Genomic DNA, 53,437 nt, shown 5'->3' on the forward strand with positions numbered 1-53,437 from the left:
CTGGTGCTGGCGCTCATCCAGGCCGATGGCGGCACGGGCTCACCCCGGCACACCACCTGGCCTGTCAGCCGCACCACCAGCATGCTCGACACCATGGCCGGGAAATGCGACTGTGCCAGCGCCGCCGGGGCATCGACCACCACGGCGGCCATCAGCCAGGGCTGCAAATCGGGGGGGACGGGCACCAAACGCTGCATGCCTGGATTCTGCACACCTGCGTGCAAGGCGCGGTGGCCCATGCCCCGGCCATCGGCAGGTGCGCCAGCCACCCGCGTGACACGCGTCTGCCGCACGCCCCGACTATGCTTTGCGCTTCGCCCACCGGCCCACGCACACCCGCGCCCCGCACCATGCAGCCAACCCCCACCCGATCCCTGCCCATGGCAGGCGCCACCAACTTCCGCGACCTGGGCGGCTACACCGGCCACGGCGGGCGGCCCGTGAAGTGGCGGCGCATCTTCCGCTCTGACCACCTGGCAGGCCTGACCGCGCAGGACCAGGCCCTGCTGGCCGAGCTGGGCGTGGCCCGCGCGGTGGACTTTCGCGGCCAGGCCGAAAGCGCCGCCTACGCTTACGCATTGCCCGGCGTGGCCTACCACCCGCTGCATATCGAGCCCACCGTGGTGCAGCGCGCGCTGGAGCTGCAGCGCACCGGTCGCCAGCTCACCGCCCAAGACGCCGTGGACCTGATGCAGGACACCTACCGGGGTTTTGTGCACGACAACGCCCCGCGCTTTGCCGAGCTGTTCCGCCTGCTGCTGGCCAACGATACGCCCACCGTCTTCCACTGCACCGCAGGCAAGGACCGCACCGGTTTTGCCGCCGCCTTCATCCTGCTCACGCTGGGTGTGCCGCGCGACGTGGTCATGCACGACTACCTGCTCACCAACGCGCTCTACCAACGCCCGCCCGGCATGGGCAGCCACGCCCCCGAAGAAGTGCTGGCCGTGCTGTGGCGCGTGCAGGAGGAGTTTCTGGACGCCGCCCTGCACATGGTGGACAACGATTTTGGCGGCGTGCAGGCGTATCTGGTGGACGTGCTGGGCGTGGATGCTGCCGCACAGAAGGAATTGGCGGGGCGTTACCTGCAGGCGCCATGATGCCATTGGCGCGCCCTCCCGCTCGCGTTCCATTGCTTGCACTGCGCTGCAGGCTTCCTGCGCGTCCGTGGGCACTGCCGGGAATTTTTAATAGAGGCTGAACGGTAAGCGACGGCCTGCATTATTGAAAAGGCCGGTTACCCGTTTCGGGCTCTCTTGCACTACGGTGATACCGCCGCCAGAGATTGGTGAGAGGCATTCCAATATGGACGGGTAACTGTCGATCTTGCGTTTGGCCCCTTCCCGCAGAGTTTGCGCATTCTGGGCGTGACGTCGAAGCACTATCGCTGTTAGAGTGATTCGGAAGATTGGGCATCGGTGCGTGGGAGCATCAGCAATGTGTTGTTGCTCTCGTCCAGCTGTATCGAGGAGAACTCATGGACTTCTTCATTGTTGGGCTACAGGGGGCGATGGTGCTTGCGCTCATTGCACTTGGCGTGCATTTCAAGGGCATGGCCATCGGCCTCTTCGGGGCGGTTGGTGTCTTGGCTTTTGCCCTTGTTTTCAAGGTCGCTCCCGGGTCCGTGCCGGTCTCGGCCATGTTGATCATCATGACCGTGGTCACTGCAGCCGGAGCGATGCAGTTGGCAGGTGGCATCGACTATCTTGTGACCAAGGCACAGAAGGTCATCAAGCGTTTTCCCAACCAGATAACCTATGTGGCACCCTTGACCACCTTCGGTTTTTGCGCGGGTGCGGGCACAGGGAATATCTACTACTCACTCATGCCAGTGATTTATGAAGTCGCACATGCCAACGGAGTGCGGCCAGAACGTCCACTGGCCCTATCGGCAACAGCCGGGCAGCTGGCAATTACTTCGAGTCCGGTATCTGCAGCCATGGCGGCGATGGTGGGGCTGCTGAGTCCGCTCGGCTACAAGATTACCGACATACTCTTGATCACGGTGCCAGCATCCTTGCTGGCGATACTGGTCGGCGCATTTGTCATGAATCGACGTGGCAAAGATCTGAAAGAAGACCCTGAGTACCTGCGTCGCTTGGCATCGGGCGAGATCAAGGAAAGGTTTGCCGCCGGTGATCCCGCTCCGATACCGGCTTCGGGAAGGCGATCTGCCATGCTGTTCCTCGCGGGTGTCGTCTTCATCATCGCCTCGGGTATCTTCGAGGAACTGAGGCCGATGGTGCAGAGCAAGGACCAGATGCAGCATATCGATCTGTCGCTGCTGATCCAGATCACCATGTTTAGCGTGGCCGCAGCGATTGTTTTGACATGCGGAATCAAGGCTGGCGATATCGTCAAGAGTCCGTTGTTCGATTCAGGCATGGTAGCTGTTGTGGCCCTTTTTGGTGTTGCCTGGATGGCCAATACATTCATCGCTGCCAATGAGGCACTGGTCGTAGGTGGTCTCGGCGATCTGGCCAGGCAAGCCCCTTTGATGATTGCGCTCGCTCTGTTTGCCGTTGCGGCCATGACGACAAGTCAGTCCAGCGCGACGTTCTCCATCATCCCGATTGGTATCGCGCTGGGGTTGGAGCCTGGCACCCTAGCGGCCATGTGGCCTGCGGTGGTGGGCGTTTTTTTTCTCCCTACCAACGGCTCCCAGATAGCCACCGTTGAGATTGACCAGACGGGATCCACGTCCATCGGAGCGGCCATCATTAACCACTCCTTCATGATTCCGGTACTGGTGTACGCAGCAGTGGCCGTGGGCGCTGGCTTGGTCATCTCGCGCTTTTTTTGAAGGGCAGCAATGGATCTGATGTGGACGCATGCTGGTCGCAGATTCGGTGCGGAGGACCTGGTTCATTGGCGCCGCAGGGAAGATCGATCGCTGGAGGCCGCTATCGATGACGCCAGCATCGTGGTTCTGGGCCCGCATGCGTCGGCGGCTTTTCCGCAAGAGCTCAAACCGTTCATCAACCCGGACCTCACTCTCAGGCGCCAGTTGGATTATTCCGACTGGCTTACAGGGTATTTGGGGAGGTGCTGGGCAGAGGCTTCGGACCAAGTCATCTTCATTGAGAACCCGCACTCAAGGGTCGTTCTGGACCCCAACCGTGCGCCCAGCGATTGCCCTATGGAAACACTCAAGTTGTGTTTTCAACGGCTTCGGGAAGTTGGACCGAACGCGCCGCTGGGTGGTATGGACTTCATTCGGCCGGTGACTTTCGGAGGCTGGCCTGTGCTGCTCGAGCCCAAATCGGCTCAGGGTTGGGAGGCGCTGGAGAAGGCGTGGTCGAGTGCTGCTGCCCTGGGGGCGATGGAGTACCTGAGGTTGTCAGCACAGATTGTGGAGGCCTGCGCGCGACGTTGCGCCTCAGTTCAGCGGCGACTGGTCGTGTTCAGCCTGCACGACACCATGAACCACAAAATGGGGCCGGATGGTGCGATCAACATCGAGCGGCCGGTCGCTGATCGACTTCCCTTTTGGGTCAACCTGGGCAACCTCGGGGATCCGGATGGCGGGGCGTTGCCAGATTCAGCGTTGTCCATGGATGCCGGCGCAGCCCGCCAGATGGCATCGACTTTCTTGAAGGCGCTGACAGCCATAGAGCCTGGTGCGGCGCCTGAAGTGACATTGAACCAACCCTACAAAGGCGCCCGCGAGACACAGGTTTTTGGTGCCAGCCTTGCCCAAGCCGGCCTTCCCTCCGGCAGCGGTGCGATACAGATTGAGTTTCGCAGAGAGAGTCTCCTTGGCTCCGACGCCACAGCACTACTCATGTCGGCTGGGGGTGATTGGCCGCCCATTGATGTTGTGCGTCTGCAGTCGATAGCTAAATCACTGGCCAGGCACTTGACCGTCTCTTGAGTCTGGATAGCCGTTTGTGCCGATGTCCAAAGCATCGGAGTCCGTTCCTCATTCACTGGTTTTCCATGGACGCTACAACCTCACTGCTGCAAAACCTAGTGCTCGTTCCGCTGACATTGCTCCCCATCATCAACCCCCTGAGCGGTGCACCGGTTTTCATGTCTACCACTGGGAATGACCCCGTACTGGTTCGCAGGCTTGCCAGGCAAATCGCCGTCAACTCTTGGGTCGTTCTTGTGGTGTCCATGTTGATGGGGACCTATGTTCTTGATTTCTTCGGTATCTCTTTGCCCATCGTCCGCATCAGTGGGGGATTGCTGGTCGCTGCAACAGGCTGGAAGATGCTCCATAGCGACGGTGAAGATGATGTAAAGAGGGCGGTTGCGAACAGCCAAGCTCAAAGGCTGTCAGAGAAAGACGTCATAAGTCAAAGCTTTTTCCCCATTACCTTTCCGCTGACCACCGGCCCGGGAACGATAGCCGCGTCGATTGCCCTGGGGGCCAAGTTGCCCAGCCAGCCCGCTGTGTATGTAATAGGCTTTCTGACTGCGGCCTTCGGAGCCGCCATTACGTCTTATGTCATCTACCTTGTCTATCGCCATTCGGTGCAATTGCTTGACCGGCTTGGAACGATAGGTGCCATGGTGATGGCGAGGCTAATGGCTTTCATTCTCTTGTGCATAGGCATTGAGATCATCTGGGCAGGATGGCTTGAGCTCAACGCACAAACTAAATGAAGGCACCCTTGATTTCAGCGTCCCCATAGGGACGCCCTGATTAACTCTGGGCAGCGAGTACTGCAGGGGCCCTGTTTATCAGTTGGTCTGTTTACGCAGAAAACTGCACGCCCTCGCTTCAGGTTAGGGTAACGCTGAGCGCGATCACATTGACAGCACGCAGGCACGGTGCTAGCGCGTCGAACGCACACCAGACTTCAGCGTGCTGTCCGTCTCCCGTTTCCATTGGGACTCTGGAATGACCACCGGCTCCTGAGGCTGAAAAGCGAAATGCGGCGACATGATCTGCAGTCCTGCCCTGTTGAATGCATCTTGGATGTGCCTGTGAAGATCGGATAGTGCATCGATCCGATTCATGGGGTCATCGATAGCTAGCACCAACTCGTACTCAACATAGAAGTCAGACAGGGATCGCTGAAAAACCTTGGGCGCAGGGTCTGATCTGAATCGCCCTGAGGCGATAGCCGCCGACGTCAATAGTTCATGCACTACCCGCCAGGGTGCGTCATACCCAATAGTAACCTTGGAGCTAATTAACGTCCCCTGGGTTGCCGCCATGCGGGTGTAGTTGTGAATCGGGCTGCTCAACAGAACCGCATTCGGTACAGTGATTTCTTCGTTGCGATAGTTCAGTATCTTCACTGCGAGTGTTCCCACTTCTATGACAACACCCTCTGTGCCGCCTGCGGTCACGAAGTCACCCTGACGTAATGCACGGGAATAAATAAGAACGAGCCCGCTGATGCCCTGGTTGACGATGCCTGAAGCTCCTACGGTCAGCATGAGCCCAGCGAGAACAGACAATCCGCGAAACGCCTCTGTGTCAGAGCCAGGGAGGTAGGGGTAACAAATGGCGACGGTTACCAGCCAGAGCATCACGAGCACAATTCTTCGAGTTGCTGTGATTGTTTCCGGGTGGAGAAAAGGAATGTAGAAACGTCCGGATCTGACGGCGTCAAAGAAGTAGCCCAACAAGTCGGACAGTGCTCTGGAAACAACAATGATGATCGCGGCCGTGACCAGATCGGGCAGACCCTTGAGGATTCCGTTACCTACCCATAACAGTTGTTCTTGAAGCCATTGGCGAGACTTCTGTGCAATGGGTACCGTCAAAGGAAATGAGGAGAAAACAAGCTCATAGACCCCATAAGCGATCAACAGAGAAAAGCCCCACTGGACGATTATCAGCAGTCGGCTGGCCAGTCGATCCAGCAGTTCAATCCAGTCCATCTTTGACGATTGCTGCACCCTCATGCTGCGGCGACGCTCCAGCAAGCCAGAAAAGTACCGCCTTGCCCGACCGATCGCGCTGATCAACAGGACGCCAACCGTAAGGCTGACCAGCGTTTTCGCAGCCCCAGTCATGAGTACGTTTGCGCTGCGGCTTTCTTGCCATGCCGAGCGTGCCAATTCCAGCCGCGAAACGACGTCGTTCGCCATCGCATCCAGTCCCTTGAATCGCTGGTCGACATTCATGTCAGCTTCCACGATGGGAAACAGAGGCCGATCGCCAATTAAGAACTGGATACCGGCCTGTCCCTGGTAGGTGAAGCGCTCGAAGTGGATATTGCCATCCATTTCCAACTCGGGGACTGTCAGCAGATGCTGTCGTGCTCGCTCAGCTCTTGCCCGAGGTGCTGCGTCAGCCACCGTCGCCCTGAAGGTCACGATCTCCCTGTTCCACCACTCAAGGCGTTCGGCGTTCGTTGAGGCTTGCACCTGCGCTTGAACTGGGGGAGTCTGGCCTAGAAGCCAAACGGCCAGAAGCATGAGCAGGGTTCTTGTGACAAGCGTTGAGCGCAACACAAGCCAGGATCGTGACAAGTCTCTGCATGGGTATTGGAGTTGGGGGCGCATTCTGGTCCAAAGCCTTCTACGGACAGGTGCCTTCACCTGCCCTTCGTTCGGAAGGGGCTGAGGCGAAGCCGCAGCATATGTTTCTCTTAAACATCGAATTAGGCAAGGCCTGCACGCATCCAGAGAAGTGATTGGGTGCAAGGGGTGAATAGCAGGTGGGTTCGGATCGCCATTTTCGTCCTGCACTTGTTCGGCTACGCGCGTGCTGAGGTGGCGGAGTGCCAGCACCCACACTGGGTCAGGCAAGGCGGCACAACATGTCCAAATCGTTGTGCGCCATCGGCAGCAGGCCAAAGACACTGTGGTGTCGTTGTTCCGAAGTGCAACACATGAGCCTCAGGTAGGTCGTCAAAGACGATTCAATCTTTGGAATAGAAGCCGTCTTTCTCAGTCCCGCAAACGATGAAGGATGCGAAGGTTGCCACGTGCTGACTTGCGTGATACCGTCGTTTTTACCGAGTTGTAGGACATGGCATGCGTTCTGTTGCCGCTGGGCCCGAGGCTGTAGTTCAACAAGAGTGCGCCGGTCATCATATGCGGGCGGCACTAGATGGGTGATGTGGGAGCAGTCCGATCACATACCAGCGCTGAGTTGTGCGCTGTCGCCGATTTCGCCTCCATGTAACTCTTACCTAACAGACAACGAAGCGCGCGAGTTCACATGCTAAACATCAATCCACAACCCTTGACAATTCTTGAACGCACAGACTTGCATCGGCGTCGGTCGCTGCAAGCTGCATTTGCCGCTTTTTTGGGCGTGATCGGCGGAACAACTGCATCACCTGTTCTTGCCGACCCTGACGAAGAGGGTTTTCGGATCGGTGGTCGGCCAAGCCGCAGATGGAGCATGGTTGGCGAGGCGCAGGCGCGGCGCTCGGTGGACCGCGATGTCGTGCGCGTTAACGCGGATCGCGCCTACAGCGCGATCCGGCTCCGGGTGCTCCACGCCCCGGTCGAATTTTTGGACGTGCAAATCCATTTTCGCAACGGCGGATCACGCAATATTGAGGTCCGCCAGCTTATCGAGCGCGGTGGCGCAACGCGCATCATCGACCTGCCGGGCGAGCGGCGCTTCATCGACCGAGTCGTCTTTTGGTACAAGACCCCCGCGCTTGCACGCGAGCGCGCCACTGTGCAGGTGTGGGCCCGTGCCTGAGAACCGCGTTGTCTAGCGGGTGGCAAACGGGCCGTGTCTCAATAGGCGGTCCATCCCCCATCGGTGGCGTAGATGCCTCCAGTGAAGTTAGATGCTTCATCGGACAATAAAAAGGCCATCATCGCCACCTGCTCCCAGACCGTTGCGGGACGATGGTTCTTGTCGGTGTACGCAAGGATGCTGTCGATCTTGATTCTTCCCATGGTCGGGCCCTTGGCCTGCGCCGAGGCGGCAGCGACCAGCTGTCCCGCCCGAGCGACCATCGGCGTGTCCGTGGCAGCCATGTTGACCGAATTGACTCTGATGCCGTAGGGCGCGTAGTCGATCGCGGCGTTTTTTGTCATGCCGTTGACGGCGTGTTTGCTCGCAACATAGGCGGGGTTGCCAGACAGGCCGGTCATACCGGCGATGGATCCGACATTGACGATCGATCCGCCGCGGCCTTGTGCCATCATCTGCCGCAGTTCTGCGCGCATGCACACAAACATCCCGTAGGCATTGGTTCGGAAAACGTTGTTCCAATACTCATCGCTCGCTTCATGGATGCTGGCGAAGACCAGCGAGCGCTGCTTCTCGAAATCAATCGGTGCGCCAGAATAGACGCCATCCATCACGCCAGCATTGTTCAGAGCCGCATCGAGTCCGCCAAAACTGCGCACAGCCCTGTCCACGGCTTCTTTCATGACGGCTGAGTCCGCGATGTCGCCATGAATGAAAACGGACTTTCCACCTGCTGCAGTGATCTCTGCATTGGTTGCTTCGCCCTGGTCTTTGATCCAGTCCACACAAACGAGATTCGCCCCTTCGCGCGACAGCCGTTTCGCTGCTGCGGCTCCCATGCCTCTTGCGGAACCGGTCACCAGCACCGTCTTGCCAGCGAATCGGTTGGGCGTAAACAGCTTTGGATCAACCGGCTTCACCTGCACCACGGCATTGCCATCAGGCCTTCCACCGCCCATTTGTGCATGGGCCTGGGATGCCGTCAGGCCATGCACTGCAGCAGCTGCAGTGACAGCACTGGCAGAGGCCGCCATGCTCTTCAGTATGTCGCGTCGTTCCATGATTTTTCCTTTCAGTGTTGCTCAATCAGAAAGCTACTCGAACGAACACCATGGCGCTCAGCCATGGATGCAGATTACCGCTGACTCCAGGTGCGTTGCGCACACCTGAACCAGGAAAAGTTGCGGCCAGATGGCCTTGAACAAAGACGCTCTTGGAGATGAACCACTTCCCGGTGATGTTTGCCTCGTGGCCCAGGCGTTTCCCACCCAGGAAAGACAGTGCGGGATTGCCCCCCAGGTTGGTCGTGCTGTCAGCCTGGAACACCCAGATCTGGGGAACCAGCTCAAAGCGGGGGCTTGGTCGCAGGCGGAACTGCAGGCGGTGTGCAACCAGATTGCTGTTCTGGAATATCTTGAAGTGGTTGATGCCTTGTACCCACTGCTCTCCGTTGCCACCAGACAGGAGAGGGTCCCAACGCTCGAAACGCTCAGTGGAACCATCGTCGCCTGAAAACTTGGCAATGCGGTAGCTGACTTCAGGCCGCCACGTCGCCTCGGAAAACTTGTAACCCAACTCAGCGGACACGCCCGTTGCCCGCATGGCAAAGCGATCATTGCGCTGAAGGGCTGCTTCAGCCGCTACGTGTACTCCGGAGTGGCCTGGCTGCCACCGCGCGCGCGCATCAAAAACCGAAAGCCCGTCGCGACCCATGGAAGTACCTGGCGGCGGCTTCGTGGCGAAGTAGCCAAAAGACGAGTCGAGAACTTTCAGGTAAGTTGCACCAACGTCCAGCCCTGGCACCGGGCTGGTTTCGACGTTGAGCCCAGCGATCTTGGTCTTCGAGTCCACGACGGGAAGCTCGTCAGGGTCAATATAGAACGCTTCGACCAACGATTTGTTGTAGCGCACCTGTCCAAGCACAAGCATGTCGGCCGCCCATCGGGGATTGGATTGCAGCGCACCACGCGTGCTGCCGTTCGAGGCCGTATTCGCGATCAGAAAACCGTCGCCTATGGCAAAGCGCTTGCGTCCCATCGAAACGTTCCATACAAGTCGCTGGCCTTGTTCCGAGGTTTGCCCGCCGACGAGCCCGACGTATGCATCTTCTGCCCCGAAGTGCTTTCTTGTCTCATCGGTGAAGAGCTCCCTGCCTGAGGATGCCGACAAGATGCCGCTCAGGCCCCCATAGGCGAAGGTCGCGTCCGAGAGGGGGGTCATGCCGTAGACCCCGGCATGCAAGAACCCTTCAGCCCAGCCAGTGGTATGGCGACCTGCGGGCTTGCCCGCAACCAGCGGGTTCCCGGCAAGGAATTCCTGCGGCCGCCCGTACCAAGCATTCGCATTCGAATAGATCATGGGCAGCGCTTCTAGCTTGGTGGTGAGCAGTGTGCCCCCCCGGTCGAACAGCACTGGAAGGTCGGTGGCGTTGCCGGTGATGAGGGCGCCGCGCTCTGATGCATTGGTACTCGCCGCCCGGAGTTTGACCTCTACCGTCAGCACCAACGCTCCGCCGCTACCGGGAGCCACCGATAGCGTGGTTTCGTCGATTGGCCCGGCGCGCCGGGCCTGGGCAAGGCCGATCTCGGCGGTGTTGCGCGAAAAACGGTCCGATGGAAAAAGTCGGAGGTTGCGCCTCACCACATCGGTGACCCGTGCATTCACAGCCGGGTCTGGAGAGGGATTCGTCAGCACAACGTCAATGCGCTCGATTTGTGCACCGACCTCATCCAAGAGGGAGATTTGTCCCAGAACGCTGGACGGAGAGGCCAAAAAAAACAACACCCCTGCGACCAACCCGAACACCCTGGAAATGACCATCGGCAACTCCTTCTTGCATGTTGTTATTCGCTCACCTGAGCGAGCAACTCCATCCAATCTCTCCGGAGATAGGAGGGTACTAGGTTTGGGCCGAAGATACCAACAAAGAATATGCGTTTTGGAGACCGTTTTTTGACAGGCAAGACCAAGGCCAAGGTCGCGACAAACCACAAGACCCATTCTTGGAACCCGCTCGCCGTCCAGACCTCAGACTCGGCCTGCAATGGAACAGAATTCGGCTAGCATCTGGACCACTAAAAACTTAGGAGAGCGCATGAGATTTCATTCGATTCTGCTTGTTGTTCCTCTGCTGGCGTTGCCTGCGTGCAGTTCCACGGAGGTTGTTCGGGCGCCTGTGGAAGCAACGATAGGCCAGCAACTGATCGACCTGAAGACGGCCTTTGACAATGGCGCATTGAACCGCCGCGAGTACGACGAACAACGTCGCAAACTCATCAACAGCGTGAAGTGAGAGGTGACCATGAAAGATCATCAAAGACTGTTCGGATTGGCGCTCGCTTGCGCAGGCCTGTTGGCTCTCTCCGGTTGCGTCAGCAGCAGTACCTCTCGGGTGACTGTCCAGGAGGGTGTCAAGTTTTCCAAAGGCAGGGAATTGGATGATTTGGTGAAGGCTTACGAGGCCCAGGCACTGACGCGCAGCGAGTATGAGGAGTTGCGCCAGGTGGTCATGAAGCGCCCCAACTGAGCCTTGAATCGCCGTGGGTTTGAGTTGCTCCCAGAAGCTCGACTCAAAGGCACTCGCCTTCTTTGGGCATGCTTGATTTCGGCGGCCCGACAGGAATTGTCGTCAGACGCCAAATTGGAGTTGGCCCCTCGGCGCGGGGAACAACGCAGCATCAGTTGATGGATGTGCGCATATTGCGCAAATCCGGCTCACACCTGTACCGATTTCCCCGTCGCATAAAACTGCCCACCCGCCACGTAGTGCAGCGTGCGCAGGGCATCCGGCGCGGTGTCGAACTCCCAGTGCCCCTCGCGAAACACGCGCTCGTCCGCCCAGGCGGCCACGACTTCGCCGATGAACAGGTCGTAGGCCTGTTGGTTGTGGGGCTCGGGCAGCACGCGGCACAGCAGCCAGGCCGCGCAGCCTTGCACCAGTGGGGGCGTGGTGCGTGCGGGGTGGCCGGGCGCGTCGAACAGTGCTGTGCCATGGCGCGTCAGCTTGTCGGGTTGGGTTTTGGCGCTCTCAGTGCCCAGGGCCACGGTGAGGGCGGCCATGGGCACGGTGGGTAGCTGCAGGGCGAACTGGCCGCTGGCCTCCACCAGCTCGCGGGTGCGCGTGGTCTTGTCGAGCACCACCGTGACCTTGGGCGGCGCAAAGTCCAGCGCGCAGGCCCACGATGCCGCCATCACGTTGTGCTGGCCCGCGTGTGCGGCCGACACCAGCACGGTGGGGCCGTGGTTGAGCAGGCGGTAGGCCTTGTCGAGGGGGACGGGGCGGNNGTTTGCTATTTATTTGATAGCTTTTGGCGCTTGATGATCGCGCGCAGAGGGCCATTCTGGCTTGAAAAAGCGTGGTAGATGGCCGCAGGGCTTTGGTGGCCTTCACGCACCCGGGCCGGATAGGCAAGAGGGGCTACCAACAAGTAACATGCTCGGGCTTTTCGGTGCTTATCAACCGCCCCCTGGGGCTTTATGGAGACAACACGATGTTCAGTCATGTGATGGTCGGCGTGAACGACCTGGAGGTGTCGAAGGCGTTTTACGACGCGCTGCTCGGCACGCTGGATGTGCCACCCGGCATTGCCAACAAGAACCGCTATTTCTACCGCGGCCCGCACGGCACCTTTGGCATCACCACGCCCATCAACGGCGAGCCCGCCACGTTTGCCAATGGCGGCACCATCGGGTTTGCGATGCAGTCGCCCGAGCAGGCCGACGCCTTCCACGCGGCTGGGGTGGCGAATGGCGGCACCACCTGCGAAGACCCGCCGGGCTGGCGCGAAGGCACGGGCGGCAGGCTGTACCTGGCCTACGTGCGCGACCCGGACGGCAACAAGCTCTGCGCGCTGCACCGCCCGCCCAAGTGATGCGGGTTCAGGCGCTCTGGGCGCCGGGTCGCCGCACGGCGCGCACCTTGCCGCTGCCCCCGCCACCGCAGTAGAAGAGGCCTGCCCCGTCGGATTCGAGCCCGCTCACGCCCACGCCTGCGGGCATGTCCAGCTGCTGCAGCACGGCGCCGCTGGTGGGGTCGATGTGGCGCAGGCTGCTTTCTTCGCCCTCCCAGGTGCCGTGCCACAGCTCGCCGTCCACCCAGGTCACGCCGGTGACGAAGCGGTTGGATTCGATGGTGCGGCGGACCGCGCCCGTGGCGGGGTCGATCTGGTGGATCTTGCGGTCGCGGTATTGGCCCACCCACAGGCTGCCTTCGGCCCAGGTCAGGCCCGAGTCGTTACCGCCGCCCGGCGCGGGGATGGTGGCCAGCACCTGGCCCGTGGCAGGGTCGATCTTGTCGATGCGCGCCTCGGCGATCTGGTAGAGGTGCGTGCCGTCAAACGCCGTGCCCGCGTCGCACACCACGTCCAGCGTGCGGGTGGTGGCGCCGCTGGCCGGGTCAAAACCCACCAGGTGCTCGCCCGTGGCGGCCCACACGCGCTGGCCGTCGTGCGTCACGCCGTGGATGGCGCTGGCTCCGTTGAAGGGGCCGTACTCGCGCACGACCTCGGCAGGGCGGCGCGAGGCAATGGGCAGCTGCAGGTGCGATGGGGGCGTGTCGCCGGGCTGGCTGCTGCAGGCGGTGTCGCGGGTCGTTTCAAGGGGGGTGTCGGTCATGTCGATGGCTCCTTGCGGGGGGGGCCCGGTGCACGCGGACGGGGTGGTGCGGTGGGTGGTGTGGCCACTTTAGGGATTTGGCTGCGTGGTGGGGAGTAACAAGATCGTCGTGAATCCCAGCAGCGGCGCGGCCACCCAGCGGCGGGCACGGGCCTGGCCGATGGCGCGCACCTGGCCGTTGCTTTCCAGCGCGGCCAGCGCGCGCTGCACGGTGCGCTGGCTGTCGCCCAGGGCCAGTGCCAGGGCCGATGTGGACCAGGCCGCGCCGTCGGCGAGCAGCGCCAGCAGTGCGCCCTGTGCGCCATCCACCGGCGGCGCGAGCACAGCCACGGCGCGGCCATCCAAAGGCCGCAGCACAAAGCCGCGCGCTGTGGCCTCCACGCCCGCCAGCGGCGCGATGAGTTTGCGCAGGCGGCCCATCTCCACGCGCAGGCGAGCGCGGTGGGTGTCGTCGGGGTGGCGGGTGCGGAACACGCTGGCAATCAGCGCCTCGCGGTCCACATCGCCGGGCCAGGCCTGGGCCAGCGCGCGCACCAGCGCAAACAGCACGGGGCGGCGCGCCAGGGGCAGCGCTGCGCCACCCGCATGCACCGCGTGGCGGCAGGCATCGACCACCAGCATGTGGCCGGATGCGCGCAGTGCGGCCACGTCCTGCAGCCGCAGCGCTTGTTCGCCGCCCGGCCCCAGCAGGCGGGCGGCGGGCTGGGCCAGCAGCGCACGCGCATGGGCCACCTCGGCCTGCAGGGCGGGCACGCCAGCGTGTTGCGCGGCCCGTTCGGCGTGTTGCAGGGCGGCGTGGGCGGTGTCGATGTGCAGGGCTCGCAGCGCCAGTTCCGCGCGGGTGAGTGCGGCCACGGTGGCCAGCGGGGCGGGCAGGTGTGTGGGCGTGGGCGCACCGTCGGCCGGGCGGGCTGCCAGCACGGCAGAAGCCTCTGCCAGCCGCCCCAGCAGCACCAGCCTGCGCGCCGCCACCAGCCGGGCCTGCAGCGCGTTGGTGGTGTCGCCGTGGGCCTGCAGCGTATGGGCCGCTGCCAGCAGGGCTGCGGGGCCCTTGCTGCCATCGCCGCCCAGGTCGCGCTGCGCCAGGGCCACCTCGGCCTCGGCCACCACACAGCGGGCGCGGGCCACGCTCTCGTGGGCCCCAAACGCACGGGCGGCGCGGCGCAGCAGTTCGCGGGCGCGCGGGTGTTCGCCCAGCTGGGCCATGGCAATGCCGCGCAGGGCCAGCGCCGGCGGGTCGTCGCGCAAGGCCACGCGCTGCAGCGCGGTGAGGGCGTCGCCCGCCGCCAGCGCACGGGCGGCGGCAGAGATCATCGAATCCATGCCCACAGACTACACGCCCCCAAAAGATGAGGTGCGGGATACTCTCGCCCTCCCTGTCTTCCCTGCCCACAAGGACCGCCCATTGAAATCCGCCAGCGCCACCACCTTCGACGAGGCCTACTACCAACGCTTTTACTTCGACAAGAAAACCAGCGTGGTGGACCCGCAGCACATGGAGCGCCTGGGCACCTTTGTGTGCAGCTACCTCAAGTACCTGCGCGTGCCGGTCCATCGCGTGCTCGACGTGGGCTGCGGCATCGGTTTGTGGAAGGACATCGTGGCGCAGCACTTTCCCGCAGCGAGCTACCAGGGTGTGGAGTTCAGCCCCTACCTGTGCGAGCGCTTTGGCTGGCAGCAGGGGTCGGTGGTGGACTATGTGGCCGATGAGCCCTTTGACTTCGTGATCTGCCAGGGCGTGCTGCCCTACCTGAGCCCGCCCGATCTGAAGACCGCGCTGCACAACCTGGGGCGCCTGTGCAAAGGCGCGCTGTATGTCGAGGCCGTCTCGCGCGAGGACTACGAACGCGACATCATCGACGAGGACCTGACCGACAACCGCGTGTTCCGCCACCGGGCGGAGCTGTACCGGCGCGGCCTGCAGCAGGGCGCCATCGAGCTGGGCGGCGGCGTGTGGCTGAGCCGAAAGGCCGAGCTGCCGCTGTTTGCGCTGGAACAAGCGGCCGGGCTGTGAGCTGGGCCCCCACCCCGCCCCCCACGCCGCATGCGGTGTCGCGCCTGCGCGCCGAGCGCCTGGCCCGCAGCGCCAAGCCCTTCCTGGCCCGCGGCGGCCCCAAGGGCGAGCGCTGCGCGGGCTGCCGCCTGGTGCCCAGCCACTGCATTTGCGCACTGCGCCCGGCGGTGCCCACGCGCGCGGGCATGTGCCTGCTGATGGCCGACATCGAGCCCCTCAAACCCAGCAACACCGGCTGGCTGATCGCCGACGTGGTGGCCGACACCTATGCGTTTGGCTGGGCGCGCACCGAGGTGCAGCCGGGCCTGCTCGCGCTGCTGGCCGACCCTGCGTGGCAGCCGGTTGTGGTGTTCCCCGGCGAGTTCGTGACGCCCGAGCGGGTGGTCCACGACCTGGCGGTGCCCCGAGCCGGGGCCGAACCGGCATCGGCCAAGCGCCCGCTGTTCATCCTGCTCGACGCCACCTGGCCCGAGGCGCGCAAGATGTTCCGCAAAAGCCCCTACCTCGACCGCTTTCCGGTGCTGAGCCTGGCGCCCGAACAGATCTCGCGCTACCAGCTGCGCCGCTCGCGCCGCGACGACCACTTCTGCACCAGCGAGGTGGCCAGCCTGTGCCTGGAGCTGGCGGGCGAGGCGCAGGCCGCGCAGGTGCTGGACGCCTACCTCGACGTCTTCACCCGCCACTACCTGCAGTCCAAGCACCAGCTGCCGGTGGCGGCCGATGACCCGACGCACCTGCGCTTGCAGGCGGTGGCCCAGAGGTCGGGATAACAAATACTCCTGATTTAATAGCTTATTGCGCTTATCCATCAAGCCATAGCGGCCTGTTTGGCTTGCAGGCCAGCCCTTGCGCCCTGTGGGGCGGCTTCGGTGCTATACAGTAGCCGCCCCATCGCACTCCTCACCAACCCCCCCTACACCGGCCTGCCCAGGCCCTCCCCCACCATGACCAAAGACCCGGCCCGCCAACGAGAACTGCAACCCATGGCCCTGTGCGAGCCCTGCCAGGGCATCCAGCGCAACTGGCGCAAGGCCCCCGGCCACGCCGAGCTGGTGCAGCGCGGCAACCGCAAGGAAGACCGCGACCACGGCCCCGTGACCTTTACCCGCTATGTGTGCGACCGCTGCGGCACGGCGTGGGAGTACGAGAACGACAAGACCAACCAGCAGGCAGGCTGGTCGGTGGTGGGGCGGTGAAAAATTGCTACTAAAGTGGTAGCTGTTTGCGCTTGATGGATAAGCGCTAGCGGTTGATATGGTCACCATTCTCGGCCGCAATGGCCCGGAAATCTGCTGACACCCGCTCGTCCGCCGCAGCCGCCTGCCAGAACACCCGCGCCAGCCGCTGCGCCTCGTCCCACTCCCCCAGCGTGGCGGCCGTGGGCTGCTGCGGGCGGCTGGCAAAGTCGCGCGGCACCAGCTCGCCGCTCACCGGGGCGTACAGCATGGGCAGCATGTCGTAGGTGGGGGACAGCGCCCAGTCGTCGTCCTTCAGCACCAGCGAGATGTTGCCGTAGTGCCGGTCGGTGTTGGCGATGAGCTGGCCGTAGGCCTCCAGCAGGCGCAGCGTGCGGGCATCGGCTTGTGTGAGCAGGTGGCGCGCCGCCATGCGGTCGGCGGTGGCGGCCCAGTTGTCCATCTCGCCCACGTACTCGGCGTTGTAGACCTGCAGCGACACCATGCCGATGCGCCCGGCCAGGTCCCGCCCCTGCGCGTCGTCCGCCAGGGGCGTGCGGTCAAACCGTTCCGACTCCAGAAACACCCGCCCCGCACCCATGAACAGCTGCGTGGGTGCAGCGGGCAGCCCCGCCTGGGCCAGCGTGCACAGCGCCAGGTGCTCGCACACCAGCAGGTCGCGCATGCGCTGGTCGGCGGGGGCGTCGCCGGCGGGCGAGAACTTCACGATCACATGCCGCCCCGCAGCGATGGTGCAGAACTTGGGCTGCTCGCCCCCGGCCGACGAGCCCGGATGGGTGCCCAGCATGGCCTGTTCGGCCAGCAGCGGGTAGTCGGCGCTGGACGCCACCCGCGATGCGCGCGCGGGCAGCGTGTGAAAACGCTGGAACGCGGCCTCGCCCATGATGAGGTTGCCCGGCAGGTCGTCGCCATACAGCGTCATTGCGCGCAGCACGTCGTCGTCGCTCCAGTGGCGTGGGTCGTGGCCCAGCTGCAGCGCGGGGTGGGCATGCGCAAAGGTGCGGCCCATGAAGCCCTGGGGCCGCATGTCGTCCAGAAACCAGGGCAGGCCATCGTGCCGCGCGCTCACGCCGTCGGCCTCGTCCACCCAGAACGCGCCGCCCGCAAGCGGCACCATGCGCGCAAACGGGGACGGGCGGCCCTGCGCGTCGATGCGCATCACCCGCACCTCGCTGCCCACGCCGGGCACGTTGCGCGGCAGCACATAGCGCTGCGAGCGCGCTGCGCCCACCTTTTGCACCTGGCCTGCATGGATCAGCGGCGCCAGCGCCCGCGACACCGTGGGCTGGCTCACGCCCAGCAGCGCCTGCAGCTCGGCGCTGGTCAGCACGCCGCCCTGGCGGCGCAAGGCCAGCAGGGCTTTGGAGGAGAGTTCGTGGGGGGTGGACATGAATGATTATATGAATAGATAAATTAGTATCAATTCATATTGAAATCAATGATTTGCTTGATGTTGTGAATAGAAAATTAGGATAAAAAAGTTCGCTGCATGAGGGTTGCAGACTGCCACAGGGGCACCTTTTGCATCGTCCCGTGTCCCACCGCCTTCCGAGGAGACTCCACCCATGCCCCACCGCCGCCGCTTTCTTGCCACCACCACCCGCAGCCTGGCCCTGGGCAGCGTGGCCCTGTTCATCGGCTGCGGCGCGCTGGCCCAGCCCAGCTACACCGTGCCGCTGGCGCAACTGCAGGAGATGGTGGCCACCAAGTTCCCGCGCAGCGTGCCGGTGCAGGGCCTGTTCGATTTGAACCTGCAGGCGCCCCAGTTGCGCCTGCTGCCCGCCGTGAACCGCCTGGGCGCCATCCTGGCCGTGGACGCTGCGGGCCCCGCGCTGCGGCGCAGCCACGCAGGCACCTTCGATGTGTCGTTTGCGCTGCGCTACGAGGCCAGCGACCGCACGCTGCGCGCGCACCAGATCCGGCTGGGGCGGCTGGACTTCCCCACCCTCAAGCCCGCCGTCACCGACCTGCTCAACGCCTACGGCCCGGTGCTGGCCGAGCAGTCGCTGCGCGAAGTCACGCTGCACCAGCTGCGCCCGCAGGACACGGCGGTGTTTGACGGCCTGGGCCTGCAGCCGGGGCCCATCACCGTGACGGCCAAGGGGCTGGAGGTGGCGTTTGTGCGCAAGCCGCCCGGATGACGCGCCCCAGGGTGGCACGCCCTAGTCCGCCCGCACCCGCTGCGCAAAGCCGCGCTGGCTGAACTGCTCCACCACAAAGTCCACAAACACCCGCGTGCGCGCGGGCAGCAGCTTTTTGCTGGGGTAGTACAGCATGGTCGGCCCGGCATCGGCCCACCAGCTGGGCAGCAGGCGCACCAGGTCACCACGCGCCAGCCAGGGCTGTGCAAACGGCATGGGCAGCACGGTCACACCCAGGCCCATCAGCGCGGCCTGGCACATGGCCTCGGGGTCGTCAAACACCATGCGGGGGCGAAACTCCACCGGCGCGGCCTCGCCCGCCTTGTTGCGCAGGGTGACCACCGGCACGCGCCCGGTGCGGATGGCGCGGCGCGCAATGCCGTCCCAGGCCGCCAGGTCGGCGGGGTGGCGCGGCCCCTTGCGGCCCTGCAGCAGCGTGGGGGCTGCCACCACCACCAGGTGGATGGGCCCGAGCGTGCGCGCAACCATGTCGGGGTTCAGGTTCAGGCCGCCGCCAATGCCCGCGTCAAAGCCCTCGCCGATCAGGTCCACCTGCCGGTTCTCAAAACGCCAGTCGGGCTGGATGGCGGGGTAGCACTGCAAAAACTCGCCGAGCAGCGGCACCAGGTAGGCGCGGCCAAAGGCCTGGCCCATGCTCACCTTGAGCGTGCCCGCGGGCTGCTGCTCGGCCTCGGCCGCATGGTCCACCGCGTCGGCCAGCGCGGTCAGCGGCGGCCCGATCTGCGCCAGCAGGCGCTGCCCGCCGTCGGTCAGCGCCAGGCGCCGCGTGCTGCGCTGGAACAGCCGCACCCCCAGGTTGGCCTCCAGCCGCGCCACGTTCTTGCTCACCGCCGCAGGCGTGAGGCCCATCAACCGCGCGGCGGCCGAGAAGCTGCCGGACTCGGCGGACTGCACAAAGGATTCGAGGTGGCTGAGCGGTTGCATGGCCGGTATTTTCAACCCAGGGTTGAAATTCATCCAGCCCATTGGGGGCTACCGCGCGGGCAATGGTTTTCTGACACTGCAAGGGTTCCCGGTTCGTTTTCGGGCTTTTTTCATCCCCTTTTTTTTTGGAGAAACACCATGTCTTCTGCATTGGCAACATCCCCTGCGCTGCATCAGCCCCTGGCGGGCAAGGCCGCATTCGTCACCGGCGGCGCGCGTGGCATTGGCGCGGCCATCGTGCGGCGCCTGGCGCGCGACGGCGCGGCCGTCGCCTTCACCTACAGCAGCTCGGCCGCACCGGCCCAGGCGCTGGTGGCGGCCATCGAAGCCGCCGGTGGCCGGGCCCTGGCCCTGCAGGCCGACAGCGCCGATGCCGTCGCCCTCACGCAGGCGGTGGACCGCGCCGCCCGCGAGCTGGGCCGCCTGGACATCCTCGTCAACAACGCGGGCGTGGCCGTGGCGGGCGTGCTGGACAGCTTTGCGCTGGCCGACTTCGACCACACGCTCAACGTGAACGTGCGCGCCGTGTTTGTGGCCACGCAGGCCGCCGTGCGCCACATGGGCCAGGGCGGCGCCTATGGCCGCGTGATCACCATCGGCAGCACCAACTCCGACCGCGTGCCATGGCCCGGCTTCAGCGTCTACGGCATGAGCAAGGCCGCCATCGTGGGCCTGACCAAGGGCCTGGCGCGCGACCTGGGCCCGCGTGGCATCACCGTGAACAACGTGCAGCCCGGCCCCGTGAACACCGACATGAACCCGGCTGACGGCCCCATGGCCGGCGACATGCACGGCCTGATGGCGCTGGACCGCCATGCGCACCCGGACGAGATTGCGGGCATGGTCGCGTACCTGGCCGGGCCCGAAGCGAGCATGGTGACGGGGGCGAGCCTGCTGATTGATGGCGGGTTTGCGGCCTGAGGGCTGTGCGGAGTGGTGCGGCGGTGCCTTCACACCGGCCGCGCAAACTCCATCACCCAGTTCACCTCCCAGGTGGCGCCGCCGTTGTCCGAGAACGCCTGCTGCCAGCGTGGTGCGCCGGTGTGCATGCGCGACCACTCGAAGCGCACGCGCACCGGGCGGCCTTCAAACAGTTCCTCGCCTTCAAAGAGGCCCACGCCGTCCTGAAAGCCGCCCACCACGGGCGGCAGCAGCTGGCCGGTGGCTGGGTCCAGGCCGCCCGTGAGGTTGTCGAGCCAGTAGATGCTCCAGCGCTGCGTCACGGGGTTGAACACGCGCAGCGCCATGCCCACAAAGCCGGGCTTCCAGGCCAGGGGCGTGAAGTCGTCGCAGTTGCCGATGCCACCGGGCAGCGGGCGCGCGGTGCCCGTGGCGTCGAACACCTCCCAGTCATGGCAGCCCGCCAGGCGCCGCACCAGGCGCGTGTTGCGAATGCGCCAGGGGCCTATGAGGAAATCGAAGTCGCGCGCGGCGCTGGGGGCCACGGTGGGCGAGGGGATGGTGATGAGGTTCGGGGTGGTGGCCATGGCGGTTTCTCCGGGGGGCGATTCAGGCGTGCAGGGCGCTGCGCGCCGTGGGCTGCAGGCGCAAGGTGTGGGGCGGGCCCGCCAGCCAGGGCGCGAGGCCCGGGGCCACGCCGCGCTGCCAGGCGCCGCTGGTGGTCACGGCCTGGGCCGCCGCTGCACTGCCAAACAATGCCAGCGCCAGCAGCACGGGTTCGCCTTCGCGCACGGGCAGGCGGGGGAAGGTGTTGGCGCTGGCCTCGGTGCAGTACCACGCGACCTGGCGCGCGCCGCTGCGCTGCAGCAGCGGGGCCATGCGGTGGCGGCAAAAGTCCAGCAGCGCGGGCGTGGGGTTCTCGTGCAGAGGGAAGACGGTGGCCGTGAGCACACCGGGCGCTGCGCCTCTGCTGCCTGGCGCGGGGCGCGGGTGCTGGGGCAGGGCCATGGTGGAACCAGGCCATGCGGGGCGCAGCAGCAGCACGTTGTCCGAATCGACCATGGTGGCGTTGGCCGCGCTGCGGTGTGCCGCCCACACGGGGCCGCCGTAGAAGCCTTCGAGCGCGCGGCGGCGGGATTCCATGTGGGCAAAGCCGCGCAGCCACACGAACATGTCGGGCCGGCCCAGATCGCGGAACTGGCCCAGCACGCGCATGCCTTGGGCCTCCTGCGTTTCCACGAACGCGCGGTCGAACAGGTCGATGAGCTCTTCGCGCTGGTGTGGGTGCAGCGTGTACTGGCGCAGCTCGACGAGGGCGCATTCGTCAGCGGCGGGCGGGGCTGCGCCGGGCTGGGGCGGCGTGGCGATGAGGGTGTCTGGCATGCGGGGCTCCTGGTGTGCAAAGGGTGGGGTCAACAAGCAGGGGGCAGTCTGCGCCGCAATACCTGCCACCTCATGGCATGTATTTCGGCTATCTTTGCCGGACTTGTCTTTTGCCCGCTTCCGTCCCGCCCCCCCCCCATCGCCCCATGCGCGCCAGCCGCCTTCTCTCGCTGCAAATGCTGCTCGAAACCCGGGGGCGCATGAGCGCGCAGGCGCTGGCCGATGCGCTCGAAATTTCCGTGCGCACGCTGTACCGCGATGTGGACCAGCTCAGCGCAGCCGGTGTGCCCATCTATGCCGAGCGCGGGCGCCACGGGGGCTTTGCGCTGTTGCCGGGCTGGAAGACCACACTCACCGGCCTCACGCCGTCCGAGGCGCAGGCCGTGTTCTTGAGTGGCCTGCCCGGCCCCGCGCAGGACCTGGGCCTGGGCAGCGATGTGGAAGGTGCGCGGCTCAAGCTGCTGGCCGCGCTGCCCGCCGGGTGGCGCGACGATGCCCAGCGCGTGAGCGCCCGCCTGCACCTGGACCCGGTGGACTGGTACCGCGAGAGCCCGCCCACGCCCCACCTGGTGACCGTGGCCGCCGCCGTGTGGAACGGCCACCAGATCCGCATGCACTACGAGAGCTGGGCCGACACGGTGGAGCGCACGGTGAGCCCGCTGGGTCTGGTGCTCAAGGCCGGGGTCTGGTACCTGGTGGCGCAGCCTGCGGCGGCAGTGGATGGCTCTGAAAAAATCGGGCCGCGCACCTACCGCGTGTCGGGCATCCGCGCGGCCACGGTGCTGTCGTCCACGCCCGTGCGGCGCCCGGCGCGGTTCGATCTGCCCGCATATTGGGCGGCCTCGATCCGGCGCTTTGAGTCGGAGATCTACACCGGCGAGGCGCAGGTGCTGGCCACGCCCACGGGGCTAAAGGGCCTGCGCGCGCTCAGTAGCGCCGTGGCGCGCGCGGTGGCGGCTGCCCCTCCCTCGCGCCGCCAGGATGGGCGTGTAGCAGTGTCGATGCCCATCGAATCGGTGGAGCACGCCTGTGGGCAACTGATGCGCCTGTCGCCCGAGGTCGAGGTGCTGCGTCCCGCCGCGCTGCGCCGCGCGTTGGTGGCGCGGGTGCGGGCCACGGCGCAGTTGTATGGTGCGGTTGTATAGCGCTGATTTGCTATTACTTCAATAGCTCGATGGGCAGAATGGACGAGCCCTGCAGGTCTTTGACGTCTGGGTCCATCCTCCGGGGCTGCAATGGGTCACAGCCCCCGCTCCACCATGTCCAGCAGCCGCTGGCCCACCATGTCCAGCAACTGCTGCGGTGTGCCGCGCAGCGGCCCGTCGATGGCCAGCAGGGCCATGCCATGCACGGTGGACCAGGCCAGGTATTCGGCCCCGGGGCGCCGCGCCGGGGGCAGCGCACCCGCCGCCACCAGGTCGTCGAGCGCGGCCCCCAGGTGTTGAAACGGGTTGAGCCCGGTGGTGCCGCCCATGGCCGGGTCGGGGTCGTGCTGCACGGTGAAGCGGCCGCCGAACGCGGTGCGGAACAGGCCGGTCTCGGCGTGCGCAAAGCGCAGGTAGCCCGCGCCCACCGCACGCACCTTGGCGTGGGCCTGTGCGGTGGCGGTGCCCGTGGCGGGCACCCGGGCCAGCTCCATCTCCATGAAGCGCGCAGCGGCAGCCACGGCGGCGGCGCGCACAGCACCCAGCAGGTCGTCGCGGTTGGCAAAGTGGCGGTAGGCCGCGTTGGGCGCCACGCCGGCGCGGCGCGTGGCCTCGCGCAGCACCACGGCGTCGGGGCCGCCCTGGCGGGCCAGTTCGATGCCGGCGTCCAGCAGCGCGCGGCGCAGGTCGCCATGGCGGTAGGTGCTGCGCGCAGCCGGGGGGGGGTTGCGGGTGGTGACGTTCATTGGCGGGAGGATGTGGACACTGTCCATTGTCTTTGCTATTGTTTGTGGACGGTGTTCACAAATGCGCGCCGCCCAGCTTCTGCCCAAGCCAATCCCCCCAAGGAGACCCCATGAAAGTCGAGTCCTACCTGATGTTCGAAGGCCGCTGCGACGAGGCCCTGGATTTCTACCGCCGCGCCCTGGGCGCCCAGGTCACCATGCTGCTGCGCTACAAGGACAACCCCGAGCCGGCCGCTGGCCCGGGCTGCGCCGAAGGGGGCGGCCCCGGCCCCACGCCCGAGATGGTCATGCACGCCGCCTTCAACGTGGGCGAGACGCAGCTCATGGCCTCGGACGGCATGGGTTCGGGCCAACCCAGCTTCCAGGGCATGTCGCTCGCGCTGAGCCCTGCGAATGCCGCCGAGGCCCGGCGCTATTTCGATGCGTTGGCCGAGGGCGGCCAGGTGCAGATGCCTTTGGGCAAGACCTTCTTTTCGCCGGCTTTCGGCATGGTGGCGGACCGCTTTGGCGTGTCGTGGATGGTGGTGGCGCCGCAATGACCCTGCCCGTGCCAGCCCCCACCCAGGGCGCGGCCACGCTCGCCCTCTACGGCCATCCCTTCTCGTCCTACACCCAGAAGGTGCTCACGGCGCTGTATGAAAACGGCACGCCTTTCGAGCTGCGCAACCTCGACCCCGCAGCGCCCGGCGGCCATGCGGCCGAATGGCTGCGCCGCTGGCCATTTGCCAAGTTTCCGCTGCTGGTGGACGGCGGGCGCACGGTGGTGGAAAGCAGCATCGTGATCGAGCACCTGCAGCTGGCGCACCCCGGGCCCTTGCGGTTGATTCCGCCCGACCCGGTGGCGGCGCTGGAGGTGCGGTTCATGGACCGTTTCTTTGACCTGCATGTGATGGCGCCCGTCCAGCACGCAGTGGGGGCCGCGCTGACTGGCGACCCGGCCCGGCGCGCAGAGGGTGTGGCAGTGGCGGCTGACAAGCTGGGGAAGGCCTACGCTTGGCTGGAAGGCGAATGGGCCAGCGGCCGCACCTGGGCCGCGGGCGAGGGCTTCACGATGGCCGACTGCGCCGCCGCGCCCGCGTTGTTCTATGCCGACTGGACGCACCCCATCGCGGCCGCCTACCCCTTGCTGCGCGCTTACCGCGCGCGGCTGCTGGCGCGCCCCTCGTTTGCGCGTACGGTGGAGGGCGGGCGCCCGTACCGCCATTACTTTCCGCTCGGGGCGCCCGACCGCGATTGAGCGGCCAGCGCTCCATCAAGAACCCGTGGCCCGCGCGGAGGCGCCCGGGCGATTGTCCTGCGCGTGGCGGGCACTGTTCCACGCAGCGCACTTCTGCTGGCGCGCGGCAGGCCCCATATTCGGTGGGCGTACCGCCCGATGGAAGGCGGCGCAGAACCAGGAGCCTGTTGATGACTTCCACCCCCTCCGCCGCAAACTCCCACGGGGCGCTGCCCATCCTGCGCGCGCAGCTGCTGGGCCCGCAGTGGCCCACGATGGATCCGTTTCTCTTTTGCGCCCACCACGACGACGCCTACCCTGCAGGCAACGCCGCGTTCGGCCCTGCCGTGCCCATCGACGACCGCCAGATCGGCAGCGATTTCAGCGGCCAGGACGGCTGGAGCATGTACCACGGCGACACCGTGCCCGGCTTTCCGGGCCACCCGCACCGGGGCTTCGAGACCGTGACGCTGGTGCGCAAGGGCCTGATCGACCACTCTGACTCGCTGGGCGCGGCCGCGCGGTTTGGCGGCGGCGATGTGCAGTGGGTCACGGCCGGCAAGGGCATCGTGCATTCGGAGATGTTCCCGCTGCTCAAGGCCGACGAGCCCAACCCGCTGGAGCTGTTCCAGATCTGGCTGAACCTGCCTGCGCGCAACAAGATGGTGGAGCCCCACTTCACCATGCTGTGGAACGAGCATATCCCGCGCCTGGTGCACAGCGACGCTGCCGGCCGCAAGACCACGGTGACCGTGGTGGCGGGCGCGCTGCCCGGTGCGGCCCCCGCATTGGCGCCGCTGTCGCCGCCCCCCGAGTCCTGGGCCTCGCAGCCCGAGGGCGACGTGGCCATCTGGACGCTGCACCTGGAGCCGGGCGCAGAGTGGTCGCTGCCCGCCGCCCGGGGCGCGGGCACCCAGCGCATGCTGTACTTCTTTGTGGGCGACAGCCTGCGCGTGGGCCCGCAGGACGTGGACCGCCACGCCGCGCTGCAGGTGCGTGCGGAGCAGGACTGGCTGCTGGCCAACACCGGCACCACGGCCGTGGAATGCCTGGTGCTACAGGGCCGGCCGATCGGTGAGCCCGTGGCGCAGTACGGCCCCTTCGTGATGAACACGCAGGCCGAGATCATGCAGGCCATGAACGACTATCGCCGCACCCAGTTCGGCGGCTGGCCTTGGCGTGAGCAAGACCCGGTGCACGGCACCGAGGCGCGGCGGTTTGCGCGCTACCCCGGCCAGACCGAGGAGGAGCGCCCGGGCGAGGCGGCGGCCGCTGGCTAGCGGGTGAACCAGCGGGTCGTGGACAATCCGGGGTCCCGATCCGCGTCGTTTGAAAACCTATGAACATCACCAAAGACTCCGCCGTCACCATCAGCTACCAGGTGACTACGCCCCAGGGCAAGCCGCTCGATGCGGGCAACCTGGCCTACCTGCACGGCGGCTATGAAAACATCTTCCCCAAGGTCGAAGCCGCGCTCGAAGGCCAGGCCGTGGGTTTTTCCACCACGCTGCAGCTGGCCGTGGAAGACGCCTTTGGCGCGCGCGACGAAAGCCTGGTGCGCACCATCCCCAAGAGCGAGTTCCCGCCCGGCGTGAAGGTCGGCGGCCAGTTGCAGGGCGTGGGCAACGACGGCCAGCCCGCCGTGTTCAACGTGGTCAAGATCAAGGGCCCCGAAGTGCACCTGGACGGCAACCATCCGCTGGCCGGCCAGGCACTGACCTTCAGCTGCAAGGTCACGGCCGTGCGTGCCGCCAGCGCTGAGGAAATTGCGCACCGCCATGTGCATGGGGCGCACGGGCACCACCATTGAGGAGTGACAGGCCACCAAGCAAAAAGCCCGCAATGCGGGCTTTTTGTTGGGGCAGTGACCGAGGGCTTACTTGGCCATTTCGGTCTTGGGCGCGTCGGCCTTTTTCTCGGCAGCGGCCTTGGTCTTCTTGGCCTTGTGGGCCTTCTTCTCGGCCTTCTTTTCAGCCGATGCGGTAGCGGCGGGGGCTGCGGCGGTTGCCGGTGTGGCGGCTGCGGCCTTCACGGCAGGCTTGGCTTCCTCTTTGGCTGCGGTTGCGGCGGCTGGGGCCGCTTGGGCGGCTGGCGCAGCGGGGGCTGCAGCAGGAGTCTGGGCGAACGATGCCACAGCAAAGAAACCAGTGAAGAGGGCAGCGATGAGCTTGTTCATGAGACATCCTTTCAGATCGGATAAACCGCCCGACAACGCGTCGGACTTGTACATGCAACGGCGCTCGGCACTGCGGCGATGACAGCGTGAAAAAAGTGTTGGCAACAAGGTGTTACGGCGGTGTGGCGCGCCCTACCTGCTGCGGCCCGCGCGGGTGGCGCCCAGGCCGCGCCCGTTGAGCACCGGCTCCCTGGCCAGCGCCTCGCGCGCAAACTCCACGAAGGCGCGCACCTTGGCCGGTGCGCGTCGGCCTGCGGGGTACACGATGTGCACGGGCACGGGCGGCAGCTCGTGCTCGGCCAGCACGATGCGCAGCCGCCCCGCACGCAGGCCCGCAGCCGCCTGGTAGGCCAGGCACCGGGTCAGCCCCAGGCCGGCCTCGGCGGCCGCGATGTCCACTTCGTTGCTGTTGCTGATCCAGGCAAATTGCGGATGGCCCGTGGCGCCATCGCGGAACTTCCAGGGCGCGGGGGCCTGTGCATCAAATGCAAACCCGATGGCCCGGTGCTGGGCCAGGTCCGCCGGTTGGCGGGGCCGGCCGTGTTGTGCCAGGTAGGCGGGCGACGCCACCACCAGTCGGCGCAGGGCGCCCACCTGCACGGCCGTCAGGCCCGAATCGGGCAGGTGCGCGATGCGGATGGCCACGTCCATGCCCTCGTCCAGCAAATGCACCAGGCGGTTCACGAACAGCGTGCGCACCTGCACCTGTGGCTGGGCCTGTACATAGCCCTGCACGATGGGCGCCACATGCTGGATGCCGAACATCTGCGGCGCGGTGATGGACAGCAGGCCCCGCGCCTCGGCCTGTGCGCCGCTGGCAGCCTGCTCGGCGTCGTGCAGGTCGTTGAGGATGGAGCGGCAGTCGTTCAGAAAACGTTCACCCGCCTCGGTGAGCCGCACCAGGCGGGTGCTGCGCTGAAACAGCAGCACCCCGAGCCGCGCTTCCAGTGCGGCGATGGCGCGGGTGACGGCGGCGGCAGAGCAGCCCAGCCGCCGCGCGGCTGCGGCAAAGCCTCCGGCATCGGCCACCGCCACAAAACAGCGCAAGGTGTCGAGATGGTCCATGGGGAAGATTGTTTCGATTGGCGCAATTATGAAAGACGCACTATCGCTATTCACTGCGGAATGCGCAACAGATAAGGTGCGGGTCACTTTCATTCACCTCTGCGAAAAGGACATCCGCCATGGCGCCCCCCACTCCCACCACGCCCCTCCAGCTGTACCGCATGCCCATCTCGGGCCACTGCCACCGGGTCGAGTTGATGCTCTCGATGCTGGGCCTGCCCCATGAGTTGCTGGACGTGAACCTGCTGCAAGGCGAGCACCGGCGCGCCGAGCACCTGGCGCTCAACCCGCTGGGCCAGGTTCCGGTGCTGGTGGATGGCACCCTGGTGCTGAGCGACAGCAACGGCATCCTGGTGTACCTGGTGCAGCGCTATGCACCCGGCAGCGCCTGGATGCCGCAGGACCCCGTGGGGCTGGCGCAACTGCAGCGCTGGTTCAGCCTGGCGGCGGGGCTGCTGGCGCCCGGCATTGCCGCACCCCGGTTCGCTGCGCTGAATGGCCGGCCCGTGAGCGAGGCCGCGCAGGCCACCGGCAAGCGGTTGCTTGATTTCATGGAAGGGGAACTGGAGGGCCGCGCCTGGCTGCTGGGCGGTGCGGCGCCCAGCCTGGCCGACATCGCCATGGTCAGCTACACCTCGCAGGCGCACATTGCCGGGCTGCCGCTGGCGGCCTACCCCCGCATCGCAGCCTGGGTGGCCCGCATGCAGGCCTTGCCGGGCTATGTGCCCCTGGCCGACCAGCTGCCCGCCGTGGCCCCGGTGGCGCCATGACGACGGCCCCCGCACTGCGTGCAGAAGGCGCCGCCGAGGCCTTCCATCCGGGCGAACAGGCCTTGCAGGTGCGGGTGGGCGTGCGTGAGCGCATGGCGGCCGTGGGGCCCATGGTGCTGCGCGACCACATGCCCGACCAGCACCGCGAGCTGTTCGAGAAGCTGCCCACGCTGCTGCTGGGCACGCTGGACGCCCAGGGCCAGCCCTGGGCGACGATGCTCGCGGGCCCGCCGGGTTTCGTGCACACCCCGGATGCGCAGCACATGCACATTGCCACGGCGCCCAACACCGCCGACCCCGTGCTCGCGCAGCTTGCGCCCGGCGCCGCTGTGGGGGTGCTTGGGCTGGAGCCCCACACCCGGCGCCGCAACCGCATGAATGGGCGCGTGGTGGACTTCGGCACGCAAGGCCTCGGCGTGCAGGTGCTGCAGAGCTTTGGCAACTGCCCCAAGTACATCCAGGCGCGTGAGCCCGGCTTGCGCCCCGTGCTCACGGCGCCGGGTGCAGTGCAGTGGCTGGGCGCAGATCTCGATGCGGCCGCCATCGCGCGGGTGCGTGGGGCCGACACGCTGTTCATCGCCACGGCCTCGGCGCCGCAGCCCGGTGCGGCAAGCCATGAGGGCGTGGATGTGTCGCACCGTGGCGGGGAGCCTGGCTTTGTGCACATCGAGCAGACCGTGCGCGGCGTGGTGTTGAGCCTGCCCGACTATCCCGGCAACCAGTTCTTCAACACCCTGGGCAACCTCACCCTGCACCCACTGGCGGGCCTGCTGGTGGTGGACTATGACGGGGGCGGATTGCTCCACATCGCGGCGCAGGCCGAGGTGCTGTGGGATGACGCTGCGCGTGCGCCGTGGCCTGGTGCGCAGCGCGTGCTGCGGCTCACCGTGGCGCGCGCCGTGTGGCGGCCGCAGGTGCTGCCGTGGCGGTGGACACCACCGGTGGCGGCGCCCCAGTTTCGGGTGATGCGGGGCGGGACGGCAGTCTGACGATCTGGCAGACACCCGGGCGGTGTAAGGTGGCCCACCGGCGCCGCTGTGGCCCGGCAGGAGGAAACCCCATGCCATCGCTCACCGCCTCAAGCCGGGCCATACCGGGCCCTGGCTTGCCGGGGCAGCCCGCCACCGCCTGCGCGATGTGGGGCTTTGAAGAAGAACTGCCGTACACCGTGCGCCGCCTGGAGGTCGCGCACGCGGGCATCAAGCTGATCATCGGCTGGCGTGCGGCTTACGGAGTCAGGCTGCCGGCGGGCACCCTGCAGTCGTACCAATCCCTGGTGGTGGGGCTCGGTGGCGGGCCCGTGGTGACCGAGCACCTGGGGGCACAGTCCTGTGTGGAGGTGACCTTGGCCCCCTGGCTGGGGTTTCAGCTGTTCCACGGCAGCCCGGATGTGCTCTCGTGTTCGATGGTCGCGCTTGCCGATGTGTGGGGCAATGCGGCCACGCGGCTGTCCGAGCAGTTGCACCATGCGCCGGATTGGCCCACGCGCTTTGCGCTGGTACAGCAGTGCCTGCAAGGGATGCTGGCCCGGTCACGCCACACGGTGCAGACACCGGTGCGGCAGGCCTGGGAGATGCTGAGCGCGCAACGCGGCAACTTGCCCGTGTCGGCCCTGTGCCGCGCCGTGGGCTGGAGCGAGCGGCACCTGGCACTGCAGTCCTGCCACCAGCTGGGGGATACGCCCAAACGCCTGGCGCGGCGATTGCGGTTTGGGGCTGCCCACCAGGCCCTAGAGGGGGTCACTGGCCCCGCTGGGCAAACCGACCTGGCGGACCTGGCCGCCCGCTGCGGATTTGCCGACCAGAGCCACCTGAGCCGGGAGTTCCGGCACTTTGCGGGTTGCTCGCCAGCGGCCTACCAGCGGGCGGGTTTTGCCGATGTGCCGGGCAAGCCCGCCAGTTTGATGGAGTCTGTGGAGACGGCTGAGTCAAGGGGCTGACGATCTGCGAGCCACCCGGCACCAGGTCATTTTTCTTCAAGACAGGCGGGCACAAGGCGCCCAGACTGGCGCACTTGCCATGTTTTCCTCAAGGGAGCTTTCGATGCACGCCAACGTCTCATTCCTCGAAATCGGGGCCGACAACGCCCAGGTTTCGCAGCAGTTCTTCAGCCAGTTCTTTCAATGGACTTTTGAGCCCACGGAGAAGGAGGGCGAGGGCTGGTTTCTGAATGGGGGCATGAAAGTCGGCCTGCACGGCGCAGACCCTGTGCAGTCCATCACCCCGTTCTTTGAAGTGGCCGATGCGGTGGAGGCGGCCCAGCGTGTGCGGGCGCTGGGCGGGACCGTGCAGCCACCAGGCCCGGAGGAGCCCGGTTTTGGCGTGTTTCTGATGTGCACCGACCCCGGTGGAGTCCGCTTTGGGCTGCACCAGCCCGCAAGGCGCTGAAGGGCAGCGCCCGCCGTCTTACACCGCCTCCAGCGCCATCACCGCCGTGGCGGTGTTGGAGATGGGGATGTGGTAGTTGCTGTGCACCCGGCGCACTCCCGCACTCGCGGTGGCCAGGGCGCCCCGCATGGCCACCCACATCAGCAGCTCCACGCCCTGGGTGCCGGTCTTTTCCACCAGCTCGTGCACGCTGAACTGCGTGGCCCATTCGGGGTTGCTGGTCAGGCTTTCGATGAACTGCAGGTCAAACGCCTTGTTGATAAAGCCCGCGCGCTCGCCGTCGAGCTGGTGCGAGAGGCCGCCCGAGGCAATCACCGCCACCTTCTTGTCGCTGTCCCAGCTCTGGATCGCCTGGCCCACGGCCTTGCCCAGGGCGTAGCAGCGCTTGGCCGAGGGCAGCGGAAACTGCACGGTGTTGATGCACACCGGCACCACCGTCACCGGGCAATCGCCCTCGGGCCAGAAGAGCTTGAGCGGCAGCGTGCAGGCGTGGTCCACCAGCATCTCCTGGCAGGTGGTCACGTCAAACTCCTGGGCTATCAGCGTGTTGATGAGGTGCCACGACAGGTCCACCTCGCCTGGGAAGGGCGGCAGCGTGGGGATGCCCCAGCCCTCGTCGGCGTTGCGGTACTCGGCCGCCGCGCCCACGGCAAAGGTGGGCATCTTGTCGAGGAAGAAGTTCAGGCCGTGGTCGTTGTAGAACATCACCACCACGTCGGGCCGCTTCTCGCCCAGCCACTGGCGGATGGGGGGAAAGCCGTCGAAGAAGGGCTTCCAGTAGGGCTCGTTCTGCAGGCCCTTGTGGATGGCGTTGCCAATGGCCGGGATGTGCGAGGTGCCGAGGCCGCCGATGAGTTGTGCCATGGGTTTGTCTCCTTATTTGCCCGCTGCGATCAGCATGGCCTTGAATTCGTCTTTGGTCATGCCCGTCTGCTGCGCGCCGATGTCCTGCATGTCCAGCTTGAAGATGCCCGCGAACTTGGCCAGGTAGTAGGCGTTGCCGCCTGCGGCGATGAGCTGCAGCACGTTCTTGGCGCGGATGGCGGCAGCCTGCTGCTCGTTCAGGCTGTACTTGCGCATGTACGCCTCTTCATCGGCCACAAAGGCCTTGCGGTTGGCTTCGTCGTTGAACGAAAAGCACATCTTGTTTAGCGCATAGCCCTTGCGGGCCTGATCGCCATCGAACGGCGTGGTGCCGGGAATCGGGGGGTTGTGGGAAGGCATGGAAGTCTCCGGGTCTTGATCTGGGTCAGCCCGCAGTGTCGCGACGCCATTGCCAAAGATGAAGGGGCCCAAGATCATCGAACACATGAGCAAATTCGATGGATCACAGCTGGATGGGCACCTGCTGAAGCTGCTGCTAGCGGTGCTGGAGACGGGCAGCATCACCGCTGCCGCTGAGCGCCTGGGCGTCACCCAGTCGGCCGTGAGCCACCTGCTCGACAAGCTGCGCGCCATCACCGGCGACCCGCTGTTTGTGAAGCGCGGGCGCGGCATCGTGCCCACCGCGCGGGCCGAGGCGCTGGCCCAGCCCGCGCGCGACATGCTGCGCCAGATGCAGCGGTTTGCCCAAGGGGCCGACTTTGACCCGCAGGCCTGGCAGACCGAGCTGACCATTGCCGCCAACGATTTCCAGCGCGACCTGCTGCTGCCCGCCCTGGCCGCACGCCTGCGCACCGCCGCGCCGGGCGTCACGCTGCGCATCGTGCCCAGCGGCGCACCCGGCGCCGAGCTGCTGCGCTCCGACACCTGCCAGCTTGTCATCAGCCCCCGCCCGCCGGACGGCACCGACATCGTGCAAAAGCGCTTGTTTGAAGACCAGTACCGCGTGTTCTACGACGCTGCCGTGCGCAGCGCCCCCACCGCCGAGGTCGACTACCTGGCCGCCGACCACGCCACCGTGGCCTATGAAGCGCACCGGGGGCTCGACCTGGACCGCCAGCTGCTCGCGCGGGGCGTGCGCCGCCGCTTCGCCGTGCGCGTGCCGGGTTTTGCCGCGCTACCAGCGTTTGTGCGCGGCACGGAGCTGCTCACCACGGCCCCGTCGCTGCTGTCCCGCACGGCCCTGGCAGGTCTGGCCAGCGCGCCCGTGCCGGTGGTGTGTCCAGCGATGCCGATGTACTTGATCTGGCATGCGCGGTACCAGCAGGATGCGGCACACCGGTGGCTGCGGGGGGAGGTGGAGGCGGTGGTGGGGCCGGTGCTGGACAGGCGAGAGGGGCTCAGCGGATAAGTGCCGCGCACGGATGGTGTTGGCAAGCCGTGTGGGTCGTGAACGCAGGGGTTGCGATCATCCTGAGTACCATGGCTGCGGCCCGCCAGCAGCGGTCAAATGATCCACGAAGAAAGCACCGCATGAGTGACCCCAAGCCCGCCCAGAAGGAGGCAGTGGCCCCGAAAGAGCGAGAGAGCATCAACCGCCATTTCAAGCGGGAGGGGCGATGGATGGTCTGGCTGGGAGTCGGTCTGCCCCTGATCCTGCTGGTTGTTGCCTTTCTGCTGGGTCCTGCGCTTCTCAATGCCTTGAACAAGTAGCAAGCCCGGGGCATGCATGGAGAGCCTGGCCAGAGGCGCATACAGGCTGCCCAGCCGCATTCCCTTCACGCTTCTTGTGCCCTGTCCCTGCGCAGTGCGCCGCGCAGCAACCGCGTTGCCCGGTCCCTCAACCTCACCGGCTTGCCCGGCCGCACCGGGTGCTCCTTGGCCTGCACACAGGCCGCCAGAAAGTCCTGCAGGATGGCTGTGTCGTCCAGCGTGTCCGAGCCCTGCTTGTGGAACTCCGGGTGCCACTGTGTGGCCGCGATATAGCCGCGCCCGGGTGCAGGTTTCAGGCGGATGGCTTCGGGCACGCCGTCGGGTTCGCTCAGGGCTTCCACCTCGAACTCTGGCGCCAGGCGCTTGATGCCCTGGTGGTGGATGCTGTTCACGCGGGCTCGGGGTGCGTCGGGGTAGAGCTGGGCGAGGCGCGAGCCGGGCACGATCTGGATGCCGTGGAAATGCTGGTCGTAGGTGGTGGCGTTGCGGTGCTGCAAGGCCCCAGGGTGCTGGGTCTCGATGTCCTGGTAAAGCGCGCCGCCAAAGGCCACGTTGATGAGCTGCAGGCCCCGGCACACGCCAAAGATGGGCTTGCCCACTTCGGCAAAGGCCTTGACCAGGGCCAGGTCGTAGATGTCGCGCACGCGGTCGCCCATCCATTCCTCGCGCAGGGGCTCCTCGCCATAGTTGCCGGGCCACACATCGGCACCGCCATGCATCACCACGCCGTCCAGCCACTCGGCATAGTGCGCCAGCGTCACGTCGCCGCGCGCCGTCTCGCCCGTGGGGCAGGGCACCATCACCACGATGGCGCCGGAGGACATGATCCAGTGCGCAATGGATTGCTCCACGTACTGCAGCGTCTTGTTGGTGAACAGGGGGCGGCTGGGGTCGGCGTGCTGGAAGCAGGCGGACAGGCCGATCTTGAGGCGGGGGGCGGTGGACATGGTGGGCGGCTCCAGGCAGCACGCGCGGGGCGTGGGGTCGATGCAATCCGGGGATGGCCCATTTGTAGCACTGCGCCCGCGCGGCGTCTGTAGGAAGCGGCCGTGCAGGGCGCCGGGATCGCGGTGCACGGTGTGCTTGCTGTTGCACGGTGCTACGAAATGTGGCTTTCTTCATGAAATGCAGTGGCGTGGCCCCTGCATCGCGGTCACGGGGGCGGAGGGCTCGCGATAATTTCCTTGCACCTGGGTTCCAGGGAGGGGAGCCCGGCCGCCTGTTTTCCCGCCTTCCGCGAAAGCCGTTCTATGCCCCACCAGAGGAATTCCCGCCTGCCCGCGCTCACGGCGCTGGCGGTGTTGGCCGCCATGGCCTTCCCCCCGCTTGCTCAGGCTGCCGTGCCCGCCGGGGCTGCCGCCGAGATCGTGAGCCTGCAAGGCACGGGCGACCAGCGTGCGGCTGCTGCTGCGGACTGGAGCCCTGCGCGCCTGGCACAGCCGCTGGCCACGGGCGACTTTGTGCGCACCCGCCAGGCCGCGCGCATGGCGCTGCTGTTTGCCGACGATACGCAATTGCGCCTGCACCAGAACACGGTGCTGCAAGTCAAGGGTGTGGCCACCCCGGCCCAACCGGTGACCACCCTGCTGCTCAATGCGGGCCGCGCCTGGACCCAGACCAAACGCGCCGACGGCAGCCGCCTGAACCTGGAGACCCCCGCTGCCACCGCCGCGATCCGCGGCACCGACTGGGACATCAGCGTGGAGGACGATGGGCGCACGCTGATCACGGTTCTGTCGGGCCAGGTGGAGTTCTCCAACGCGCAGGGCGCGGTGTCCGTGGGTGCCAACGAAGCCGCCGTGGCCGAGGTGGGCAAGGCCCCGGTCAAGCTGGTGCTGAGCCAGCCGCGCGACCGCATCCAGTGGGTGAATGCGCTGCGCGCCGACCCGCTGCCCCCCCTGGCCGCCGAGCCCGTGCCCGAAGCGCTGGCCCCGGTGCGCGCCGCGCTCGCGGCCCGCGACCTGCCCGCTGCCCGTGCTGCCCTGGCCCAGGCCCGCAGCAGCGGCGCGCCCGCGCCCTGGGTGGCGGTGATGGACGCGGCCATCGCCCTGCAGGCGGGCGACCTGCTGGCCGCGCGTGAGCAACTGGCACGCCAGGTGGCGCAACCTGCGGCGCCGCTGCCTGCCTGGCTCATGCAGTCCGACGTGCAGCTGGTGGAGGGCGAAGGTGCCGCAGCCGCCAACACGCTGCGCGCGGCTTTGCAGCGCTGGCCTGCCCACCCGGCGCTGACGGCCCAACTGGCCCGTGTGCTGATGCTAAGCGACCGCGTGGACGAGGCCCGCGCCGCGCTGGACCCGCTGCAGGCCACGGCCCATGCCGAGGTCGCCCTGGTGCGTGCCGAGCTGGCCCGGCGCCGGGGCGATGCGCCCGCCACACTGGCCGCCTACACCGAGGCCACGCAACTGGCCGCTGGCGATGCGCGCACCTGGCAGGGCCTGGGCAGTGCGCATGTGGAGCGCGAAGACCCGCGCCCCGCCCGTGACAACCTTCAACGTGCGCTGCAGCTGTCGCCGCAAGCACCGGGCGCCTGGGGTGAGCTGGGCACGCTCGAAACCTTTGTGAACCAGTTCACCGAAGCCGGGGCGGCCTTTGCCACGGCCCTGGGCGACAACCCGGCGGACTATGTGGCGCTCACCGGCCAAGGCCTGCTGCACCTCAAGCAGGGCAACCCGCAGGCCGCGCTGGATGCGTTCTTGCGCGCGGGCGTGATGGAGCCGCGCTATGCCCGCGCCAAGACCTGGACGGCCGTGGCCTATTACCAGCTGGGCCGCCACCAGGATGCGCTGTCCACCCTGTACCAGGCCATCGTGCTGGACGACAAGGACCCCGTGCCCCACATGCTGCTGGCGCAGATCCACACCGACCTCTTCCAGCCCGGCGAGGCGGTGGAGGCCGCCCGCGCTGCGGTGGAGCGCATGCCTTACCTCCGGTCGCTCAACCAGGTCGCCAACGACCAGAAGGGCAGCGCCAACCTGGGCGCATCGCTGGCCTTCTTCGGCATGGAGGACTGGGCGCTGGAGTTGGCGCAGCAGAGCTTTTATCCGTACTGGGGCGGCAGCCATCTGTTCCTGGCGGACCGCTATGCGGGCGAGTTCAACAAGAACTCCGCGCTGTTCCAGGGCTTCCTCACCGACCCGATGGCGTTTGGCGCGAGCCAGCGGTATGCGTCGCTGCTGCAGCAGCCGGGGGCGCATGGGGCGGTGGGCGTGACGCTGGACCGCGACCTGTACCGCATGCGTGCACCCGCCGTCACGCTCAACGGCATGAACAACACCCATGTGCCCGTGTCGTGGTTCTTCAAGGCGCAGTCGGCCAACGCCAGCGAGTTTCCGTTTGATCTGCAGGTCAATAATGCGCCCGCCGTGCGCGGGGGCCATGGCGACGTGCATGCGCGCGCCGTGACGGTGGGGGCCGGCATGCAGCCCACCGAACGCATCAACCTGTTCGCCTATGTGAACCAGTTCGACATGCGCCTGGCCAGCCAGAACCTGTTCGAGACCGCCCTGGACAACAAGAGCACCCAGGGTGCGCTGGGCATGTCCTACCGCTGGGGCCCCACGGAGCAGACCTGGATCAAGCTCGGCCGCAGCGTGGAAAGCATCCTGCTGCAGCGCTACCCCACGTTGTACGTCGAGCCGCCTTTCATCAGCCTGATGGGCGTGAGCAGTCTGCCGAAGAAGCAGTTCAACGACCTGCAGCTGCGCCACACGGTGGACACCGCGCCCGGCAGCCGCTGGAGCGTGGCGCTGGAGCATGTGCGCGAGCGCCAACACAACCTGATCGCTGGCGAGGCCGCCGTGGCGGCCGACATTCCGGGCGTGGGCCCCTACCGCGACTCTCTTTTCGTGGGCGGCTACAACCATGTGGACCGGCGCTACACCGGCCTGACCCTGGCCACCGCCCAGCGCCTGGACCCGGCACTGAACCTGGACGCCGCGCTGGGCCTGCAGCAGATACGCCACCGCGTGGACGGGCTCACGCAAAGCTACCTGGTGAACCTGGATGCCCTGAGCGAAGAGCAGGCGCGCCGCGCCGAGATGGAGCGCGTGGTCACGCCGCGCGTGGGCCTGGTGTGGCAGCCTGTGGCGGGCACCACCGTGCGCATGGCCTACCAGGACTGGCTGCGGCCCCTGAGTGTGTCCACCCTCACCAGCGTGGAGACGGCAGGCATCCCGGTGGAAGACCGCCTGATCGAAGCCGGTGGCCGCCACAAGCGCGTGGTGGCGCAGTTGGGCATGGAGCTGGGTCGGAGCACCTTTGTGAGCCTGCGGGCCGACCACCTGCGCGTGCGCAACCCCGGCACCGTGGGGGTGGACCTGCGCACGCCCAGCCTGCCGTTCCTGGAGGAAATGCGCAACGCGCAGATGGTCAATCTCTCGACCACCGACCTGCTGGAGGACACGCCCAGCTTTGACACGGGCACGCTCAAGACCCTGGGCGCGGGCGTCAACCACATGTTCAACCGCCGCTGGTCGGGCTATGCCAAATACCTGTACCAGGGCAGCGAAAGCCGCAGTTACGGCGCGGACGGGGCCGTGGGCCGCATCCCCTACATCCCGCGCCATACGGCCGTGCTGGGCGCCACCTGGGCCAGCCCGCAGCGCCTGTACCTGAGCGGCCGCGCGGTGTACCGCTCCGAGCGGTTCGAGGACAAGGAGAACCTCACCCGTATGGCCCCGGGCTGGGGGGTGGACCTCATGGGGTTCTGGGAATCCGAGGACAAGCACTGGGTGCTGGGGGCCGCTGCATTGAACCTGTGGGCCCCGAAGTCCGACCGCCGCAAGACCCGCTATGTCCTGGACGCCCGCTACCGCTTCTGACCGCGCCGGGCCCGCAGCCTGGCGCAAGCCGCAGTGGGGCACGCTCGCGGCCTGCGCGCTGGCGCTGCTGCTGGTGGGGGCCGCCACATTCACCCGCACCTGGCATGCGCTGGAGTTCAAGACCTTTGACGTGCTCACGGCGCTGACGGCGCCGCAGCGCACGGCGCTGCCCGTGGTGATCCTGGCGATCGACGAGCCCACCTTCCAGGAGCTGCAGCAGGCCTGGCCCTTCCCGCGCGGCGTGCATGCGGCCCTGCTGCAGCGCCTGCATGCCGAAGGGGCGGCTGCCGTGGGCCTGGACATCGTGTTTGCCGACCCCTCCATGGAGGCCGAGGACGCGGCCCTGGACCGCGCCATTGCGGGCGCCGGCCCGGTGGTGCTGGCCGCCACGCGCGAGAAGATCGACAGCAGCAACGCGGCGCTGTGGCTGGACGTGCAGCCGTTGCAGCGCTTTTTGGATGCGGGTGCCGATGCGGGCGATGCGGGTGTGGAGCCCGATGACGACTTCGTGGTGCGCCGCGCCCCGGTGGCGCGCGACGGGTTTGCCCTGCGGCTGGCGCAGCGCGCGGCCGAAGCGCGGGGCCTGGCCCCGGTGCTGCACCCCTTCGACTGGATTGGCTACCGCGGGGCGCGTGGCACCTTCGACACGCGTTCGTACTACCAGGCGCTGGAGCCGGGCCTGCTGCCCGCAGGCTTTTTCAAGGGCAAGATCGTGCTGGTGGGGCGCTCTGCGCGCACGGCCACCGAGCTCACGCGGTCGCAGGCCGACCTGTTCAACTCGCCGTTTGGCACGGCGGGCGGCGAGCGCCTGTTCCCGGGCGTGGAGTTGCAGGCCACGCTGGTGGACAACTACCTCACGGGCGGAGGCCTGCGCAGCGTGCACGAGGGCTGGACGCTGGCGCTTACCGCGCTGTTGCTGCCGGTGCTGCTGTGGGGCGGCCGCCGCCTGCACCCGGCGGGTGCGGCCGCGCTCACGGCCGCGCTGGTGGTGGCGATGGGGCTGGTGTCGTGGGGGCTGTTTGCGCGGTTTCGGCTCTGGTGGCCGCCGCTGCTGCCGGCCGCCGCGGCTGTGGCCGTCTACGCCGCTGCGGCGCTGGTGGCCTATGCCCTGGTGCGCCAGCGGGCCCGCCAGACGCGCGCCATGCTCGCGCAGTACCTGCCGCCCGCCGTGGTCTCGCGCCTCATCGCACACCCCGAGCTGATGCGCCTGGGCGGCGAGGCGCGCGAGGTCACGCTCATGTTCACCGACCTGGCCCACTTCACCACGCTGTCCGAGCGGCTCAGCGCCGAGCAGACGGTGGAGGTGCTCACCGGCTACTTCAACGCCATGACACCCATCGTGCACGCTACGGGTGGCACGGTGGACAAATTCATCGGCGACGCGGTGATGGCCTTCTGGGGGGCTCCGCTTTCCGACCCCCAGCATGCGGAGAACGCCGTGCGAGCCGCCATCGCCATGCAGCAGGCCATGCAGGCGCTGGTGGCCGACCTGGCCGCGCGCGGGCTGCCGCCCATCCACATGCGCATCGGCCTGCACACGGGCCGCGTGGTGGTGGGCAACGTGGGCTCGGAGCAGCGCTTTTCGTACACCGCGATTGGCGACGCGGTGAATCTGGCCGCGCGGCTGGAAGGGGCGAACAAGGCGTTTGGCACCGGCATTCTGCTGTCGGCGGCCACGGCGGCGCAGCTGCCGCCCACAGTGGCCTTGCGCGCGCTGGACGACGTGATCGTCAAGGGCAAGACCGAGCCCGTGCGCGTGTTCACGCCCTGCGACGATGCCGCCCTGTGCCAGGCCAGCCAGGCCGCGCTCGACGCCTTCCATGCCCGGGACTGGGACGGTGCCGCGCATTCCCTGGCGCAGGTGCTGCAGCGGCTGCCTGGCGACCTGGCCGCGCTGCGCCTGCAGGAGCGCGTGGCCGACGCGCGGGCCCTGCCGGCGGGGGCCGACTGGGCACCTGCCGTGGCGCTCGACAAGCTCTGAAGCCTGCCTCCGTGGCCAACATGGCGGTTTGTGGCGCCTGTTTGCGGTCCCGCAAACGCCGCTAAACACGTTTTTGCGGCGGGGCCATCCAAAGGTGCGACGATGGAGGTTCGCGGGACGGCTGTGGCGCCTGGCTGGCGTGGCGGCCGTGTCTTTCCGGAATCCACTTCAAGGAGCATCACCATGCAAGTACAAGTCAACACCGATGACCACATCGAAGGCGGGGAGTCGCTGGCGCAATGGATCACGGCCGAAGCCAAGAGCCGCCTGTCGCGCTTTCAGGACCATGTCACGCGGCTGGAGGTGTTTTTGTCCGACCTGGATGCGGGCAAGTCGGGGGCGAACGACAAGCGCTGCCGCATCGAGGCCCGCGTGACCGGCCGACAGCCCGTCACCGTGACCGACGAGGCCGACAAGATGGCCAATGCCTTCATCGGCGCCGTGGACAAGCTGGCGCGCGCGCTCGACACCGACCTGGGCCGCGTGAAGGACCGCAACGGCCGCGACACCATCCGGGCCGCGTCCGAAGAGTGATGTTTTTATGAAATTGGCTGCCAGCGCTTGCTGGACAGGCGCTGGAAGCTATCAAATCAGGAGTTCTACAAATCCAGCACCAGCAGCTTGCTGCGCGCGCGCGAGCAGCAGGGCATGAACTGCTCGTTGGCGGCTTTTTCTTCCTCGGTGAGGTACATGTCGCGGTGGTCCACCTCGCCCTCCAGCACGCGCGTGAGGCAGGTGCCGCACACGCCCTGCTCGCACGAGGTGAGGATGTCGATGCCGTGGCCGCGCAGGGCCTCCACCACCGACACATCGGGCGCAATGGGGTAGACCTTGCCGGTGCTGGCAATGCGCACCTCAAAACCCTGGTCGCCCGAGGTGTCCTGCGCGGGGGCGCCAAAGTATTCGAGGTGGATATGGTCCTGCGCCCAGCCCAGGGCCCGGGCCGTGGTCACCACATGGTCGATGAAGCCCGCCGGGCCACACACATACAGGCGCGTGTCGGCGCCGGGTGCGGCCAGCACGGCAGGCAAGTCCAGCTTTTGTTCGGGCGCGCCCGCATCGAAATGGAAATGCGTGTGCGCGGCCAGGGGCGACGCCGCGATCTCGCGCGCAAAGGCCGTGCGTTCCACCGAACGTGTGCAGTAGTGCAGCGCAAAGTCGGCGCCCGTGCCGGCCAGCCGGTCGGCCATGCACAACAGCGGCGTTACACCAATGCCACCCGCCAGCAGCACGGTGCGCTGCGCGGGGTGCAGTGCAAAGTGGTTGCGGGGCGTGCTGATGGTGATCACGTCGCCCTCGTGCACGCTGTCGTGCATGGCCACCGAGCCGCCGCGCGAGGCCGCGTCGCGCAACACGGCGATGCGATACCGGTGCGGATCATCCTTCAAGGTGTGCGAGGCATTGCACAGCGAGTATTGCCGTGTCAGCCCCCCCACCGATTGCGGCAGGTGCACGTCGATGTGCGAGCCCGCGCTGAACGGCGGCAGCTCCGCGCCATCCACGCGTGCCAGCTCGAAGCTGGCGATGCCATCGGCCTCGGTCCGCTTCGCGACGACGCGGACCTGCAGGGTTTCCTGCGCGGTCATGCGGCCACCCCCTGCTGCGCTGCGGGCGCGCGTTCGGCGGCCAAAAAGCGGTCGAGGATCTTGCGCGACTGCACGCCACCCGCGTCGATGTTGAGCATGAGCAGCTTGCGCTCGGGGTAGCGGGTGAGGTTCTCTTGTTGCAGCTCCAGCATCTGCTGGTCTTCGGCAAAGATCTTGCCCTGGCCGTCGCGAATCTGGGTGGTGAGCGAGGGATCCTGCGGCTTGAAGTTGCGCGCCATGCCCCAGAAGTAGTGGATGGAGGTCTCGGTCTCGGGCGTGATGAAGTCCACCACGATGCTCGATGCCTTCTTGTCCGCCGGGGCGTCGTAGCCGCCGTGGCCGGCCAGCGCCACGCCCACTTCGATCAGCACATGGCTGGGCGGCGTGAAGTGGCAGATCTGCCAGCGGTCCACCAACTGGTCGTCGGGCAGGCCGTTCATGCGCAGCGCCATCTTCCAGAACGGGGGGGCTTCGATGCCTTCCATGAAGCGGCTGGTGATCACCTCATCACCCTCCACGCGGGTCTTGCAAGGCACCTCGTCGATTTCCTTTTGCCCGATGCTGGTGGAGTGCACGTAGGTCTCGTGCGTCAGGTCCATCAGGTTGTCGATCATCAGGCGGTAGTCGCAGGCAATGTGGTACAGCCCGCCGCCGTAGGCCCATTCGGGGTTGTTGGCCCAGGGCAGGTGGTGGATGGTGGCGGGGTCTGCCTTGTCTGCATCGCCAGGCCATACCCAGATGAAGCCATAGCGCTCCACCACCGGAAAGCTGCGCGCCTTGGGGAAACCCTGCACGCGCTGGCCGGGCATGGACACCGACTTGCCCGTGCACTCCACCCGCAGGCCGTGGTAGCCGCACTGCAGGTGGCCCTCGCACACGCTGCCCAGCGACAGCGGCGCGCCCCGGTGGGGGCAGAAGTCGTCCAGCGCAGCAACCTGGTCGGGCGCGGGGCGGTAGAAAACGATCTTCTCGCCGCAGATGGTGCGGCCCAGGGGCTTGTCCGCGATCTCGTCGGGGGTGCAGGCGACGTACCAGGCGTTTTTGGGGAACATGCTTGTCTCTCTCCGTGGGGTGGATGGGGCCGTCGCAGGCTTGGTATACAGCCAGCCGGCAGATCATGTGTTTCTGGGCCTGATTGTGCGAAAAAGCGGGTTTTATGTATACATAAGAAAGGCATAAAACAGCTATCGCACACTGGCATATCTTCTAAGTGATTGTTTTGTATTGGGGTGGTGAGTTTTGAGATGGCTGTGGTGCGAATATGTGTATACATTCTCGCCAGGTCCGCCGTATCCTGGACCTCCCCGCATTCCGGCCCTGTTCCCACCTGTTGACGCCCCGCACCATGAACCACCCCGAACCCCAGGCCATGGCCTCCCTTGGCGAGGCGGCCGACGCCGGTGCCTCGCAGGCGGTCAAGGCGCAGCTGCGGCTGCGCGAGATGATCCTGGCGGGTGACCTGCCCGGCGGCGCGCGCATTGCCGAGCTGACGCTGGTGGAGAAACTGGGCGTGTCGCGCACCCCCATTCGCGCGGCGCTGATGCGGCTGGAGCAGGAGGGGCTGTTGCACCGCCTGCCCGGCGGGGGCTATGCCGTGCGCACGTTCTCCGAGACCGACGTGGCCGACGCGATCGAGCTGCGCGGCACCATGGAAGGCCTGGCGGCGCGCCTGGCGGCCGAGCGCGGCGTGGCGCCCGCCGTGCTGGCCGAGGCCCATGCCTGCCTGGATGCCATCGACGCCACCCTGGCCCCGCCCACGCTGGATGACGAGGGGTTCTCGCGCTATGTAGAACTGAATGCACGCTTTCACCTGCTGCTCAGCCGCATGGTGGGCAGCGACGTGGTGGCGCGCGAGCTGGACCGGGTCAAAGGCCTGCCGTTTGCCTCGCCCTCGGCCTTCGTGGTGGTGCAGACGCATTCGGCCCAGGCGCGCGACATGCTGGTGGTGGCGCAAGACCAGCATCGCCAGGCGCTGGACGCCATCGAGCGGCGCGAGGGTGCACGGGCCGAGGCCATCATGCGGGAGCATTCGCGCATCACGCGGCGCAACCTGCTGGCGGCGGTGCAGGCTTCATCGGTGCAAGGGCTGCCCGGGGTGCGGCTGATCCGGGAGCGCGCCTGATGCCCTTTTCGGCTCGGTTGGGTTATTCCATTTGGTGATACCTGAATGCTTGAATTCCTGCTTGTGAAATAACGCAGCCCGGGCCACACTGCCGCCAGCATTTTTCTGTATACAACGACTTTTCACAGGAGACAACGATGCAAAAACGCCAGCTTCTTCGTGCTTCGGCTGCCGCCGCCGTGGCGTTGTCCACCGGCCTGGCCGCCCTGCCAGCCGCCGCGCAGGACAACGTGTTCAAGATCGGCCTGATCCTGCCCATGACGGGCCAGCAAGCCACCACCGGCCGCCAGATCGAAGCCGCCGCCAAGCTCTACATGGCACAGAACGGCGACACCGTGGCCGGCAAGAAGGTGCAGCTCATCATCAAGGACGACACCAGCCTGCCCGATGTGACGCGCCGCCTGGCCCAGGAGCTGGTGGTGAACGAAAAGGTGAATGTGCTCGCCGGCATGGGCATCACGCCCTCGGCCATGGCCACCGCGCCCCTGGCCACGCAGTCCAAGACCCCGCTGGTGGTGATGGCCGCCGCCACCTCCAGCATCACCGAGGCCTCGCCCTATGTGGTGCGCAGCAGCTTCACGCTGCCGCAGGTTTCCGTCGCGCTGGCCGACTGGGCGCCCAAGAACGGCATCAAGAAGGTGGTGACCCTGGTGAGCGACTACGGTCCGGGTATCGATGCGGAGAAGTATTTCAACCAGCGCCTGACCTTCAACGGCGGCCAGGTGACGGAAGCCTTGCGCGTGCCGCTGCGCAACCCCGACTTCGCCCCTTTCCTGCAAAAAGTGCGCGACGCCAAGCCCGACGCACTGTTCGTCTTCGTGCCCTCGGGCGCGGGCGCTGCGGTGATGAAGCAGTTCCTGGAGCGCGGCATGGACAAGGCCGGCATCAAGCTCATCGCCACCGGCGACGTGACCGATGACGACCAGCTCAACGACATGGGCGATGGCGCCCTGGGCGTGGTCACGTCGCACCACTACTCGGCCGCACACCCCTCGCCGCTGAACAAGAAGTTTGTCGAGGCCTTCGAGAAGGCCAACAAGGGCCTGCGCCCCAACTTCATGGCCGTGGGCGGCTACGACGGCATGCGCGTCATCTATGAAGCGCTCAAGGCCACCAAGGGTGCGGGCGGCGGTGATGCGCTGCTGACCGCCATGAAGGGCCAGATCTTCGAGAGCCCGCGCGGCCCCGTGTTCATCGATGCACAGACCCGTGACATCGTGCAGAACGTGTACCTGCGCAAGGTGGAGCGTGTGAACGGCCAGCTGTTCAATGTGGAGTTCGACGTCATCAAGGACGTGAAGGACCCCGGAAAAACTAAGTAACCCCCTGAGGCGCTGCGCGCCTTCCCCCTACAGGGGGACGCCGCCAGTGCGGCGGGGCGGCCCTTGCACGGCGGCCGCTGGCGCAGGGCGCGCCGGTTGCGAGGGGCGGTGGCCTTCCTCCACCCGTTCGGGCCGGGCTTGTCGAAGCCGGGGCGCACGGATCGAGTGCTCGGCTTTGGTGATTCGTCGCACTTCCACTGCCCTGAGCAGGGTGGTGCACTTTTGTCTTCAATGAAGTGATTTCATGCTGACCATTCTTTTCGACGGCGTTGCCTACGGCATGCTGCTGTTCATCCTGGCGGTGGGGCTGGCCGTGACCATGGGGCTGATGAATTTCATCAACCTCGCGCACGGGGCCTTTGCCATGGCGGGGGGCTACATCACCGTGCTGCTCATGCAGCGGCTGGATGTGCCCTTCCTCGTCTGCCTGCCGCTCGCGTTTGTGGGCACGGCCCTGCTGGGGGGCGTGCTGGAGCGCACGCTGTACCGGCCGCTGTACCACAAGGCCCACCTGGACCAGGTGCTGTTTTCCATCGGCCTGGTGTTCATGGCGGTGGCCAGCGTGGACTACTTTGTGGGCTCCACGCAGCAGATCATGCAGCTGCCTGAATGGCTCAAGGGCCGCACCGAGATTGGCAGCGGCGCCCTCATGCTGGGCATGGGGCACTACCGTCTGTTCATCATTGCCGTGTGCGCGGCGCTCACCGTGGGTCTGCAGTATGTGCTCACCAAAACCCGCTTCGGCAGCCGCCTGCGCGCCAGTGTGGACGACCAGCGCGTGGCGGCGGGCATGGGCATCAACGTGAACATCGTGTTCCTGTCCACCTTCGCGTTTGGCTCCGGCCTTGCGGGTTTGGGCGGTGCGTTGGGGGCGGAGGTGCTGGGGCTCGACCCGAGCTTTCCGCTCAAGTTCATGATCTACTTTTTGATCGTGGTGGCTGTGGGGGGCACCTCGTCCATCACCGGCCCGCTGCTGGCCGCGCTGCTGCTCGGCATTGCCGACGTGGCAGGCAAGTACTACATCCCCAAGCTGGGCGCCTTCATTGTGTACAGCCTCATGATCCTGATCCTCATCTGGCGCCCCCAGGGCCTCTTTGTGCGCAAGGGGGGTAAATGATGGCCAACCCGCACAACCCCTTGCTGCAGGCCCGGCGCTTTCGCTGGTGGGAGCCCGTGCTGTGGCTGCTGGCCTTTGTGGCGCCGCTGGCGTTGCCCAGCCACGCGCTCATCATCAACGAGATCGCCATCGTGGCGCTGTTTGCCCTGTCGCTGGACCTGATCCTGGGCTACACCGGCATCGTCTCGCTGGGCCACGCAGCCTTCTTTGGTTTGGGTGGCTACGCGGCGGCGCTGTTTGCCAAGCATGTGATGCCCGACCCGCTGGTGGGCCTGGCCGTGGGCATCGCTGCGGCCACGGTGCTGGGCGCGGTGGCATCGCTCACCGTCATGCGCGGCACCGACCTCACCCGCCTCATGGTCACGCTGGGCGTGGGCCTGGTGATGCTGGAGCTGGCCAACAAGCTCGACTGGCTGACCGGTGGTGCCGACGGCCTGCAGGGTGTGGTGCTGGGCCCGGTGCTCGGCCAGTTTGAATTTGACCTGTATGGCCGCACGGCCGCCTGGTACTCGCTCACGGTGCTGCTGGTGTTCTTCCTCATCGCGCGGCGCATCGTGCAGTCGCCGTTCGGGGCCACGCTCAAGGCCATCCGCGACAACCGGCTGCGCGCCATGGCCATCGGCATCCCGGTGACGGCCAAGCTCGCGCAGGTGTACACGCTGGCCGCCGCGCTGGCCGGGGCTGCGGGCGCGCTGCTTACGCAGACCACGGGCTTTGCCTCGCTCGACCTGTTCGAGTTCCACCGCTCGGCCGACGTGATGCTGATCCTCGTGATCGGCGGCGTGGGCTGGCTGTACGGCGGCATCCTGGGGGCCATCGGCTTCAAGCTGCTGCAGGACGTGATCTCGTCCATCACGCCGCAGTACTGGACCTTCTGGATCGGCCTGTTCCTGGTGGTGCTGGTGCTGGTGGGGCGCGACCGCCTGTTCCGCCCCTGGACCTGGTTTGGCGCCGGCCACAAGGCCGGGGCTGCCTCCAACACGGGAGGCCACTGACATGAACACCACCACCTCCAACACCGTGCTCTCGGCCCAGGGCCTGGTCAAGCGTTTTGGCGGCATCACCGCCACCAACAACGTCACGCTGAACCTGCAAAAGGGCGCACGCCATGCGCTCATCGGCCCCAACGGCGCGGGCAAGACCACGCTTATCAACCTGCTGACTGGTGTGCTGGAACCCACCGAAGGCTCCATCACGCTCGAAGGCCAGGACATCACGCGCCTGGCGCGGCACCAGCGTGTGCAGCGCGGCATGGTGCGTACGTTCCAGATCAACCAGCTGTTCGACACCCTCACGCCGCTGGAGACACTGGCGCTCACCGTGTCGCAGCAGCAGGGCCTGGGCGGCAAATGGTGGCAGCCGCTGGGTGCGCGCAAGGCTGTCACCGAGCGCTGCGAGCAATTGCTGGAGCAGTTCCACCTCACCTCGGTGATGGCCGAGGAAACGCGCGTGCTGGCCTACGGCAAGCGCCGCCTGCTGGAGATCGCGATTGCGCTGGCCTGCGAGCCCCGCGTGCTGCTGCTCGACGAACCCGTGGCCGGTGTGCCTGCGGGCGAGCGTGAGGAACTGCTGCAGACCGTGGCGGCCCTGCCCGCCGATGTCTCGGTGCTTTTGATCGAACACGATATGGACCTGGTTTTCAGCTTCGCCAACCGCATGACGGTGCTGGTCAATGGCACGGTACTGACCGAGGGGGACCCGGACACCATTGCCAACGACGCGCAGGTGAAGGCCGTGTACCTCGGCCATGGGGAGGACGCCCATGTCTGAAGCACTGTTGCGCATTGAGGGCTTGAGCGCAGGCTATGGCGAAGCCGTGGTGCTGCAAGGCGTGTCACTGGCCCTGCCCGAAGGCGACACGCTGGCCCTGCTGGGCCGCAACGGCACGGGCAAGACCACGCTCATCAACACGTTGGCCGGGGCCACGCGCCAGCACGCGGGCAGCGTGACCCTGGGCGGCATTGCGCTGCACAAGTTGGCGTCGCACGAACGTGCGGCCGCCGGCATCGGCTGGGTGCCGCAGGAGCGCAACATCTTCAAGTCGCTCACCGTGCACGAGAACCTCACGGCCGTGGCACGCCCGGGCCGCAAGGGCTCGGCCGCACGGCAGTGGACGCCCGAGCGCGTGTACGAAATGTTCCCGCGCCTGGCCGAGCGCAAGACCAACCTGGGCACGCAGCTTTCCGGTGGCGAGCAGCAGATGCTGGCCGTGGGCCGCGCGCTGGTGCTCAACCCACGCCTGCTGCTGCTCGACGAGCCGCTCGAAGGCCTGGCACCCATCATCGTGGAAGAGCTGCTGCGCGCCATCCGCCGCATCACGCGCGAAGAGGGCCTGTCGGCCATCATCGTAGAGCAGCATCCGCAGGCCATCCTGGCCATCTCGGACCACGCCGCCGTGCTGGACCGGGGCACGGTGGTGCACACCGGCAGCGCTGCCGAGCTGAGCGCCCAGCCCGAGCTGCTGGACCGCCTGCTGGGCGTGGCACGGTAGCGCGCGCCATGCAAGCCGTGCACCGCAGAACCCTCCTGGCCTGGCTGGCAGCGTCGTTCAGCGGTGCTGCCAGTGCGCAAACGGCCTTTCCCTCGCGCCCGCTGCGCATCGTCGTGCCCAATGCGGCGGGCGGTGCGGCCGACATCACGGCGCGCACCGTGGGCCAGAAGATCGCAGGCCCGCTGGGGCACAGCGTGGTCATCGAGAACAAGCCCAGCGCCGGCGGCGTGGTAGCGGGCGACCTGGTGGCGCGGGCTGAGCCCGACGGCCACACGCTGCTGCTGGTGAGCAGCGGCACGGCGGTGAGTGCCGCACTGTTCCAGTCGCTGCCGTTCGACACACTCAGGGACTTTGCGCCCGTCTCGCTGCTGGCCACGTTTGATCTGGCCGTGGTGGTGAAGGAGGGCGGGCGCTTTCGCACTTTGGCCGACCTGCTCACGTATGCGCGGGCCCATCCAGGCAAGCTCAATATCGGCACGCCGCAGATCGGCACCACACAGAACCTGGCCGCCGAGCTGTTCAAGGTGACGGCGGGCATCGACGCGCAGGTGGTGCCTTTCAACGGCACGCCGCCCGTCATCACGGCGGTGCGTGGGGGCGAGGTGGATGTGATGATCGACATCCTGGGCGGCCTCATGCCGCAGATCGGCGCCAAGGCCCTGCGTCCGCTGGCCGTGATGGGCGCTCAGCGGGCGCCGCAGGTGCCCGACGTGCCCACGGTGCGCGAAAGCGGCGGGCCACTGGCGGGCTTCAACGTCACGTCGTGGAACGGCCTGGCCGTGCCCGCCAAGACACCTGCTGCCGTGGTGGAGCGTCTATCGCGCGAAGTGCAGACCGCACTGGCCCAGCCCGATGTGAAAAAGCGCCTGCTGGAACTGAACCTCAATGCCCAGGGCAGCACCCCCGCGCAACTGGGCGAGCACCTGGCGGCCGATGTGCGCCGCTGGAGCGACGTGATCGCCCGGGCCAAGATCGCGCGGCAGTGACGGTTGCTGCGCTTCGGCTTTTGTGACCGAAAGGCAAATCGGATGGACATCACACACATTGGCTTGGTGGGCTATGGCGAGGTGGGCAAGATCTTCAGTACGGGCCTGCGGGTTCAGCCCGGCGTGGCCTCTGTCGCCGTGTGGGACCTGAAGCTGGCCGATGCCGCGCACCGCGATGTATTGCAGCAGCACGCCGCGCTGGCGGGTGTGGTGGCCGTGGATGGGATGCGGGCGCTGTGTGTGCGCTGCGGTTGCATCATCTCGGCCGTCACCGCATCGAACACGCTGGCCGTGGCGCAGGAGGCCGCGCAGCACATCCGCCCCGGCACCCTGTTCCTGGACCTCAACTCCGCATCGCCCGGCACCAAGCAGCAAGCCGCTGCGCTCATCGAGGCGCGGGGTGCGCACTATGTCGAGGCGGGCGTGATGACCTCGGTGCCTCCCTACGGCATCCGCGTGCCCATGCTGCTGGGCGGCGCGCAGGCCGCTGCACTGGCCGCTGTGCTGACCGGCTGGGGCATGGATGCCAAACCCGTGAGCGAGCAACTGGGCGTGGCCAGTGCCATCAAGATGTGCCGCAGCATCATGATCAAAGGCCTCGAAGCCCTGGTGATCGAGAGCTACGCCACGGCCCGCCACTACGGCGTGGAAGACCATGTGCTGCCCACGCTGGCCGAAACCTTTCCGTCCATCAACTGGCACGAACAGGGCCGCTACTTTTTCAGCCGCGTGGTGCAGCACGGCCAGCGCCGCGCCGAAGAGATGCGCGAGTCCGCCCACACGGTGCACGAGGCCGGCATGGAACCGCTGATGGCCTCGGCCATCGCCGCCAAGCAGCAGTGGGTGGCCGACTTGGCGCGCGAAGGCGTCTTTCACGGCCTGCCCAAAGACGCGCGCTGGCAGGACTATGCGGACCGGGTGCTGGGCAGTGTGCCCACCACGCGCGAGAAGAGCTGATCCTGTGAATCGCTATTGGCCCATGAAACTGACGCGGCCGAATGCCAGGGACGCCGAGCAAGGGCCGCCCCGCAGTGAGGGCGTCGTCCCCCCTCGGGGGGAAGGCGCGCAGCGCCTCAGGGGGGGCTTCTGTACAACGCCTGCAGCGTCGTCCGAATCAGCTCCGCCATCGCCTGCTGCGTGAGCGTGGCCGGGCGTTGCGAGCTGACGGCCATGAACAGCTTGCTGCGCAGGCGGGTGCTGCCGCCTTCCTCCTCGCCATCCCCATCGCTGCCCGCGCCGTGGATGGGCCGGGTGCTGAACACTTCCGATTTGCCCGACGTGGTGACCGCATTCATGGGCAGCACCGCACAGCCCGCGCCATCGGCCACCAAGTCCAGGATGGCCGCCACGCCATCGATCTCCAGGCTGATCTGCGGGCGCTTGCCGCGTGCGGCCAGTTCCGATTCGACCAGCATGCGGATCGAGTTGGGGCGGGTGGGGATCACCAGCGGAAAGCGCGGCAGCTCATCCAGCGGCAGGGGTGTGCGGGCCAGGGCATCGGCCTCCGCCTCGCTCTGGCCTGGGGCGCGGCGCTGCACCAGAAACAGGTCTTCCTCCAGCAGCGCCGTGGTCTCGATGCCCGGCGCGGGCGTGGTGTTGTACAGCAGTGCGATGTCGAGCAGGCCGGTGGTCAGCGATTCGCGCATGGCCACCGACAGGCCCTCGCTGATGGCCAGCGCCGCGTCGGGCATCTTCACGCGGAAGGCGCGCGTCAGCGGCACCGTCAGCACCTTGGCAATGCTGGGCGGCAGGCCGATGGCCACACGCCCGGCCAGGGCACCGCGCACGCGGCCCAGCTCCTCGCGCGCGCGCTCGACCTGGTGCAGGATGCCGCGCCCGTGCTCCAGCAGCAGCTTGCCCGCCTCGGTGGGCGTGGCGCCCCGGCCATTGCGCACCAGCAGGTTCTGGCGCAGCTCCACCTCCAGCAGGCGCACCTGGCGGCTCAGTGCGGGCTGGGCAATGTCCAGCACCACCGAGGCGCGGGTGAAGCTGCCCAGCTCGGCCACGCGCACAAAGTATTCGATCTGCTTGAGGTCCATACGCAAGGCTCTCTGCTATTTGCAATAGCTGTGGGTCAACGATCACGGAATGATATATCTGGTAGTGCCGGTGCCGCCTTCATGTTTGGGCCGCCGCTGCCCACAATCGGCGGCATGTATACAACTGCACGCACCGCCTGGGCCACCCGCAGCCCGGCAGGAGACAACGCATGACGGCGCCTGTGATCCGAGGCATTTCTTCCATGGCCACGCGCCAGGTGCTGGCCGACCTGGTGGCCGGTTTTGCGCAGCAGTCGGGCACGCAGGCCGCCATCGAATCGGTGGGCGGTGTCGACGCTGCCAAACGCGTGGCGGCTGGTGAGGCCTTTGACGTGGTGATCCTCGCCTCCGACGCCATCGACAAGCTTTTGGCTGCGGGCCACCTGCTGCCCGGCAGCAAGGTGGACTGGGTGCACTCCGGCGTGGCCGTGGCCGTGCCTGCCGGCGCGCCGCTGCCCGATCTGTCCAGCGAAGACGCGGTGCGCCAGGCCGTGTTGGCAGCGCCCAGCATCAGCCTGTCCACGGGCCCCAGCGGCGTGGCGCTGGCCAAGCTGTTCGAGCGCTGGGGCATTGCCGATCAGATCGCCCCGCGCATGGTGCAGGCGCCCCCCGGCGTGCCCGTGGGTTCGCTGGTGGCCAAGGGCGAGGTGGCGCTGGGCTTTCAGCAACTGAGTGAGCTGCTGCATGTGCAGGGCATCCAGATCGTGGGCCCGCTGCCACCGGCCATCCAGATCACCACCACGTTTTCAGCGGGCGTCGGCGTGCATTCGCAACAGGTGGAAGCAGCACGTGCGTTGCTGGCTTACCTGGCTTCTCCCGCTGCGGCGGACGCCAAGCAAAAGCAGGGCATGACCCCTGCCTGACCGATCACAAGAACACCTTCCAGGAGCACCCAAAAATGAGCCTCATCATCGACTGCCACGGCCACTACACCACGGCCCCCAAGGCGCTGGAGAACTGGCGCAATGCGCAGATCGCCGGCATCAAGGACCCTGCCCAGATGCCCAAGGTGGCAGACCTGCAGATCAGTGACGACGAGCTGCGCGAGTCCATCGAGACCAACCAACTCAAGCTGATGAAGGAGCGCGGCAGCGACATCACGCTGTTCAGCCCGCGC

At 66.7% G+C, this 53,437-nt stretch carries 57 protein-coding genes (2 of these 57 running past the window's edge); 37 read left to right on the forward strand and 20 right to left on the reverse strand.

What is annotated here, in order from left to right:
• On the reverse strand, positions 1-185 hold the beginning of the coding sequence (locus DBV10_RS08010; protein WP_233589849.1) for a helix-turn-helix domain-containing protein. It extends 634 nt beyond the left edge of the window; only the first 185 of its 819 coding nucleotides appear in the window; it begins with the start codon at positions 183-185; its stop codon lies off the left edge, out of view.
• A 165-nt stretch (positions 186-350) separates the two neighbouring features.
• Between DBV10_RS08010 and DBV10_RS08015 the strand changes: the two genes are divergently transcribed.
• The 4 genes from DBV10_RS08015 to DBV10_RS08030 all read left to right on the forward strand — a co-directional run bounded on the left by DBV10_RS08015 (position 351) and on the right by DBV10_RS08030 (position 4,611).
• A complete protein-coding gene (locus tag DBV10_RS08015) occupies positions 351-1,100 on the forward strand; it encodes a tyrosine-protein phosphatase (RefSeq protein ID WP_124512359.1) in 750 nt (249 codons plus the stop codon).
• Positions 1,101-1,477: 377 nt separating this feature from the next.
• On the forward strand, positions 1,478-2,803 hold the full coding sequence (locus DBV10_RS08020) for an anaerobic C4-dicarboxylate transporter family protein (protein ID WP_124512361.1): 1,326 nt from the start codon (positions 1,478-1,480) through the stop codon (positions 2,801-2,803).
• 9 nt (positions 2,804-2,812) lie between these two features.
• Positions 2,813-3,874, forward strand: coding sequence for an N-formylglutamate amidohydrolase (locus tag DBV10_RS08025; RefSeq protein ID WP_124512363.1), 1,062 nt, complete (start codon positions 2,813-2,815; stop codon positions 3,872-3,874).
• 65 nt (positions 3,875-3,939) lie between these two features.
• Positions 3,940-4,611 carry a MarC family protein gene (locus DBV10_RS08030; RefSeq protein WP_124512365.1) on the forward strand — a complete coding sequence of 224 codons (672 nt, stop codon included), beginning with the start codon at positions 3,940-3,942 and terminating at the stop codon, positions 4,609-4,611.
• A gap of 171 nt (positions 4,612-4,782) precedes the next feature.
• Here the strand turns inward: DBV10_RS08030 and DBV10_RS08035 are convergent, their stop codons facing one another.
• Positions 4,783-6,381, reverse strand: coding sequence for a mechanosensitive ion channel family protein (locus DBV10_RS08035; RefSeq protein WP_158616807.1), 1,599 nt, complete (start codon positions 6,379-6,381; stop codon positions 4,783-4,785).
• Positions 6,382-7,153: 772 nt separating this feature from the next.
• Between DBV10_RS08035 and DBV10_RS08040 the strand changes: the two genes are divergently transcribed.
• Entirely contained in the window at positions 7,154-7,624 is a 471-nt protein-coding gene (locus tag DBV10_RS08040; protein WP_124512369.1) for a hypothetical protein, read from the forward strand.
• 38 nt (positions 7,625-7,662) lie between these two features.
• Here the strand turns inward: DBV10_RS08040 and DBV10_RS08045 are convergent, their stop codons facing one another.
• Complete coding sequence (locus DBV10_RS08045; protein WP_124512371.1) at positions 7,663-8,685, reverse strand: SDR family NAD(P)-dependent oxidoreductase; 1,023 nt, start codon at positions 8,683-8,685, stop codon at positions 7,663-7,665.
• Between the two features lie 25 nt (positions 8,686-8,710).
• Complete coding sequence (locus DBV10_RS08050; protein WP_158616808.1) at positions 8,711-10,444, reverse strand: alginate export family protein; 1,734 nt, start codon at positions 10,442-10,444, stop codon at positions 8,711-8,713.
• 223 nt (positions 10,445-10,667) lie between these two features.
• On the opposite strand from DBV10_RS08050, the gene DBV10_RS08055 reads away from it, so the two are divergent.
• Both DBV10_RS08055 and DBV10_RS08060 read left to right on the forward strand, forming a co-directional pair.
• Positions 10,668-10,916, forward strand: a complete 249-nt coding sequence (locus DBV10_RS08055; RefSeq protein ID WP_124512375.1) for a hypothetical protein — start codon at positions 10,668-10,670, stop codon at positions 10,914-10,916.
• 9 nt (positions 10,917-10,925) lie between these two features.
• Entirely contained in the window at positions 10,926-11,150 is a 225-nt protein-coding gene (locus DBV10_RS08060) for a hypothetical protein (protein ID WP_124512377.1), read from the forward strand.
• A 188-nt stretch (positions 11,151-11,338) separates the two neighbouring features.
• Here DBV10_RS08060 and DBV10_RS08065 read toward each other — a convergent pair whose 3' ends face one another.
• Positions 11,339-11,917 (reverse strand): flavin reductase family protein, encoded by a 579-nt coding sequence (locus DBV10_RS08065; RefSeq protein WP_124512379.1) that lies wholly within the window; start codon positions 11,915-11,917, stop codon positions 11,339-11,341.
• Positions 11,918-12,114: 197 nt separating this feature from the next.
• Here DBV10_RS08065 and DBV10_RS08070 point away from each other — a divergent pair, with 197 nt between their 5' ends.
• Entirely contained in the window at positions 12,115-12,495 is a 381-nt protein-coding gene (locus tag DBV10_RS08070) for a VOC family protein (RefSeq protein ID WP_124512381.1), read from the forward strand.
• Positions 12,496-12,502: 7 nt separating this feature from the next.
• Here the strand turns inward: DBV10_RS08070 and DBV10_RS08075 are convergent, their stop codons facing one another.
• Positions 12,503-13,237 (reverse strand): PQQ-binding-like beta-propeller repeat protein, encoded by a 735-nt coding sequence (locus DBV10_RS08075; protein WP_124512383.1) that lies wholly within the window; start codon positions 13,235-13,237, stop codon positions 12,503-12,505.
• A gap of 69 nt (positions 13,238-13,306) precedes the next feature.
• The gene (locus DBV10_RS08080; RefSeq protein WP_124512385.1) at positions 13,307-14,560 is read right to left on the reverse strand and encodes a helix-turn-helix domain-containing protein; all 1,254 of its coding nucleotides are present in this window, start codon (positions 14,558-14,560) and stop codon (positions 13,307-13,309) included.
• A gap of 82 nt (positions 14,561-14,642) precedes the next feature.
• Here DBV10_RS08080 and DBV10_RS08085 point away from each other — a divergent pair, with 82 nt between their 5' ends.
• The 3 genes from DBV10_RS08085 (at position 14,643) to DBV10_RS08095 (ending at position 16,447) form a co-directional block, all read left to right on the forward strand.
• A complete protein-coding gene (locus tag DBV10_RS08085; protein WP_124512387.1) occupies positions 14,643-15,251 on the forward strand; it encodes a class I SAM-dependent methyltransferase in 609 nt (202 codons plus the stop codon).
• Positions 15,248-16,021 carry a tRNA-uridine aminocarboxypropyltransferase gene (locus DBV10_RS08090; protein WP_124512389.1) on the forward strand — a complete coding sequence of 258 codons (774 nt, stop codon included), beginning with the start codon at positions 15,248-15,250 and terminating at the stop codon, positions 16,019-16,021. The genes DBV10_RS08085 and DBV10_RS08090 overlap by 4 nt, the downstream gene beginning before the upstream one ends.
• Before the next feature lie 174 nt (positions 16,022-16,195).
• A complete protein-coding gene (locus tag DBV10_RS08095) occupies positions 16,196-16,447 on the forward strand; it encodes a hypothetical protein (RefSeq protein WP_063459727.1) in 252 nt (83 codons plus the stop codon).
• Between the two features lie 46 nt (positions 16,448-16,493).
• On the opposite strand, the gene yjjJ is transcribed toward DBV10_RS08095, so the two are convergent.
• Positions 16,494-17,837: a type II toxin-antitoxin system HipA family toxin YjjJ gene (gene yjjJ, locus DBV10_RS08100; RefSeq protein WP_124512391.1), complete on the reverse strand. Its 1,344-nt coding sequence runs from the start codon at positions 17,835-17,837 to the stop codon at positions 16,494-16,496.
• Between the two features lie 175 nt (positions 17,838-18,012).
• On the opposite strand from yjjJ, the gene DBV10_RS08105 reads away from it, so the two are divergent.
• Positions 18,013-18,588 carry a DUF1439 domain-containing protein gene (locus DBV10_RS08105; protein WP_124512393.1) on the forward strand — a complete coding sequence of 192 codons (576 nt, stop codon included), beginning with the start codon at positions 18,013-18,015 and terminating at the stop codon, positions 18,586-18,588.
• A 21-nt stretch (positions 18,589-18,609) separates the two neighbouring features.
• Here the strand turns inward: DBV10_RS08105 and DBV10_RS08110 are convergent, their stop codons facing one another.
• Complete coding sequence (locus DBV10_RS08110; protein ID WP_124512395.1) at positions 18,610-19,533, reverse strand: LysR family transcriptional regulator; 924 nt, start codon at positions 19,531-19,533, stop codon at positions 18,610-18,612.
• A 138-nt stretch (positions 19,534-19,671) separates the two neighbouring features.
• Between DBV10_RS08110 and DBV10_RS08115 the strand changes: the two genes are divergently transcribed.
• Positions 19,672-20,454: an SDR family oxidoreductase gene (locus DBV10_RS08115; RefSeq protein WP_124512397.1), complete on the forward strand. Its 783-nt coding sequence runs from the start codon at positions 19,672-19,674 to the stop codon at positions 20,452-20,454.
• 29 nt (positions 20,455-20,483) lie between these two features.
• Here DBV10_RS08115 and DBV10_RS08120 read toward each other — a convergent pair whose 3' ends face one another.
• Positions 20,484-21,020 carry a hypothetical protein gene (locus DBV10_RS08120; protein ID WP_124512400.1) on the reverse strand — a complete coding sequence of 179 codons (537 nt, stop codon included), beginning with the start codon at positions 21,018-21,020 and terminating at the stop codon, positions 20,484-20,486.
• Positions 21,021-21,042: 22 nt separating this feature from the next.
• Positions 21,043-21,816, reverse strand: coding sequence for an NIPSNAP family protein (locus tag DBV10_RS08125; RefSeq protein WP_124512402.1), 774 nt, complete (start codon positions 21,814-21,816; stop codon positions 21,043-21,045).
• A 146-nt stretch (positions 21,817-21,962) separates the two neighbouring features.
• Here DBV10_RS08125 and DBV10_RS08130 point away from each other — a divergent pair, with 146 nt between their 5' ends.
• Positions 21,963-22,961: a YafY family protein gene (locus tag DBV10_RS08130; protein WP_124512404.1), complete on the forward strand. Its 999-nt coding sequence runs from the start codon at positions 21,963-21,965 to the stop codon at positions 22,959-22,961.
• Positions 22,962-23,056: 95 nt separating this feature from the next.
• Here the strand turns inward: DBV10_RS08130 and DBV10_RS08135 are convergent, their stop codons facing one another.
• Positions 23,057-23,707, reverse strand: coding sequence for a TetR/AcrR family transcriptional regulator (locus tag DBV10_RS08135; protein ID WP_124512406.1), 651 nt, complete (start codon positions 23,705-23,707; stop codon positions 23,057-23,059).
• Positions 23,708-23,817: 110 nt separating this feature from the next.
• On the opposite strand from DBV10_RS08135, the gene DBV10_RS08140 reads away from it, so the two are divergent.
• The 4 genes from DBV10_RS08140 (at position 23,818) to DBV10_RS08155 (ending at position 26,733) form a co-directional block, all read left to right on the forward strand.
• Positions 23,818-24,246 carry a VOC family protein gene (locus DBV10_RS08140; RefSeq protein ID WP_124512408.1) on the forward strand — a complete coding sequence of 143 codons (429 nt, stop codon included), beginning with the start codon at positions 23,818-23,820 and terminating at the stop codon, positions 24,244-24,246.
• Complete coding sequence (locus DBV10_RS08145) at positions 24,243-24,944, forward strand: glutathione S-transferase family protein (RefSeq protein WP_124512410.1); 702 nt, start codon at positions 24,243-24,245, stop codon at positions 24,942-24,944. Before DBV10_RS08140 ends, DBV10_RS08145 begins: the two co-directional genes overlap by 4 nt.
• A 170-nt stretch (positions 24,945-25,114) precedes the next feature.
• A complete protein-coding gene (locus DBV10_RS08150) occupies positions 25,115-26,203 on the forward strand; it encodes a pirin family protein (protein ID WP_124512412.1) in 1,089 nt (362 codons plus the stop codon).
• 59 nt (positions 26,204-26,262) lie between these two features.
• The gene (locus DBV10_RS08155) at positions 26,263-26,733 is read left to right on the forward strand and encodes a peptidylprolyl isomerase (RefSeq protein ID WP_124512414.1); all 471 of its coding nucleotides are present in this window, start codon (positions 26,263-26,265) and stop codon (positions 26,731-26,733) included.
• A gap of 66 nt (positions 26,734-26,799) precedes the next feature.
• Here DBV10_RS08155 and DBV10_RS22775 read toward each other — a convergent pair whose 3' ends face one another.
• Positions 26,800-27,099, reverse strand: a complete 300-nt coding sequence (locus DBV10_RS22775; RefSeq protein ID WP_158616809.1) for a hypothetical protein — start codon at positions 27,097-27,099, stop codon at positions 26,800-26,802.
• 132 nt (positions 27,100-27,231) lie between these two features.
• Positions 27,232-28,164, reverse strand: a complete 933-nt coding sequence (locus DBV10_RS08165) for a LysR family transcriptional regulator (RefSeq protein ID WP_124512416.1) — start codon at positions 28,162-28,164, stop codon at positions 27,232-27,234.
• Positions 28,165-28,283: 119 nt separating this feature from the next.
• On the opposite strand from DBV10_RS08165, the gene DBV10_RS08170 reads away from it, so the two are divergent.
• The 4 genes from DBV10_RS08170 (at position 28,284) to DBV10_RS08185 (ending at position 31,321) form a co-directional block, all read left to right on the forward strand.
• Positions 28,284-28,934 (forward strand): glutathione S-transferase family protein, encoded by a 651-nt coding sequence (locus tag DBV10_RS08170; RefSeq protein WP_124512418.1) that lies wholly within the window; start codon positions 28,284-28,286, stop codon positions 28,932-28,934.
• Complete coding sequence (locus DBV10_RS08175; RefSeq protein WP_124512420.1) at positions 28,931-29,923, forward strand: pyridoxamine 5'-phosphate oxidase family protein; 993 nt, start codon at positions 28,931-28,933, stop codon at positions 29,921-29,923. Before DBV10_RS08170 ends, DBV10_RS08175 begins: the two co-directional genes overlap by 4 nt.
• A gap of 71 nt (positions 29,924-29,994) precedes the next feature.
• A complete protein-coding gene (locus DBV10_RS08180; protein WP_124512422.1) occupies positions 29,995-30,873 on the forward strand; it encodes an AraC family transcriptional regulator in 879 nt (292 codons plus the stop codon).
• A gap of 103 nt (positions 30,874-30,976) precedes the next feature.
• Positions 30,977-31,321, forward strand: coding sequence for a VOC family protein (locus DBV10_RS08185; protein WP_124512424.1), 345 nt, complete (start codon positions 30,977-30,979; stop codon positions 31,319-31,321).
• Positions 31,322-31,339: 18 nt separating this feature from the next.
• Here the strand turns inward: DBV10_RS08185 and DBV10_RS08190 are convergent, their stop codons facing one another.
• Both DBV10_RS08190 and DBV10_RS08195 read right to left on the reverse strand, forming a co-directional pair.
• Entirely contained in the window at positions 31,340-32,185 is an 846-nt protein-coding gene (locus DBV10_RS08190) for a class III extradiol dioxygenase family protein (RefSeq protein WP_124512426.1), read from the reverse strand.
• Between the two features lie 12 nt (positions 32,186-32,197).
• Positions 32,198-32,545 (reverse strand): protocatechuate 4,5-dioxygenase subunit alpha, encoded by a 348-nt coding sequence (locus DBV10_RS08195; RefSeq protein ID WP_124512428.1) that lies wholly within the window; start codon positions 32,543-32,545, stop codon positions 32,198-32,200.
• 85 nt (positions 32,546-32,630) lie between these two features.
• Here DBV10_RS08195 and DBV10_RS08200 point away from each other — a divergent pair, with 85 nt between their 5' ends.
• A complete protein-coding gene (locus DBV10_RS08200) occupies positions 32,631-33,554 on the forward strand; it encodes a LysR family transcriptional regulator (RefSeq protein ID WP_370451120.1) in 924 nt (307 codons plus the stop codon).
• A gap of 122 nt (positions 33,555-33,676) precedes the next feature.
• Positions 33,677-33,856: a hypothetical protein gene (locus DBV10_RS08205; protein ID WP_124512430.1), complete on the forward strand. Its 180-nt coding sequence runs from the start codon at positions 33,677-33,679 to the stop codon at positions 33,854-33,856.
• A gap of 65 nt (positions 33,857-33,921) precedes the next feature.
• On the opposite strand, the gene DBV10_RS08210 is transcribed toward DBV10_RS08205, so the two are convergent.
• On the reverse strand, positions 33,922-34,803 hold the full coding sequence (locus DBV10_RS08210) for a gamma-glutamyl-gamma-aminobutyrate hydrolase family protein (RefSeq protein ID WP_124512432.1): 882 nt from the start codon (positions 34,801-34,803) through the stop codon (positions 33,922-33,924).
• Between the two features lie 303 nt (positions 34,804-35,106).
• Here DBV10_RS08210 and DBV10_RS08215 point away from each other — a divergent pair, with 303 nt between their 5' ends.
• The 3 genes from DBV10_RS08215 to DBV10_RS08225 all read left to right on the forward strand — a co-directional run bounded on the left by DBV10_RS08215 (position 35,107) and on the right by DBV10_RS08225 (position 41,191).
• Positions 35,107-38,676, forward strand: coding sequence for a TonB-dependent receptor domain-containing protein (locus DBV10_RS08215; RefSeq protein WP_124512434.1), 3,570 nt, complete (start codon positions 35,107-35,109; stop codon positions 38,674-38,676).
• Positions 38,648-40,657, forward strand: coding sequence for an adenylate/guanylate cyclase domain-containing protein (locus tag DBV10_RS08220; protein WP_124512436.1), 2,010 nt, complete (start codon positions 38,648-38,650; stop codon positions 40,655-40,657). Before DBV10_RS08215 ends, DBV10_RS08220 begins: the two co-directional genes overlap by 29 nt.
• 183 nt (positions 40,658-40,840) lie before the next feature.
• The gene (locus tag DBV10_RS08225) at positions 40,841-41,191 is read left to right on the forward strand and encodes an HPF/RaiA family ribosome-associated protein (protein WP_124512438.1); all 351 of its coding nucleotides are present in this window, start codon (positions 40,841-40,843) and stop codon (positions 41,189-41,191) included.
• Between the two features lie 65 nt (positions 41,192-41,256).
• Here the strand turns inward: DBV10_RS08225 and DBV10_RS08230 are convergent, their stop codons facing one another.
• Together DBV10_RS08230 and DBV10_RS08235 are read right to left on the reverse strand one after the other, a co-directional pair.
• Positions 41,257-42,243 (reverse strand): PDR/VanB family oxidoreductase, encoded by a 987-nt coding sequence (locus DBV10_RS08230; RefSeq protein ID WP_124512440.1) that lies wholly within the window; start codon positions 42,241-42,243, stop codon positions 41,257-41,259.
• A complete protein-coding gene (locus DBV10_RS08235; protein WP_124512442.1) occupies positions 42,240-43,295 on the reverse strand; it encodes an aromatic ring-hydroxylating dioxygenase subunit alpha in 1,056 nt (351 codons plus the stop codon). Before DBV10_RS08235 ends, DBV10_RS08230 begins: the two co-directional genes overlap by 4 nt.
• Positions 43,296-43,588: 293 nt before the next feature.
• Between DBV10_RS08235 and DBV10_RS08240 the strand changes: the two genes are divergently transcribed.
• From DBV10_RS08240 to DBV10_RS08275, 8 genes are all read left to right on the forward strand, one after another.
• A complete protein-coding gene (locus DBV10_RS08240; RefSeq protein ID WP_199740065.1) occupies positions 43,589-44,365 on the forward strand; it encodes a GntR family transcriptional regulator in 777 nt (258 codons plus the stop codon).
• A gap of 137 nt (positions 44,366-44,502) precedes the next feature.
• Positions 44,503-45,687: an ABC transporter substrate-binding protein gene (locus tag DBV10_RS08245; RefSeq protein WP_124512444.1), complete on the forward strand. Its 1,185-nt coding sequence runs from the start codon at positions 44,503-44,505 to the stop codon at positions 45,685-45,687.
• A 244-nt stretch (positions 45,688-45,931) separates the two neighbouring features.
• Positions 45,932-46,804, forward strand: a complete 873-nt coding sequence (locus tag DBV10_RS08250; protein WP_124512446.1) for a branched-chain amino acid ABC transporter permease — start codon at positions 45,932-45,934, stop codon at positions 46,802-46,804.
• The gene (locus DBV10_RS08255; protein ID WP_124512448.1) at positions 46,804-47,799 is read left to right on the forward strand and encodes a branched-chain amino acid ABC transporter permease; all 996 of its coding nucleotides are present in this window, start codon (positions 46,804-46,806) and stop codon (positions 47,797-47,799) included. Before DBV10_RS08250 ends, DBV10_RS08255 begins: the two co-directional genes overlap by 1 nt.
• Before the next feature lies 1 nt (position 47,800).
• Positions 47,801-48,574 (forward strand): ABC transporter ATP-binding protein, encoded by a 774-nt coding sequence (locus DBV10_RS08260; protein WP_124512450.1) that lies wholly within the window; start codon positions 47,801-47,803, stop codon positions 48,572-48,574.
• Entirely contained in the window at positions 48,567-49,295 is a 729-nt protein-coding gene (locus tag DBV10_RS08265) for an ABC transporter ATP-binding protein (RefSeq protein ID WP_124512452.1), read from the forward strand. The genes DBV10_RS08260 and DBV10_RS08265 overlap by 8 nt, the downstream gene beginning before the upstream one ends.
• Before the next feature lie 8 nt (positions 49,296-49,303).
• Positions 49,304-50,281: a tripartite tricarboxylate transporter substrate binding protein gene (locus DBV10_RS08270; protein ID WP_124512454.1), complete on the forward strand. Its 978-nt coding sequence runs from the start codon at positions 49,304-49,306 to the stop codon at positions 50,279-50,281.
• 42 nt (positions 50,282-50,323) lie between these two features.
• Positions 50,324-51,238, forward strand: coding sequence for an NAD(P)-dependent oxidoreductase (locus tag DBV10_RS08275; protein ID WP_124512456.1), 915 nt, complete (start codon positions 50,324-50,326; stop codon positions 51,236-51,238).
• 116 nt (positions 51,239-51,354) lie between these two features.
• On the opposite strand, the gene DBV10_RS08280 is transcribed toward DBV10_RS08275, so the two are convergent.
• Positions 51,355-52,320 (reverse strand): LysR substrate-binding domain-containing protein, encoded by a 966-nt coding sequence (locus DBV10_RS08280; RefSeq protein ID WP_056067984.1) that lies wholly within the window; start codon positions 52,318-52,320, stop codon positions 51,355-51,357.
• 170 nt (positions 52,321-52,490) lie between these two features.
• On the opposite strand from DBV10_RS08280, the gene DBV10_RS08285 reads away from it, so the two are divergent.
• Positions 52,491-53,183 carry a substrate-binding domain-containing protein gene (locus DBV10_RS08285; protein WP_124512458.1) on the forward strand — a complete coding sequence of 231 codons (693 nt, stop codon included), beginning with the start codon at positions 52,491-52,493 and terminating at the stop codon, positions 53,181-53,183.
• Positions 53,184-53,218: 35 nt separating this feature from the next.
• A protein-coding gene (locus tag DBV10_RS08290) for an amidohydrolase family protein (RefSeq protein WP_124512460.1) crosses the window boundary here: on the forward strand, positions 53,219-53,437 show its 5' end (the start). Its footprint extends 816 nt past the window's final position; the window shows 219 of its 1,035 coding nt (coding positions 1-219); the start codon lies at positions 53,219-53,221; the stop codon falls past the right edge of the window.

The organism is Acidovorax sp. FJL06 (assembly GCF_003852545.1).
Taxonomy (GTDB): domain Bacteria; phylum Pseudomonadota; class Gammaproteobacteria; order Burkholderiales; family Burkholderiaceae_C; genus Acidovorax.

What these genes read in the sequence shown, in the direction of transcription:
- DBV10_RS08015 (WP_124512359.1), top strand. Translation starts at nt 351, where the DNA reads ATGCAGCCAACCCCCACCCGATCCCTGCCCATGGCAGGCGCCACCAAC.
- DBV10_RS08020 (WP_124512361.1), top strand. Translation starts at nt 1,478, where the DNA reads ATGGACTTCTTCATTGTTGGGCTACAGGGGGCGATGGTGCTTGCGCTC.
- DBV10_RS08025 (WP_124512363.1), top strand. Translation starts at nt 2,813, where the DNA reads ATGGATCTGATGTGGACGCATGCTGGTCGCAGATTCGGTGCGGAGGAC.
- DBV10_RS08030 (WP_124512365.1), top strand. Translation starts at nt 3,940, where the DNA reads ATGGACGCTACAACCTCACTGCTGCAAAACCTAGTGCTCGTTCCGCTG.
- DBV10_RS08035 (WP_158616807.1), bottom strand. Translation starts at nt 6,381, where the DNA reads ATGCTTCTGGCCGTTTGGCTTCTAGGCCAGACTCCCCCAGTTCAAGCG.
- DBV10_RS08045 (WP_124512371.1), bottom strand. Translation starts at nt 8,685, where the DNA reads ATGGAACGACGCGACATACTGAAGAGCATGGCGGCCTCTGCCAGTGCT.
- DBV10_RS08050 (WP_158616808.1), bottom strand. Translation starts at nt 10,444, where the DNA reads ATGGTCATTTCCAGGGTGTTCGGGTTGGTCGCAGGGGTGTTGTTTTTT.
- DBV10_RS08055 (WP_124512375.1), top strand. Translation starts at nt 10,668, where the DNA reads ATGGAACAGAATTCGGCTAGCATCTGGACCACTAAAAACTTAGGAGAG.
- DBV10_RS08060 (WP_124512377.1), top strand. Translation starts at nt 10,926, where the DNA reads ATGAAAGATCATCAAAGACTGTTCGGATTGGCGCTCGCTTGCGCAGGC.
- DBV10_RS08070 (WP_124512381.1), top strand. Translation starts at nt 12,115, where the DNA reads ATGTTCAGTCATGTGATGGTCGGCGTGAACGACCTGGAGGTGTCGAAG.
- DBV10_RS08075 (WP_124512383.1), bottom strand. Translation starts at nt 13,237, where the DNA reads ATGACCGACACCCCCCTTGAAACGACCCGCGACACCGCCTGCAGCAGC.
- DBV10_RS08080 (WP_124512385.1), bottom strand. Translation starts at nt 14,560, where the DNA reads ATGGATTCGATGATCTCTGCCGCCGCCCGTGCGCTGGCGGCGGGCGAC.
- DBV10_RS08095 (WP_063459727.1), top strand. Translation starts at nt 16,196, where the DNA reads ATGACCAAAGACCCGGCCCGCCAACGAGAACTGCAACCCATGGCCCTG.
- yjjJ (WP_124512391.1), bottom strand. Translation starts at nt 17,837, where the DNA reads ATGTCCACCCCCCACGAACTCTCCTCCAAAGCCCTGCTGGCCTTGCGC.
- DBV10_RS08105 (WP_124512393.1), top strand. Translation starts at nt 18,013, where the DNA reads ATGCCCCACCGCCGCCGCTTTCTTGCCACCACCACCCGCAGCCTGGCC.
- DBV10_RS08110 (WP_124512395.1), bottom strand. Translation starts at nt 19,533, where the DNA reads ATGCAACCGCTCAGCCACCTCGAATCCTTTGTGCAGTCCGCCGAGTCC.
- DBV10_RS08115 (WP_124512397.1), top strand. Translation starts at nt 19,672, where the DNA reads ATGTCTTCTGCATTGGCAACATCCCCTGCGCTGCATCAGCCCCTGGCG.
- DBV10_RS08120 (WP_124512400.1), bottom strand. Translation starts at nt 21,020, where the DNA reads ATGGCCACCACCCCGAACCTCATCACCATCCCCTCGCCCACCGTGGCC.
- DBV10_RS08125 (WP_124512402.1), bottom strand. Translation starts at nt 21,816, where the DNA reads ATGCCAGACACCCTCATCGCCACGCCGCCCCAGCCCGGCGCAGCCCCG.
- DBV10_RS08130 (WP_124512404.1), top strand. Translation starts at nt 21,963, where the DNA reads ATGCGCGCCAGCCGCCTTCTCTCGCTGCAAATGCTGCTCGAAACCCGG.
- DBV10_RS08135 (WP_124512406.1), bottom strand. Translation starts at nt 23,707, where the DNA reads ATGAACGTCACCACCCGCAACCCCCCCCCGGCTGCGCGCAGCACCTAC.
- DBV10_RS08140 (WP_124512408.1), top strand. Translation starts at nt 23,818, where the DNA reads ATGAAAGTCGAGTCCTACCTGATGTTCGAAGGCCGCTGCGACGAGGCC.
- DBV10_RS08145 (WP_124512410.1), top strand. Translation starts at nt 24,243, where the DNA reads ATGACCCTGCCCGTGCCAGCCCCCACCCAGGGCGCGGCCACGCTCGCC.
- DBV10_RS08150 (WP_124512412.1), top strand. Translation starts at nt 25,115, where the DNA reads ATGACTTCCACCCCCTCCGCCGCAAACTCCCACGGGGCGCTGCCCATC.
- DBV10_RS08155 (WP_124512414.1), top strand. Translation starts at nt 26,263, where the DNA reads ATGAACATCACCAAAGACTCCGCCGTCACCATCAGCTACCAGGTGACT.
- DBV10_RS22775 (WP_158616809.1), bottom strand. Translation starts at nt 27,099, where the DNA reads ATGAACAAGCTCATCGCTGCCCTCTTCACTGGTTTCTTTGCTGTGGCA.
- DBV10_RS08165 (WP_124512416.1), bottom strand. Translation starts at nt 28,164, where the DNA reads ATGGACCATCTCGACACCTTGCGCTGTTTTGTGGCGGTGGCCGATGCC.
- DBV10_RS08170 (WP_124512418.1), top strand. Translation starts at nt 28,284, where the DNA reads ATGGCGCCCCCCACTCCCACCACGCCCCTCCAGCTGTACCGCATGCCC.
- DBV10_RS08175 (WP_124512420.1), top strand. Translation starts at nt 28,931, where the DNA reads ATGACGACGGCCCCCGCACTGCGTGCAGAAGGCGCCGCCGAGGCCTTC.
- DBV10_RS08180 (WP_124512422.1), top strand. Translation starts at nt 29,995, where the DNA reads ATGCCATCGCTCACCGCCTCAAGCCGGGCCATACCGGGCCCTGGCTTG.
- DBV10_RS08185 (WP_124512424.1), top strand. Translation starts at nt 30,977, where the DNA reads ATGCACGCCAACGTCTCATTCCTCGAAATCGGGGCCGACAACGCCCAG.
- DBV10_RS08190 (WP_124512426.1), bottom strand. Translation starts at nt 32,185, where the DNA reads ATGGCACAACTCATCGGCGGCCTCGGCACCTCGCACATCCCGGCCATT.
- DBV10_RS08195 (WP_124512428.1), bottom strand. Translation starts at nt 32,545, where the DNA reads ATGCCTTCCCACAACCCCCCGATTCCCGGCACCACGCCGTTCGATGGC.
- DBV10_RS08200 (WP_370451120.1), top strand. Translation starts at nt 32,631, where the DNA reads ATGAGCAAATTCGATGGATCACAGCTGGATGGGCACCTGCTGAAGCTG.
- DBV10_RS08205 (WP_124512430.1), top strand. Translation starts at nt 33,677, where the DNA reads ATGAGTGACCCCAAGCCCGCCCAGAAGGAGGCAGTGGCCCCGAAAGAG.
- DBV10_RS08210 (WP_124512432.1), bottom strand. Translation starts at nt 34,803, where the DNA reads ATGTCCACCGCCCCCCGCCTCAAGATCGGCCTGTCCGCCTGCTTCCAG.
- DBV10_RS08215 (WP_124512434.1), top strand. Translation starts at nt 35,107, where the DNA reads ATGCCCCACCAGAGGAATTCCCGCCTGCCCGCGCTCACGGCGCTGGCG.
- DBV10_RS08220 (WP_124512436.1), top strand. Translation starts at nt 38,648, where the DNA reads ATGTCCTGGACGCCCGCTACCGCTTCTGACCGCGCCGGGCCCGCAGCC.
- DBV10_RS08225 (WP_124512438.1), top strand. Translation starts at nt 40,841, where the DNA reads ATGCAAGTACAAGTCAACACCGATGACCACATCGAAGGCGGGGAGTCG.
- DBV10_RS08230 (WP_124512440.1), bottom strand. Translation starts at nt 42,243, where the DNA reads ATGACCGCGCAGGAAACCCTGCAGGTCCGCGTCGTCGCGAAGCGGACC.
- DBV10_RS08235 (WP_124512442.1), bottom strand. Translation starts at nt 43,295, where the DNA reads ATGTTCCCCAAAAACGCCTGGTACGTCGCCTGCACCCCCGACGAGATC.
- DBV10_RS08240 (WP_199740065.1), top strand. Translation starts at nt 43,589, where the DNA reads ATGAACCACCCCGAACCCCAGGCCATGGCCTCCCTTGGCGAGGCGGCC.
- DBV10_RS08245 (WP_124512444.1), top strand. Translation starts at nt 44,503, where the DNA reads ATGCAAAAACGCCAGCTTCTTCGTGCTTCGGCTGCCGCCGCCGTGGCG.
- DBV10_RS08250 (WP_124512446.1), top strand. Translation starts at nt 45,932, where the DNA reads ATGCTGACCATTCTTTTCGACGGCGTTGCCTACGGCATGCTGCTGTTC.
- DBV10_RS08255 (WP_124512448.1), top strand. Translation starts at nt 46,804, where the DNA reads ATGGCCAACCCGCACAACCCCTTGCTGCAGGCCCGGCGCTTTCGCTGG.
- DBV10_RS08260 (WP_124512450.1), top strand. Translation starts at nt 47,801, where the DNA reads ATGAACACCACCACCTCCAACACCGTGCTCTCGGCCCAGGGCCTGGTC.
- DBV10_RS08265 (WP_124512452.1), top strand. Translation starts at nt 48,567, where the DNA reads ATGTCTGAAGCACTGTTGCGCATTGAGGGCTTGAGCGCAGGCTATGGC.
- DBV10_RS08270 (WP_124512454.1), top strand. Translation starts at nt 49,304, where the DNA reads ATGCAAGCCGTGCACCGCAGAACCCTCCTGGCCTGGCTGGCAGCGTCG.
- DBV10_RS08275 (WP_124512456.1), top strand. Translation starts at nt 50,324, where the DNA reads ATGGACATCACACACATTGGCTTGGTGGGCTATGGCGAGGTGGGCAAG.
- DBV10_RS08280 (WP_056067984.1), bottom strand. Translation starts at nt 52,320, where the DNA reads ATGGACCTCAAGCAGATCGAATACTTTGTGCGCGTGGCCGAGCTGGGC.
- DBV10_RS08285 (WP_124512458.1), top strand. Translation starts at nt 52,491, where the DNA reads ATGACGGCGCCTGTGATCCGAGGCATTTCTTCCATGGCCACGCGCCAG.